Raw genomic sequence first — 57,671 nt, 5'->3', positions numbered from 1 at the left:
CCCTCAAGACACTCGCTGTGGCCAGCCGTCTGTTGCTGTGGCTGCTGCTGGCTGTCTGGGGGCTCTTCGCACTCACCTGGGCCGGTTTGAATGGCGCGATTGTGCCCCGAATCGGCGAATGGCGCCCCGACCTGGAAAGGTGGGCGACCCGGGCGGTCGGGGTACCGGTTCGCATCGGTGAGATTCGGGCGGAATCGGGTAGCAGCGCCATGGGTTTCCTGCCGGCCCTGGTGCCCTCCTTCGAGTTGCGCGACGTGCAACTGATCGATGCGCAGGGCCGCGTGGCGCTGCAGCTGCCCCTGGTGCGCACGGCGGTGTCGGTGCGCTCGCTCTGGCGAGGGGGCTTCGAGCAGGTCGTGATCGAGACACCGGTGCTGGACGTGCGCCGCACCGCGCAAGGACGCATCGAGGTGGCGGGGCTGGACATGTCCGGACCAAAACCAGGCGACAACGCCGCGCTCGACTGGTTTTTCTCGCAGAGCGAGTTCGTCATCCGGCACGGCACGGTGCGCTGGACCGACGATCTGCGCCAACAGCCCGCGCTGGCTTTGAGCGATCTCGATTTCGTGGCGCGCAACACCGCGCGCACCCACCTCTGGCGCGTCGACGCCACGCCGCCGCCGGAATGGGGTGAGCGCATCAGCCTGCGCGGCCAGATGCGCGAGCGGCTGATCAGCCTGGGCCATCGCGCGCCCGAGCAGCCGGTGTGGCACGACTGGAGTGGCGAGCTGTTTGCCGATTTCACCCACGTGGACGTGGCGCGCTTGCGCAGCTACGTGGACCTGTCCGACTGGGGTGTTGACGTGCGCGCCGGTCAGGGCGCATTGCGCGCCTGGGCCCAGGTGGACCAGGGGCAGGTGGCCGGTGTCACGGCCGATCTGGCGCTGCAGAACGTGGAGGCCCAGCTCGGTCCCCAACTGCCGCCGCTGGCGCTGGAGAACGTGCAAGGCCGGCTGGCCGCGCAGTGGAGCTCCGACGGCTTTGGCGTGACCTCCGAGAACCTGCGGTTTCGAACCCGCGAGGGTGAAACCTGGCCGGGCGGGCTCCTGGCGTTGCAGTACACCGCGGCTCAGCCCAAGCGGGCCAGCAGCGTGGCGCTCAGCGCCGAGCAGCTCGATCTGGCGGTGCTGGCGGCAATTGCCGAGCGCCTGCCACTGCCCGAGGCCACGCGCGGCCTGCTGCAACGCCTGAAACCTGCGGGCCAGATGGACGGATTCACGGCGCGCTGGCAAGGTCTTGCAACGGCGATCAACGAGAACCCCGACACTGCCATCGACTGGGCGCAGGGCACCTACGAGGCGCGCGGTCGCGTGCAGGGCTTGACGCTCACGGGTGAACCCAGTGGGCAGATGTCGGCCCGCGGCAACTATCCGCTGCCCGGGCGACCCGGCATCAGCGGGGCCACGGTCGACTTCACACTCACCCAGGACGGTGGGCGCGCGCGCGTCACCGTGGCCGACGGCTCGATCGAGCTGCCCGACGTGTTCGAGGAACCACGCATCCCGCTGCAGAGCCTGGAGGCTGATGCGTCTTGGCGGGTGCAGGGTGAGCGCATCGAAGCCCAGCTGGACAACCTGACGATGGCCAACGCCGATGCCGCAGGCACGGGCCAGGTGAAGTGGCACACCAGCGACCCCGCCACCAGTCCGTCGAAGTCGCGCTTTCCCGGCGTGCTCGACCTCACGGCCAACCTCTCCCGGGCCGACGGCACCCGGGTGTACCGCTACCTTCCCTTGACGATCGACGCCGAGGCCAGGCGCTATGTGCGCGAAGCCGCACGCGCTGGCCATGCCCGGCAGGTGACGTTTCGCATGCAGGGCGACATGGACGGCATGCCCTTCCGGAATGCCGCGTCGCCGAGCGAATTCCGCATCTCGGCCGACTTGAGCGACGTGGATTTCGACTACCTGCCCGCCAGTTTCCAGCCCAGCGGCTCCGCACCCTGGGCGGGTCTGCGGGGCTTCTCGGGCCAGCTGGTGCTGGACCACCTGACCTTGAGAGTGACGGGAGGCACCTCCGGGCTGGCGGGCGCCAGAGGTGTGCGTCTGAGCGAAGGCGTGGTTGAACTCGATGATCTGGCCGGCGACACCACGCTCACCGTCAAGACCAAGGCGCAAGGGCTGGCCAGCGACATGCTGGGCTTCGTGCAAACCTCGCCGCTCAATGCGATGACCGACACCGTCCTGGCCCAGGCCAAGGTGGGTGGCACCGCAGAGGTGGGTCTGGCCCTCAAGCTGCCCTTGTTCAAACTGGAGGCCTCCACAGTGGCGGGCACGGTTCAGTTCGAAGGCAACGACCTGAAGATGAGCCCGGCCGCACCGCTGCTGGCGCGCACGCGCGGCACCCTGGCGTTCACCGAGCAGGGGTTCGTCGTGCTGGGGGGCAATACGCGCCTCCTGGGTGGGGATCTCAAGTTCGAGGGCGGCTTGCGCACCAACCCGCAAGGCACGGCGCGTCTGCAGTTTCATGGCCAGGGCGTGGCCAGTGCGGAGGGCTTGCGCGACGCTGATCTGGGTGCTGTCTCGCGCCTGTTCCAGAACGCCTCGGGCACCGCGCCGTACACGGCGCAGCTCGGGTTTCGCGGCGGCATGCCCGAACTGGAGGTGAGCAGCAATCTGCAGGGCATGGTCTTGAACCTGCCCGCGCCACTGGGCAAGACGGCCGAGGCCAGTCTGCCGCTGCGGCTGGACAGCGCGGTGCTGACGGTGTTGGACGGTGTCGCCCGCACCGACCGCGTCGCGCTGGAGCTGGGCTCGGCGCTGGCGCCGCTGGTGGCGCTGCAGTACGAGCGCGACCTCTCCGGTCAGGCGCCCCGCGTGTTGCGCGGCAGCGTGGCGCTGGGGCTGGAGGGCGGTGAACTGGCCCCGATGCCGGCGGCGGGCGTGGTGGGCAACCTGCGGTTCGACCAACTTGACGTGGACGCGTGGTCGCAGCTGGCCAGCCATGCGGGTGTGCGCGTGCCCACGCCCACCGCGCCAAGCGCGATCGACCAAGACGCCGAGCTGGCCTACCTGCCCACCACGCTGGCGCTTCGCGCCAACCGCCTGACGCTGGAAGGCCGCACGTTCAACCACGTGGTGGTGGGCGGCTCGCGCGAAGGCACGCAGTGGCGGGCCAACGTGACTGCCGACGAACTCAACGGTTATGTCGAAGTGCGCCAGTCCGGAGCCAACACCGCCGGCAGCGTCTATGCCCGGCTGGCACGCCTCAAGCTGGAGCCCACCGCGGCCACCGACGTGGAGCAGCTGCTGCGCCAGCCCACCAGCGTGCCCGCGCTCGATATCGCGGTCGAGGAGCTGGAGTACGCCGGGCGCCGCCTGGGCCGTGTCGAGGTGGAGGCCATCAACCGCGGGGGGCCGACCCGCGCGGGCGAATGGCGGCTGACCAAGCTCAAACTCGGCGTGCCCGAAGCCCGGCTGAGCGCCACCGGCAACTGGGCGCCGCTGTCCTCGGCGAGCCCGCCGCAGGAGCAGCGCCGCACGGCGTTGAGCTTCCGGCTCGATGTGGACGATTCCGGCGCGTTGCTCACCCGCTTCAACCGCCCGGGGCTGGTGCGCGGTGGCAAGGGCCACATCGAGGGCAGCATCGGCTGGATTGGCTCGCCGCTGGCGCTGGACTACCCCACGCTCTCGGGCCAGCTGCAAGCCGACTTCGAACGCGGCCAGTTCCTCAAGGTCGAGCCTGGCGCGGGCCGCCTGCTCGGCGTGCTCAGCCTGCAGGCGCTGCCGCGTCGCCTGGCGCTGGATTTCCGCGACGTGTTCTCCGACGGCTTCGCATTCGACTTCGTGCGCGGTGACGCGCGCATCGAGCAGGGCGTGCTCTTCACCAACAACCTGCAGATGAAGGGCGTGAACGCCGCCGTGCTGATGGAAGGCACGGCCGATCTGGCGCGCGAACAGCAAGACCTCAAGGTGGTGGTGGTGCCCGAGATCAACGCAGGCACCGCATCCTTGATCGCCACCGCCATCAATCCCGCCATCGGCCTGGGCAGTTTCCTCGCGCAGTTCCTCTTGCGCCAGCCGCTGCAGAGCGCCGGCACGCAACAGTTCCACATCACCGGCAGCTGGGCCGATCCGCAGGTGGCCAAGGTCGAGCGCGAGCCGCCCACCGCACCGCCCCGCACACTGCAGTAAGCTGATCCACCCGAGCGCACCGCTCGCGCACCGCGGCCCACCGAAAGACACGCCATGACACTGCTTCACCAACCCCCGGCGCCAGGCCGCATGAAGGTCGCCGCGATCCAGATGGTCTCCGGCATCAGCCTGGACGCCAACCTCAGCGATGCCCTTCGGCTGCTGCGCCAGGCCGCCAACGCCGGCGCCGAGCTCGCCGTGCTGCCGGAGTATTTCTGCTTCATGGGCGCCAAGGACGAAGACAAGCTGGTGCTGGCCGAAACCCCCGGTCTGGGCAAGGTGCAGGACTTCCTGTCGGACTGCGCGCGCGACCTGAAGATGTGGATCGTGGGCGGCACCCTGCCGATGGCCACCGACGATCCCACGCACGCCGCCAACGCATCGCTGGCCTACAACCCGCGCGGTGAATGCGCCAGCCGCTACGACAAGATCCACCTGTTCCGATACGACAACGGACGCGAACACTACGACGAGGCGTCCGTGTTGCGCGCAGGTGAAACTCCCACCGTGTTCGACTGCCGCGACACCAGCGGGCAGCACTGGCGCGTGGGTCAGAGCGTGTGCTACGACCTGCGCTTCGGTGAGCTCTACCGCATGCTGGCCGCCGATGTGCTGCTGGTACCGTCGGCCTTCACCCACACCACCGGCCAGGCGCACTGGGAAGTGCTGCTGCGCGCGCGGGCGATCGAGAACCAGGCCTTCGTGATCGCCAGCGCGCAGGGTGGCCTGCACGAAAACGGCCGACGCACCTGGGGCCACACCATGATCATCGACCCGTGGGGCGGTGTCATGGCCCTGCAGGCCGAAGGCCCGGGCGTGGTGATGGCCGAGCTGGACTTCGAGCAGCTGCGCAGCGTGCGCGAGCAGCTCCCTTCGCTGCAGCACCGGCGCCTCTGAAGCGCATGCGCCGCCCGGCCGTTCCGAAGGCGCTCAGCCCCGCAGTGCGCAGCACGGAAGGTAGTCCAGTGAGCGTCGAGGGCCCGCCGCACGAACACAGCGACCCCGGCTCGCGCCGCTGGAGCCTGTGGGCCGCCCTGGTGCTGCTGGTGCTGGTCCTGTTGGTGGTGCTGGTGTTCCTGGCCCGCGAGTACGAGGAAGGACGCGACCAGCAGGCGCTGGAGCAGGAAGCCGCGGCGGTGGTCAGCGACATCCGCAATGCGCTCGTGCGCAATGTGCAGACCCTGCAATCGCTCAACAGCGTGGCGCCCACGGCCGACAGCTGGAATGCGCCCGCCGCCGAGCTGCTGTCGCAGCACCGCGAGCTGGTGCGGCTGGAGTGGCGCGACACCGCGCAGCGCCTCATCAGCCACCGCGACACGCCATACCTGAGCGATGTTTTCACTTACCTGGATCGCACGCGCGCCGTGGCCGATGTGAAGCTGGCTTGCGACGACGCGCAGCGCCTGTCGGGCCCCGCGTACTCGTCCAGCTACTTCTGGCCCATGCGCGACGGCCTGGGCATGGAGCTCATGGAAATGTGCATGCCGGTGGTGCGATCGGGCGTGCCCAACGGGTTTCTGGTGGCCACCTATTCGTTGCCCGGCATATTGTCCGAGTTCACCAATGGTGACGAGTTGCGTGGCCGCGGCCTGTCGTTCAATGACGCCGATGGCACGCGGCTGGCGCTGCACCGCATGGTGCCGGGCACGCGCCGCACCCTCAGCGCCAACGCGGTGCTCGAGCTCCCGGGACACACGCTGATCCTGCAACTGCAAAGGCCGCGTCTGGTGGGTGGTCTGTTCCCCAACGTGCTCACCGCGGTGGTGAGCGCGTTGTCGCTCGCCTTGCTGGCCGTGCTGGCCCTGCTCGCGCGCGACACACGCCTGCGCCAGCGCGCCGAACTGGAGGTGGGCGACGCGCTGGCGTTTCGCAAGGCCATGGAAGACTCGCTGGTGACCGGCCTGCGCGCGCGCGACATGACCGGGCGCATCACCTACGTCAATCCCGCGTTCTGCGAAATGGTGGGGTTGAGCGCCGAACAATTGATCGGCACTGGTCTGCCCGCCCCCTGGTGGCCGCCCGAGTTGGTGGACGAATACCAGCAACGCCAGCTGGTTCGTCTGGCCGGGCAGACGCTGCCGCGCGAAGGCTACGAGTCGGTGTTCCAGCGCTCCGACGGCACGCGCTTTCCGGTGCTGATCATCGAAGCCCCGCTGATCGATGCCCAGGGCAAACAGACCGGCTTCATGAGCGCCATCCTCGACCTCACCGAGCAGCGCCGCGTGGAGGACCTCAACCGCACGTCGCAGGAGCGCATGCAGGCCACGGCCCGTCTGGCCACGGTGGGCGAAATGGCCTCACTGCTCAGCCACGAGCTCAACCAGCCGCTGGCGGCGATATCGAGCTACGCCAGCGGTGCGATCAACCTGCTGGACCAACCGGCCGGTGCGCTGCCGCAGGCCGACCTGTCGCAGGCCATGCGCCGCATCAGTGAGCAGGCCGAGCGCGCGGGGCGCGTGATCAAGAGCGTGACCGATTTCGTGCGGCGTCGCGAGCATGTGCGCGAAGCGGTGTCCCCGCGCACGCTCATCGATGCCATCCAGCCCCTGCTGGTGTTGCAGGCCAAGAAGCAGGGCATCCAGCTGCAGATCGGCATCGTGCCCGGTTGCCCGCCGGTGCAGTGCGACCGCACCATGGTCGAGCAGGTCTTGCTCAACCTTGCGCGCAACGGCATGCAGGCCATGGCCCTGGACGATCTGTCGCTGGACACCGGTTTGCGCGTGCTCAGGATTGCGGTGCACCAGACGCGGCTGCACTCGGGCCGGCGTCCGGGTGGCGAGCAGCACAAGGAATGGATCACCTTCGAGGTGAGCGACCACGGCCTGGGCCTGAGCGCCGAGGTGCAGGAAAAACTCTTCACGCCTTTCTTCACCACCCGCGCCGAAGGCATGGGGCTGGGCCTGAGCCTGTGCCGCACGGTGATCGAGCAGCACGGCGGGGCGTTGACCTACGAGCCGAACCAGCCGAGGGGAACCGTGTTTCGCTTCACGCTGCCTCGGGCGGAGTGAAACCGTGGCCCCCACGCTCCGCCGCTGCGCGGGTCGCTGCCCCCGAGGGGGCTGGGCCTGCCTTGGGGCGGCCCGGCGGCTGGCCCGTTGCTCGCTCCGAGCCGCCTTTATCATTCGCGCATGACCCAGCACCTCGACGCCAAGATCTACCTCGTCGATGACGACGCGGGCGTGCGCGACGCGTTGGCCTGGCTGCTGCGCACGCGCCGGTTGGTGAGCGACGGGTACGACAGCGCCGAGGCGTTCCTGGGCGACGCCCACGCCTGGAACAACGAGCCCACCACGCCCTGCTGTGTGCTGCTCGATGTGCGCATGCCCGGCATGAGCGGGTTGGCCCTGTTCGAGCGTTTGCAGGCCTTGCCCTGGCAAGAGGCCATGCCGGTGATCTTCCTGTCGGGCCACGCCGATGTGGCCACGGCGGTGGACGCGGTCAAGCGCGGCGCCTTCGATTTTTGCGAGAAGCCTTTTTCCGACAATGCGCTGGTCGATCGGGTAGAGCGTGCGCTGGACCAGTCGGCCCAGGTGCTGGCCCGACGGCGCGTGCAGCGCGAGTTGCAGCAGCGCCTGAGCAGTCTCACCGATCGCGAGCGTGACGTGATGGATCTCGTGGTCGCCGGCCTGCCCAACAAGCTGGTGGCCGATCAACTCAACATCAGCGTGCGCACGGTGGAGGTTCACCGCTCGCGCGTGTTCGACAAGATGGGCGTGAAGTCGGCCGTGGAGCTGGCCAATGCGCTGCGACCCTGACCGCTCCGCGGCGCCTCAGCGGTCCTCGGGCGGGTCGCGCTTCTGGCGCTCCACGTCCTCGGGCAGCTCGCCTCCCTTGCGTCCTGAAAACATGGTCCACCACACGATGAACACCAGCAACACCAGCGCGCCGAGCGCTTCAAGCAACAACAAGGTCATGGATCGATTCGGTCAGGTTTCTCGGGCGGTCATGAAGGTGGGGACGAGCGTGGCCATTGTAGGAAGCCTGTTGTCCTGCGCGGTTGGGCCGGTGCGAGGCCCGGCGCCCGTCACGGCGCCCAGCCCCCCGGTGGCCGACATGCCGGGCGATGCGGGAGCCCTGCCCCCCGCGATCCAGCGCGGCAAGAGCCGCTGGACGCCAGCGCGCTGGAGCGAGCTGCCGGGCTGGGGACAAGACAGCCTGCACGAAGCCTGGAACGCCTGGGTCCGCGGCTGCGAACGCCCCGCCCAGGGTCAGGCCGGCCCGTGCGCGGAACTGCGCCAGCTCTCCATCGCCACCGCAGCCGAGCAGCAGGCCTGGGTGATGCGCCGCTTCGTGCCGTACCGGGTGACCGAGCCCGATGGCGGCCTGCCCGACGGGTTGCTCACCGGCTACTACGAACCGATCATGGCGGCCAGCCGCGTGCCCACCACCACCCACCGCACGCCGCTCTATGCGCCACCCGCGGGGCTGCGCAGCGGGCAAGCCTGGTACAGCCGCCAGGAGATCGACACCCTGCCCGCCGCGCAGGCCGCGTTGCAGGGCAGTGTTGTGGCCTGGATGGCAGACCCCATTGACGCCTTGATTCTCCAAATTCAAGGCACCGGTCGATTGAATATCACTGAGCCGGATGGCCGCGTTCGCCAAGTTCGCATGGCATATGCGCAACACAACGGGCATCCCTACAAGAGCGTTAGCCGCTGGCTGCTCGATCAGGGCGCGATCCGCGAAGCCTCCTGGGCATCCATCAAGGCCTGGGCGGCGCAAAACCCGCAACGCCTGAACGAGATGCTGTGGAGCAACCCACGCACGGTGTTCTTCCGCGAGGAGGCGCTGTCGGAATTTGACGCCCGGTTTGGCCCGCGCGGCGCACAGGGCGTGCCGCTGACGCCTGGCCGCTCCATCGCGGTGGATCCGCAGAGCATTCCCTACGGCACACCCGTGTGGCTTGCCTCGCAAGGCCCCACGCTCAACGTGCAGAAGCTGGTGATGGCGCAGGACACGGGCGGCGCCATCGTGGGCGCGGTGCGCGCCGACCTGTTCACGGGCTGGGGCGGCTGGAGCGACGAGGCCTACATCACCGCTGCGGCGCTCAAGCAGCCGCTTCAGATGTGGGTGCTGGTGCCTCGTTAGGGCCAGGGCGCTTCAAAGCGCCGTGATGTCGGTCTGCACCGGCCAGCGCAGGGATGCGGTGGGAAGGGCGTTGCGCGCGGCTGGTGCGATGCACTCCTGTTTCAGGGCGACGGGCGCCGTTTTGAGAACCATCTGCCGATCATCGAGGGGCGATCCGCTTCCTTTTGGGTCGGTTCAAAGTCTTCCGGAGACAGGTTTTTCAACACCGCGGTCGGCCGCTCGGTCACAAGACGGCTGGCCTCCCTGTCGCCCACCAGGCGGCGTGCCACCTCAAGTCCCTCGCTCAGTCGTGGCAAGCGCCGGCCGGTGGAGTGCGCGTCGGTGGCCAGGAGGTGAGCGTGGCCTTCGCCAATGAAGCGCTCGCCCCAGTACTGAGCGCGTTTGCCAAAGACGCCCGTCAGCGCCCCCGCCGTCACCTGCATCCAGGCACCTTGCGCGATCAGCTGCTGGAACACCGGGTAGTGACTCTCCACCCATGTCAGCCGCTCCGGGTGGGTGATGATGGGCGTGTAGCCCGCAACGATCAGGTTGAACACCGACGCCTCCAGGTGCGGCGGCGGCATGGTGTGCGAAGGCTCCAGCAAAAGGTAGCGCGAGCCGTGCAGCGTCGGCACCCGCCCGTTCTTGAGCCCTTCGATCAGGCCGGGCACCAGGTGCACGTCCGCGCCCACCACCAGCTTCAACGCTATGCCATGGCGGTCCAGTTCCGCCTGCAGGCGAGCGCACGCGTGTGCGATGCCCGGGCCATCGTTCATGTACATGCCGGGGTAGATGTGCGGTGTACAGGCCAGGGTGTGGATGCCGTCGGCCACAGCGATGCGCGCCATCTGCAGCGACTCGTCCATCGTCTTCGCCCCGTCGTCGATGCCCGGCAGGATGTGGCAGTGCAGATCGATCATGGCGGTGGCCCCTCCCGCTCTGGCGTCTCGGTCCCGGGCGGGGTCGAGGCGGGCCTGCCGTCCGGCGACACCCGGCGCACCGACAAGGAACCCTCATGGCCCCTCGGACCCATGAGCAGGAACGCGCCCGCCATGAACAAGGCGCCCGTGCCGGCCAGCGCCAGCCGGGCGCGGGCAGACCAGCCACGCGCGCCCGCTTTCTCGCGTGCCGGTGCCGGCCTGGGCAGCAGGGGCCGCGGACGCATCGACACGCCGGCCAGGGCCGTGGGTGCCAAGGTGCCGTCCGCCCGCTTCTGCGCCGACGAGAGCAGGTCGTGGGCCAGGTTGATCCGCGTGGCCGCGTCGGCGGGCCAGCGCTCACCCGCGACCTCGAAGTCCGGGTGCGTCAGGCGGATCATCAACCGGTAGTGGTGGCGCAACTGCGCCGGCTCAAAACCCGGCCTCAGACCCAGCAGGGTGAAGGGGCCCGAGCCCGGGCGCAGCATCACGGTGCGCACAAAAAAACGCGCCGCGCGGTGCAACTCCGGCCCGATCGTCGGCGTCGCAGGCAGGCCCACCACCGGGCGCCCGGCAGCGAGCAGCATCACGCTGTCGATGTGTTCGAACAGCGGGCGCGGCTCGCGCAGCGCCACCCGGTAACGCCCGGGCACGCGCTCGAAGTCCAGCAGCGCGGGCATCAGGCGGCTCCAGTTGGGCGGCGTCATGGGCGCTTCATGTCAGGCAGAAGACGGGTCCAGTGTGGGCTCGATGCGGGTGCTGGCCGCCAGCGGGAGCGGCGGCGTGTTCGAGGCCGGAGCCGGTCTGGCGGCGCGCGACGGGCTCGCGTCCTCGTAGCCATGGCCATAGTAGGCCGCGTAGGCGTAGTCGCCGGCGTGCTCGTTTCGAGCGTGCGTGAGCACCATGCCCATGGGGGCCAGGCCCGCGTTGCGCAGGCGGCGCAGTGCGTCCTTGATGCTGTCCTTGCGCGTGTCGCCGGCCTTCACGGCCAGCACGATGTTCTGGATCTGGTTGCCCAGCACGATGGCATCCGCGATGCCCAGCAGCGGCGGACTGTCGATCACGATCTGGTTGTAGCCCAGGGCTTGCGCCTTCTCCAGCAGCTCACCCAGTTTGGGGCCCATCAGGAGTTCGACCGGGTCGGGCGGCACGGGGCCTGCGGTGAGCACGGCCAGGTTGGGCACCGCGGTTTCCCGGATCAGCCTTTCGCCGTCGCGGTCTCCACTCAGCAGGTTGGACAAGCCGCGCTCATTGGGCAGGTTGAGCATCTTGTGCATCCAGCCCTTGCGCATGTCGGCATCGATCAGCAACACCTTCTGGCCCAGCTGGGCGAAGTTGATGGCCAGCGCGAGCGCCGTGGTGGTTTTGCCCTCGCTCTTGCCGCAACTCGTCACCATGAAGCGCTGGGGTGCGCCTTCGGCCGTGCTGAACTGCAGCGCCGTGCGCATGGAGCGGTAGGACTCGGCAAAGGTGCTGCGCGGCTCGTGGTGGGCCAACAGGGCCACGGGCTCTTTGCGCTTCCCCGGCTTGGTGAACGGAATCAGACCCAGCAGGGGCAACTGGTACAGCGCTTCAATCTCGGTGGCGTGCTTCACGGAATCGTCCATCTGCTCGCGCAGCAAGGCCGTGAGCATGCCCAGGAACAGGCCCAGCATCATGCCCAGACCGACATTGACCTTCAGATTGGGTGTGGCCGGAAACAGCGGCACCGACGCTTCGTCCACGATGCTCACGTTGTTGGCGGTGATTCCCGCGGTCACGCTCACCTCTTTCAGGCGCTGCAGCAGGCTGTCGTACACCTGCCGGTTGGTGTCCAGTTCGCGGCTCAGCAGATTCATGTCCACGCTGCGGTCCTGCACGCTGAGCACCTCGCTGCGGCTGCCGGCCACCTTGTTCTTGATCAGCTCTTCCGCCTTTCTGGCGGCGATGTACTGGCCCTCGATGCTGGACAGGATGTTGTTCACCTCGGTCTTGATGCGCGCATCCAGATCGGCGATCTGGGCCCGCGCCGCCACCATGGCGGGGTATTCCGGCTTGAAGATGGACCGGTTCCTGGCGTAGTCGGCTTCCAGCCGGGCGCGCTGCTCCTTGTAGGCGCGGATGGCCTCGTTGACCACGGCCTGGGGCGCGCTTTCGGGGTTGAGCTTGACCTGGTTGTACAGCGTCTCGGCCCGGATGCGGTCTTGCTCCGCCTTGGTCAGCGCGGCGGAAAAGTCCACGAAAGTCTGGGTGGCGGCACTGCCCTTGTCACCCAGGTTCAGGATCTCGTTTTTCTTCGCGTAGTTGTTGATGACGCGCTCGCTTTCTTCGAGCTTGGTCTTGGTCTGGCGGATCTGTTCTTCCAGATACTCGCGCGCGTAGATCGACGAATGCAGCTTGCGCTCGATGTTGGTGGCCATGAAGGCCTTGGCCATGGCGTTGGCAATGCCGGCGGCCAGCTCCGGGTCGGGGTTGAGCACCCGGATCTCCACCAGGCGCGAATTGCGAATGGGCTCCACGCTGAGTGCCTGCTGGAACTGCGCCACCGTGGCCGCTCGGCTGAGCGTGCCTTTGTCGGTGGGCGATGGGGCGATCAGCTCGTGCAGCTTGCCCCACCATTCGCCGATGAAGGCCATCGCCTTGTCGAGCGGCTCCATGCCGCTGGCCAACGCAGCACCGTCATCGCCCGCCTTGGCGGGCGGGGCGGAGGACACGGAGGGTTTGTACAGGCCCAGTTCTTCGATCACCCGTTCGGCCAGGCTGCGGCTTTTGAGCAATTCGATCTGCGTGCGCAGCTGCAATTGATCGGCCTGAGGGCCTTCATCCACCTCGACCTCGGCGGTGAAGTTCACCACCTTTTGCGCCATGCGGTCGATCTGCAGCAGGGCCGCGCTCTCGTACTGCGGGGTGATCCGCAGCGTGTACACGCTGGCCGCCAGCGTGCACAGGGCGGCGATGCCCGCGATGGTTCCCTTGTTGCGGAGCAAAGCGCGCCAGAGCGTCTTGATGTCGAGGCGGTCCTCCGCGAGTGTCCCGGGCTCACCCTGGACAAGCATCGGCTCGGACAGGGCGAGTTCGCGGCGCGAGACCAGCGCGTCGCGGGAGCCAGGCACGGCGGGCAATGGGTGTCGGTCGGTGTTGGCCATGGCGATGCGCCCTTATTTGAATGGGTTGAGCGTGCTCAGGATGTCGCTGAAGAGCGAATCCCTCAGGGCGGCCCGCCGGGCGTTGCGCTGGACCACGATCACGTCGTCCGAGCGAATGTCCGGGTCCTTCTCCTGGCCGGCGCGCACCTTGTCGAGGTCGTAGGTGAACTGCTCGCGCGCACCGCTGGTGCCGCCGCGGTAGACCACGATCTGCGTGATGTCGGCGTAGGGCGCGAAGCCGCCCGCCAGGGCCAGGGCGCGCAACAGGGTGAGCTCGCCCGCCATCGGATAGATGCCTGGCCGCAGCACCGCGCCTTCGATGGCGACGCGCTTCGTGGTGAATTCCTTGATGAAGAGCGACACCTGCGGGTCCATCAGGTATTTCTCCTCGTACCGTGTGGCGATCAGCTGCTCCGCCGCCTGCGACGTGAGCCCCGCCACCGGCACCTGGCCAATGAGCGGCAGCGAAACCTCGCCCGACGCGTTCACGCGCACATCGCGCTTCATGTCGGGCACGCCGAACACGTTGAACTCCATCAGGTCGTTGGGCGCAATGCGGTAGTCCGTGCCCACGGCGTTCAGCGGGTTCAGGGGAGAGGCGGCGCTGCGCGCGTCCACCGAAGCGGGCGTCGCGACGGCATTGCTGGCCGTCTGTGCATGGAGCGGCAAGGCCGCCACCACCGCCATGATCACAAGGCCCCAAAGGACCCCTTGTTTGCTTTTCATGATGACCTCCTGTCGCATGACACATCACCCTGCCGGCTCTGGAGGGAGGTGAAAAAGTTACCTTTGATTACCGGCAAAAACGAGGCCCGCGTGGGGCTGGCCGGTAGGCGAAACGGGTGGTCCCAGGCGTGTGGCAGCCTGGTCACCAGGGTCAGTGCCATGACCATGAGGGCCTGCCCGACAGAACCAGTTTCCACGAACAGGGGCCGGGCGTCCGTGTGGAATGGATCGATCATGTAACGTCCTACTTCAAACGCTCGCCACCCAGGCGAGTCGATGCCGTGCGGCTGGAGCTGGCTTCACGCTGGCTCCCCTGCACCAAGGCCAGCAACTGCGTCTCGAACCGGCGCAGGATCACGTCCTGGCTCATCTCCGCTTCGGCATAGCGGCGACCGTTGGCGCCCATCTCGGCGCGGCGGGCCGGGTCGGCCGCCAGCGCAAGCAGCACGTCGGCCATGGCGGCCGGGTTCTCCGGCGGCACCACCAGGCCGCAGGCGGCGTCCTGCACCACCACCCGGCACAACTCGGTGTCGGGCAACGCGGTGGCCAGCACGGCGCGGCCGCTGGCCAGCATGCCGGTGAGCTTGGAGGGCATCACCAGATCCGCCGCATCGGCCCGCTGGGGCAGCAGGTGCACATCGGCCAGGCCCAGCCAGTCGTTGAGCCGCTCCAGCGGCTGCAGGTCCAGAAAGCGCACGTTGGTGAGGCCGGCGCAGCGCGCCTGCAAGTCGGCCCGCCCCGAGCCGTTGCCGCCCAGCACGAACTGGATGTGCGGCTCGTCCTGCAGCAGACGGGCCACGTCAGCGAGGATGTCCAGCCCCTGCTTGTTGCCCATGTTGCCGGAGTACAAGGCCACCACGGCGTCTGGCGCCAGGCCCAGCTCGGTCCGGTAGGCGCTGGGCGCGGCCAGCGGGGTGATGCCGCTGATGTCCACCCAGTTGGGGAAGTGCACCACCCGCTCGGGCGCCACGCCCTTGGCCAAGGCGCGGTCCACCATGCGGCCGGAAATGGTGGACACGCGGTCGAACCGGCGCATCAGCCAGCGCTCGGCCCGCTGCACCCAGCGGCGCAGCGTGGGGCCCTGGATCAGGCCCAGATCAAACGCGGCGTCCACCTCGTAATCCTGAATGTGCAGCCAGCTTCTGGCACCTCGCAGGGAGGCAAACGCCACCGCCGCGGGCGCGCACATCAAGGGCGGCTCCACCACCCACACCACATCGGGCTTCCAGCGCCATTGGGCCCACAGCACCGGCAGGCTGCTGAGCGCAAAGCTGGCCAGGTGCAGCAGGCGCTTGAGCCCACCCGGCTGCTTCGGCACCCACAGCGGCGTTCGCATCACTTCAACGCCATGCCATGACTCGGTGCGGTAGTGGCTGGCGCTGTGGCCCGCGCTCACCTTCCACGCCGGGTAGTAAGGCGGCGCGGTGATGACGCGCACCTCGTGCCCCGCCTGGGCCAGCCACCGCGCCATCTCGCCGGTGTATTTGCCGATGCCGGTGAGCTCGGGCGCGAAGTTGATGCCGTAGAAGAGGAGTTTCACGGTGGGCCTTTTGTCTTGATTGACGCCGCGGGCGTTGCAGCGCCGCCGCTTTTCTGCACCGCGTCACCCACAAAGGCGCGAACGCCCATGAGCTTCATCTGGTAGTCGCTGATGTTCTTGTGGCTTTGCGCCGACACGATCAGGTAGAAGTTCTGTCGTCGCGCGATCTCGGGCACGTAGGGCTGGGTCGCTTCCAGCACCTGCTTTCCGTTCAGCCACCAGCGCACGGTCAGGGTGTCGGGGGAGTACGACACCCCGAAGACGTTGGGCTGGGTTCTGTCCAGCGGGACCTTCGACGTCGGGTTGGGGTTCTGGATCTTTTTGTAGTTGGGCCAGATGCCGGACCATGAGATGGCGGTGTGGTGGCCACCGGGTCCGAAGCCGCCTTCGTCGATGTCCAGCTCGAACCAGCGCTCGAAACTTTTCGGATCGCCTTCGTACACGTCTTCCATCCGGAGGTTGTGTTCGATCGGCATGAGCCAGACCGCCGGAAAATTGTCCTGGTGGTTGGACGACGTCGCGACCTGGGCTTCGATGTAAAACGGACGCGCGCCGCTCAGCAACGGAAACAGTCCGGGGTAGGAGGTCATCTTCACTGTGGTCAGCAAGCCCCCCCGCTTGATGACCACGCCATCGTCCGCCGGCTCGTAGAAGCTGCTGTCCTTGGGCTTGGTGGAATAGAACCCGGCGTAGTACTTGCTCCCGTCGGCCCGTCCCGTGAAGTCCACGTCAGCGATCCGGGGGCAATCGCGGAACAAGGGTTGAAGAGCCCCCACCTGGGTGGCGCCATCCGGCGTTGCTGCATCCTTGCAGATCAAGCTGTCATTGGCGTGCGCCCATGACGGCCATGCCAGGCACAAGGCCGCAAGAACCCGCGGGGTCAACGGGAGAGCGTTGTTGGTGCGCACGAACAATCCTTTGGTCAAAGTCGGGGCGCCAGCTGGCTTTCGTTGACGCCCGAGGTCGCCAATGGCTCGCTCTGTGCCACCAGCTTGTGCCCCGTCAGCCGGGTCAATTCGGCGCAGATGGCTGCCTTGTCACGGAGAGGGGCCACGGCCCGCTCCAGCTCCATGACCTTGGCGCCCACCAGAAAGCGGTACCAGTAGCCCTGCAGGAAGTGGTAAACCAGCCCGCTGCGGCCATCCAGGAATCCCAGCTGGAAGACGTAGCGCCACAGGAAATACAGGGTGGCGCTGACGGTGAAGGGAATGCGGTTGTAGAGGCGCTCCTTGACCCAGCGCTTGGACGAAGCCTGGAACGAGGCGCTGCGAGCGTTGAGCGCGTCGTCGCGAGCAAACAGGCCCAGCCGCTGGTTCAGCACCTCGATGGCTTCGCGCGTCGCGTACTGGTTGTGCTTGGTCGTGAAGTAGCTCAGGTCGTTGAGGTTGTGGTCGGCAAAGCCACCGTCAAAAGTGACCGTGCGCCCGCCCCAGACCACCATGTGTTCGTCCATCCAGCGGTCTTCAATGCGGCCCTGCCCATGGCGCCAGAGGCGCAGCATCACGAGGGGGTAGCGCCCGCCATGGCGCACCCAGCGGTCCATGAAGATGTGTTTGCGCTTGAGGTTGACGCCCACCACGTCGCTCGGCAGTTGCGGCAGCTTCTCGGTGATCTCGCGGGCGAGTTCGGGCTCGATGATTTCGTCGGCGTCCAGCCGCAGCACCCACTCGCCACGAATGTCGAGCGTGTCGAGGGCCCACTGAAACTGCCTGGCCTGGTTGACGAAGGCGTGGGTGTGGATCTCGGCACCGAGCCGTTTCGCGATGTCGGTGGTGCCATCGGTGGAACCGGAGTCCACCACGCAGATCTGGTCCGTGAACGCCTGGATGGACCGGATGGCGCGTTCGATGTGGATGGACTCGTTGTACGTCAGGATGATCGCGGTGATGCTCATCGAAACCTCCTAGGCATGAAAGGTGACGATTTCCGCCGCGGGCCTTCTCGGCGAGAAAGCCACCCGGGTGTCCGGTGCGACGGGCTCGCCGAAGGCGATCATCATGATGAGTCGCTCGCCGGCCGGGATGTCGCCGGCGCGGCGGATCGCCGATTCGGTCTTGTGGTCGATGGCCAGGTTGAGCGGGCAGGCGCCCCAGCCCATCGATCGGCAGGCAAACATCAGGCACATGGCAAACAGCGCGCCGTCGACATAGGCCTGGTTGCGTTGCCCCGGGCCGCCCCAGGCGCAGATCTCCGAGCTCACCACGAACAGATTGCCGACCGATTCCGCAAAGCCGCGCGAGCCGCCCTGCAACGCGAGCAGCGCCTGGATGCGGGCAGGGTCCTGGTAGGCATGCACCCGGGAGGACTGGCGGTTGCACTGGGAGGGTGCGAGCTGCGCAAGCGAGATCGCTTCAAAGATCAGTTCGGGTTTCAGCGGCGCGGACTGGAGTGTCCTGATGCTCGACCGGCTGGCCATCAGGTGCTGCAGGTTGCTGGGTGGCTGGCCATTGAACGAATAGTCCCGCGTGCCACCCTTCCAGGGCCTGGGCAGCTTGGCTTCCCACGCTTTCAAGTAGCGGGAGATATCGTCCAGCAGGGGGTCGGACGCGCCCGCTCTCGCATGGAAGTTCACATAGGCATCCAGGGCGCCCAGCGACATGTGGGCGGGAACCGATGAGTGCTGGATGTCGTAACGCGACAGCGCGTTCATGACGAAACGGATCTTGTCCTTGCCGAACAGCAGCTTCGGATTCGGCAGGGACAGGCCCTTCTCGATCGTGTGGGCCTCGATGATGATCTTGTAGAACGCGCGCCTGGACTTGTCCACCCACGGCGAATACGAGTTGAAGCGCAGGAACAAGACCGCGTCGCGCAGGGCCTCGCTGAAGATGCCGATCACCTTGAACAGTTTGTCAAACATGGCCCGCCCTCAGCACACGGTCCTTGATCTTTCGACACGGATGGCCGGCGCAGATGGACCACGCCGGCATGTCCTTGAGCACGACCGAGCGCGCACCAATGACGGCACCCTCCCGAATCACCACGTCCAGATGGACAAAGCACTCCGCAGCGATCCACACATGGTCTTCGATCACGATGGTGCCGGTGACCAGGGGCCTGGACAGGGAATGGACGTCGTGCGAGCCGGCACACAGAAAGGAGCGCTGGCTGACGGCGACCTTGGAGCCGATGGTGATGCGGCCCATGCTGTAGCAGTCCACGCCATCGCCGAGCGCCGAGAACTCGCCCATGACGAGATTCCAGGGTGCCCAGATGCGGCACGAGGGCGCGATCCGGCATCCGGCGCCCACCCGGGCCCCGAACGATCTCAGCAAAAAGCGCCGCCACCCATGCAGCGCCCAGCGCGGGGTTGGCCTGAAGGCCAGCAGCCAGACCACTTCCCACGCGAATCGCCGCAGCTTGGCCGCGGCGGTGAACCCGTTGCGGTACCTCAGTGAACCGAAATCGCTCATGGGGCTCATGGGGTCACCGCCTTCAGTTGCATGCTCAGAAACGCGTTGCCGGCCTGTCGCAGGTCCGCCAGTCGCTGGTCCACGTCGCCCCAATCGATCTCCCTGGCCATCAGCGCCTGGGTGTTCTGCGCCGAGAACGACGGCGCAAAACGGCTTTCCAGACCGACAGCCCGCAGCAGGTTGATGGCGCGGGCATTGGCGGGCGCTTTGTCTCCCGTCAGCCCGGCCACGATGAAGGGCTTCTTGAACAACAGCGAGAACACGGTGCCGTGGAAAGAATTGGTCACGACAAACCGCGCGTTCCTGATCAAGGAGACCCACTCGCCCGGATCGGGGTGGACCGTGTCGCCGATCTCGACCCAGCGCCGGTGGGGGTTGTGCGGCGAGAGGATGGGGCAGCTCAGCTGCTTTGAAATCAGATCGGCCGTTTGACGGATGTTGTCGGGCGAGCGCAGGCCGTAGCAGAAGATGTACGGATCGTCGTGTTCGGGCGGCGCCCGGTCGGTCAGTTCCCCGTAGTCGCAGTGCAGCAGTGTCGGGTCCGGCACGTTGGCCGGCCTGTGCCCGGTGGCCCGCTCGACCAGCGTGACGCCGGAGGCTTCACGAACGGAAATGGCATCGAAGTTGCGCAGCAGCTGTGGCAGCTGCGCCGCCTCCGACGAGGACACCCGGTCCCGGCCGAAACTGGCGGCGTAGGAGATCTTTCTGGCTGGGTACCGTTTGGCGAAGGCCAGAAAGTAGTTCGGATCAAAACCGAAATGCTGGGAAGGACTCCAGATCTGATCGCTGCCCGCCACGATCAGGTCGTATGCCTGCGCCGCGGCGAGCGATGCACCGTTGTCGGTGGGTGCGGCGTCGCGCCCGACATCCAGGAACTGCTCCCTGAAGCGGACGAACTTTTCTTTCTGGCTCCGGTTGCCGAAGTGCTCGTGGATGAACGACGACACCGCCAGATACACCACCTTCAGATTGGCCTTGAGCCTGGCGGGCGACGTGGGCAGGCAAAGCCGGCCACCGTGTTCGATGTGCGCGGGCCGGTAGTCGATGAAGCTGGCGTGATGGCCTTGCTCCATCAGCCAGCGGCGCAAGGCATAGGCTTGCAGCGCGGCACCATAGTTGTCGCTGAAGTGAAAGGTGAGAATGCCGACGTTCATCGCTTCACCACCGTGGTTGCCGTGCCTTGCGCGACGGGCCGCCGGGCCGCCCGAGGCGGCGCCAGCAGACGCGTGAGCTGTTGCTGTAAGCGGGCGGCTACCGCCGGCCCACCCAGGTGGGTGGACTCGGCCCTCGCGAGTTCGGCACGGTCCCAGTGGAAGTCCTCGCAGAAGCTGCGCAGGCGCTCCAGCAACGCGGGGACGCTGCCGGCCTCGAACACGTAGCCATTGCGGCCGTTCTCGATCACGTCGCTGGCCCCGCAGCGGTTGCTGCAGATCACCGGGGTGCCCACCATCAAGGCTTCGTTGACCACCGCACCCCAGCCGTCGAAGCGGCTGGGCAGCACCAGCACGTCGGCGTCGGCCATGGCCGCGACGGTTTCGGCGTTGGGCATGCTGGCAGAGAAACTCACCCGATCGGCGATGCCGAGCCGGGCCGCGAGCGCTTGAAGCCTCTTGTCTTCCGGGCCCTGGCCGATCAGTCGAAGGTGGGCCGAGGGCACATCGAGCTGACTGAAGGCCTGCAGCAGAAGATCGACGCGCTTGCGCGGGATCAGCTGGCCCACATACAGCATTTGCAGGTGACCACGCGACACCGGCGTGTACGGCAACGGCGAGCGATCCACCACGTGCAGGAAGGGCACGATGCGCTCACGTGGGTAACCGCAGGCCGAGAAGAAACGCGCGCCACCGTAGCGGCCCGAATGGCCGATGCAGAACACACCGCGCAGGTGGCGGCGGTAGCGCAGCGCATCCCAGGTGTAGATGAGCCAGCGAGGAAGCAATTGCACGCCCGGCTCATAGCGGTTTTCGGTCATCAGAAAACGGTGCACCGGGGCGCCGAGGCTGGCCTTGAAGGCGGCCAGTGGCAGCGCGAAACCGCGCAGACCGAAGAACACCTGCACCGAGTCGGGCAGCGTGGCCAGTTCGCTGATCTGTTCGGGCGTGGGCGCCTGGTGGACCTGGACCTTGCCGGTGTCGGGGAGAGGGTAGCCGCGGTCACGGTAGTGCGCGGGCAGGTCCTGCGTCACGCACCAGTGCACGGTGTTGCCGGGGATGTTCGCCAGCTCGCGGATGTACGCGGCCTGGTGGAACATGAGGTAGGAATGCCAGAAGACGATGGTCATGTCAGGTCGAGCCGTTTCGGTTCATCAGGCCGTTGCCGGGTGGAACAGGCGCGATGCGCCCGCCGTCATCCGGTGGGACAGCCATTGGGTCAAGAGCGAGAACACCAGCAGGGGCACCAGGGCCAGGGTCAGGAGCACGGCGTGGCCGAACGGGTAGTTCTGCGCTTCCAGCCAATGGATCCACGCGGTTTGCGTGAGATAGATCTCCAGCGTCAATCCACCCAGGAGCGCAATGCCGGGGAACAGGGGTGTGGCCCGCAGGGGCCTGAGCACCGTTTCGGATGCAAAGAGGTGAAAGCTGAAATAGACAATGGGGTACAGCAGCACATGGAACACGAACTGCAGGTGACCCATGTCGTAGCGGAACATCGTGAGCTTGGTGACCAGGAACAGCAGCAACGAGATCAGCAGCGAGGCGATGGCAAAGAGGTTGAACCTGGGCGTCAGTTTCAGACGGGCGACCAGGCAGCCCAGCAGGGTGATGCCGAAGTAGTTGATCCACTTGAAGTGGTCGTCGCCTTCCACGACAAAGGTCGACAAGTCCAGCTGGCTGTAGAAGACGGCGTATGGAATGAGCAGCAACGCCATGGCGGTGGCAATGCCGGCGGGCTTGAGGCGTGCCAGGTAGAAGACCGGCACGTAGAACACCATCACCGCGGAGACGAACCAGAACGGCGTGGGCCAGACAAAGATCCTGGCGAGGTCGGCGATGTCTGTGATGCGGATCATGCCGACCGCGAGCATCGCGCAGGCGACGATGAGGACGGCGGGGTACAGGCGCAGAACACGCTTCCTGAGGTAGGCCAGCAGCGACGGCGTCGATGCGCCCTGGCCTGTGGCATTCAAGCTCATGGTCAAGCCAAAGCCCGAGAGAAAGAAGAAGAGCGAGTTGCCGATCGCGCCGCCCGTGGCGATGCGTGGGTCCGGAACGAAGGCGTCCAGATGCGACAAGGTGATCAATGCGGTTGCCATGAACAGCATCAGGGTGGTGTCTGTGGGTCTGCGTGTCATATCAAGCTCCGATCCGGGTGGTGCGATGTGTATTCAGATGGGAGATGGTCTCGCGCCCGATGGGCAAAGAGCCGGGCGCCCGGCTGCGCAGGTTCACTTGCAGGATCAACACGAGGATCCACAGCGAATAGGGATTGCCGACGCCGATCAGGTACCGGTTGAAGAAGGACTGGGCCAGCATGAAGACCAGCATCAGCCCCACCATGAACAGTTGGTACCGGTATTGGCCCGGTTTGAGCCCCTGTTGAAGCGCGCGGCAGGCGGTGACGACGAACACCAGCGTGATGAGTGAGCCGAAGAACACCCCGTGCTCCAGCGCCAGGTTGATGTACGAACTCTCGACCGGAAAGCCGATGACTTCCGGCAGGGCCGAGCGGATGCCCCGGCCAGTGAACAGCAGCACCGGGTCCGAGAACACCAGTGCAAAGCCCGCCCGCCATATCTCGGTGCGCCCTGTGGCGCCGGAATCCACGCCGCGCGTGGGCGAGTCGATGTCCAGGATGAGCGACAGGTAGTCCTTGATGTCCGCCCACTTGTAGAGAATGACGATCAGGCCGACGAACGCGGCCAACACCAGGCTCATGCGCGAACGGCGGGAGCCGCGCAAGGCGATCAAGGTGACGCCCGTCACGCCGGCGACGGCCAGCGCCAACATGCTGGCGCGTGCCGACGCGGCGAGCAACACGAAGAGGCACATCGCCACGATGGCCAGCGCGAAAACTTTCTGGGAACTTTTGTGAGCGGCCAGATAGCGCTGAAAGAACAGCAGGGCACCACCGCCGTACACCAGACCACTCAGGTTGGGGTTCATGCCCAGCGGCTGGTAGCGAACCAGTCCGAGGCCGTACTCCACGCTGCCCGAGAGGGATGCGAACAGGGCCTGGTGTTCCAGCAGGAGCAGCGTGCCGACGAGCGCCACGTAGGCCCACCGAAACACGGCGATCAGCTCGGCCGCACCACGGTGGCGGATCAGGAACGCGATGGACACCAGCACCAGCAGCAACATGGCGCCGTACATCGTCGACAGCACGTTGCCCGTCATCCAGGCCACCAGCATGGCAAACAGGAAGGCGATGGCGAAGACCCATTCGACCAGGCTGGGCCGGATGCGCCGGGTGTCGCCGGACAGCGCAGACAAGAAGCCCGCCAGGAGCAGGAGGCTGATGGCCCCCATCTGGGCCGCCTGAAGCGCCGGGCCTTCGTAGTACCACCCTGTCAGGTAGATGGAGCCGCCCAACAGCCAGAGAGACAGCTTCGAGGTCAATTCGCGCATGGGACACCTGTCTGGGCGAAGGACGCATGAAGGGCTTGCATGGCAGGCCGCCATTCGGTCGAACCCGTGGCGTGCCGGACGTGTTGAAGCGTGGTGGCCAGGCGTTGCGGCTGGTTGGTCGAGAACAGCAGGCGGTTGTGAAACTGGTCCAGCGCGTAGGCCAAGGCGAGTGCGCCGGTGGCCGCGGCCGGGTCGGTGCCGGCGGGCAGCAGGCTGGCCAGTTGGTCCTTGAGCTGGCTGTCCCGCGCCATCTGCTGTGCGATGGCCGGTGCAATGAAGCGGAACGCGCCGTGCAGGATGTCGGTGGGTGCGGGCGGCGCCTCGTCCATGCCGGGCACCGGGCAGCGGTATTGCAGCACCGTGCCGAAGCGCACGAGCCGGCCCCGTGCGTCCCCGGTCGAGCTGCCATAGGCGCCCAGGCGGCCCTGGGCGACGTAGCGCTCGAACAGCGGCTTCAAGGGGGCCAGCGTGTCGTGCGCGTGCGCCTCGTGCAGCAGCAGGCCATCCACCCGCTCGCGCTGCAGCAGGCGCAAGCTGGTTTCGAAGGACTGGGCGATGAAGTCCGGGTTGAAGTTGGCGGCTGCGGCGCGGTGGGCCATGCCTTTGAGCACGGCCTGGCGCAGACCGGGGATACGGTGGGCCAGGGGCTTGACGATGGCCCGCGCCGTCTGCATGAGGCCGGGGGATGCGGGGCGGGCCAGCCCCGCTTTGGTGAACACGGTGACGGGCTCTGGCCGACCCTTGAGGGCTTCGCCCAGAACGGATTCGGACGAGCCCAGGCCGTAGGGTGGCGCGGTGTCGAAGTGGCGAATACCCAGATCCAGCGCGGCATGCACGAGCCGCAGGGCTTGGGCCTTCTCGACGCCACCTTTGAGCCGGCCGCAGCCAAAGCCCAGCCGTTGCGAGATGAGGTCGGTGTGGCTGTCCGTCGTCATGCGGTCACCGGTTCGAGGTGCAGCCGCTCGGCCAGACGGGCCGTCAGCGCCATGGCGGTGAAGGTGGGGTTGGCGTAGCTGGAGGTGCGGAACACGGCGGCACCCGCCACGTAGAGGTTGCTGGTGCCGAACACGCGCAGCTCGCTGTCGACCACGCCGTCGCGATGGTGGTGGCCCATGCGTGCGCCGCCACACTGGTGGTAGGTGTCGGTGGCCTGCTCCAGCACGCGCGCATCTTCGGCGTCGAGCAGCGCGTCGATCTCCACGCGCGCCAGCCCCGCCGCCTGCAGGCTTTCACCGGCTCGACGCACAAAGGCGGCCATGGCGCGCACCTCGGGTTGGCCGCCAATGCGCCAGTCCAGCGCGGCCAGTGGCATGCCGAAGCGGTCTCTGCGCTGGGGGTCGAGCGTGATGCGGCTGTCGTTGCGCGGCAGTTGTTCGGCGTGCATGACGAGCCAGACGCCCCGGTCGGCCGGGTTGTAGATGCGGTGATGCCGCAGGTACTGGACGATCATCGGAACCCAGGCGCTGCCCATGCCCCGGAGGTGGCGCAGCATGTCGCCCATACCCTGGTGCGAGAGCCCGCCGCGCCGCAGCGACTTGACCATGACTTTCAGGTGCTGCAGGTGCTCGCTGATGCTGGACTCGAACGCGAAGTAGCCGGTGACATTGAGCGCCGCGTCGGCGCCGGCGTCGCCCGCGCCGGTGTTCAGCCGCAGCTTGGGCTGGTATTTGTGGCCACCCAGCACGATGTTCTGGAAGGTGCGCAGGAAGCGGGGTTTGTCCAGCAGGTGCACCCGGCCGCCGCGCATTTCGAGGTGGTCCTGAAAACCGGCGCCCACCCATGGGTTGCCCGCCCAGGGCACCTGGGGCTGTTCTGCCGCGCAGGCGAGCAGCAGGCGGGAGATTTCGATGGTGCCGTTGGCCAGCACGAAACGCTTGCCGCGAAGGGCAGTCGATGTGCCGTCGGGTCGCGCCACGCGAACCGAGGCGATGCGCTCGCCATCGGGCGCCAGGTCCAGGCCCGTGGCATGGGCGTGCAGCAGCACGGTCAGTCTCGATGCGTTCTGCAGGCGTTCCTTGAAGTACCGGGCCAGGGCAGGCTCCTTGAGCCAGCGCGTGAGGAACAGGGTGAAGCCGGAAATGTCGGGATATCCGTCGCCGAAGAGTTTGTGCGCCTGCGGCGTGTTTTCGTCGAGCACATCGGCCAGACGCAGTTCCTTGGCCACGGCTTCGTACCAGGGCAGCAGGTCCTCGTAGGTGATGGGCCAGGGGGCGTCAGAGACGCCCGCGCGGGCTTCGAAGTCGGATGGCACGAAGCCGGTGAGTTGGCCACCCCAGAGGTTGGATGTGCCCCCCAGGGCGCGCCCCCGGGCCACGGAAATGCCGGTGTGGGCCCGCCCGATGACGGAGGCGTCGTTGAGTTCCTGCGCAGGCGCTTCAAAACTGCCGCCGCCGGTCTCCAGCACCAGCACGCGCTGGCCCTGGCGTTCCAGCAGCACGGCCAGCAACAGAGCCACCGTGCCACCGCCGACGATGACGACGTCGTGCGGCGTGTCGGGTGGCGGGCTGTGGTTCAGGTCGATGATCATGGGGCGACCTTCGTGGTGTGCAGGCGGTGCACGGCGCGCGTGGCGGTGAGCCAGACCAGCGCTTCGCCCAACAACATGGCGCCCACCACGCCGGTCATGCCGGCGCTGCCCCAGACCAGCCACGCCACCCCGAGCGAGACCACGGCGGCCACCAGGCTCTGCCAGGCCAGACCGGCGTGGCGGTTGATGGCCATGAGCACCACGCGCGGGACCTGGGCGGCCGAACACACGGCCGCGTAGAGCAGGAACAGCGCCATGCTGGTGGCGGTGAAGGGGATGTGGCCGTGGGTCCAGACGTCCAGCAGCCAGGGCGAGACCAGGTACACCAGCAGTGCCCCTGCTGCGGCGATGAGCAGGCCCAGGCGGTTGGCTCGGCGGTAGAGCTTCCAGAAGGCGCCGTCGTCCTTCTGGCCCTTGAGAGCGGTGAGTTCGGGCCAGAGCGGATTGCTCAGGGCGTTGGTGATCTGCACCACGATGCGCGCAACGGTGCGGTAGGTGTTGAACACGGCGGTGGCGGCTGGTCCCAGGGTGGCCGCCACCAGCAAGGTGAAGCCTTGCAGGCTCAGCGCGTTGGTCAGCGAGAGCGAGAAGAACAGCGCGCCGGGCGCTGCGGCCTGCCGGATGTCGGCCAGGCTGGCGCGCCGCACGCCCCAGCGCAGAAAGTCGGTGCGTCGCCGGCTCAACCAGATGCAGAGCAGCGTGTAGCCCAGACGCGCCAGCAGTGCCGTGGCGGCGACCCCGATGAAACTTTGTGTGAGCACCAGGCCGCTCAGGCCGCCGGCCCACTCGACCAGACGGCCGGTGGTGACCAGGTAGGTGCCCGCTGCGTAGCCACCGGTGGACTTGTAGATCACTTCGGCCAGGCTGCAGAACAGGCCGAGCACCACGCTGATGGACAGCAGCATGAGCACCGTTTTCCACTGTGGGGCTTGCAGCGCGGTGGAGGGCAGCAGCAGCAGGGTGGCGCCGACGACGAGCAGGACCAGCAGCGAGACGGACAACAGAAAGGCCACGGCGCTCTGGAACACCTCGCCAGCACGCGCCTTCTGGCCCTGCGTGATCAGGCCGATCATCTGGTTGCTCGAGGCGGTGGAGATGCCGGCGTCGGCCAGCGACAGGTAGAAGGGCAGTGCCGTCAGTGCCAGCCAGTAGCCGTAGGTGGCCATGTCCCAGTAGTGCAGGAAAAGCGGCAGCGACACCAGTTGTGTGCCGATGCTGACCGCCTGCGCGTAGCCGTAGGCGCCGGCGCCCGAGGCGATGCGCCCGGCGATCGACGAGAGTCCGAGGGTGGGGGTGCGCAATGGGTGTGGAACAGACATCTGGGTGGGTGACCGGCGCTCAGTGTTCGCCGGTCACTGCAACGGCGTAGCCGTGGGTCTTGAGCAAGGCGTGGCGCTGTGCGTCGGCCAGATCGGAGACCACCATCTCCGCTACCATGTCCTGCAGCGCGATCTGCGGCACCCAGCCCAGCGTGGCTTTGGCTTTGGAGGGGTCGCCCAGCAGGGTTTCCACTTCGGTGGGGCGGAAGTAGCGCGGGTCCACCTTCACGATCACCTGGCCCGGCCTGAGCGCCGGGGCTTTGTCGCCCTCGATCGACTGCACGATGGCCTGTTCGTTCACACCCTCGCCCTCGAAGCGCAGGGTGACGCCCAGTTCCCTGGCGGCCATGTCGATGAACTGGCGCACGCTGTATTGCACGCCGGTGGCGATGACGAAGTCTTCGGGCTGCTCCTGTTGCAGCATCATCCATTGCATGCGCACGTAGTCTTTGGCATGGCCCCAGTCGCGCAGCGAATCCATGTTGCCCATGTAGAGACAGTTCTCCAGTCCCTGGCCGATGTTGGCCAGGCCGCGCGTGACCTTGCGGGTGACGAAGGTTTCACCGCGGCGGGGCGATTCGTGGTTGAACAGGATGCCGTTGCAGGCGTACATGCCGTAGGCCTCGCGGTAGTTCACCACGATCCAGTACGCGTAGAGCTTGGCCACGGCGTAGGGGCTGCGCGGGTAGAACGGCGTGGTTTCTTTCTGCGGGATTTCCTGCACCAGGCCGTAAAGCTCGGAGGTGCTGGCCTGGTAGAAGCGGGTCTTTTTCTCCAGCCCGAGGATGCGGATGGCTTCGAGCAGTCGCAACGTGCCCATGCCGTCCACGTCGGCGGTGTATTCAGGGCTTTCGAAGCTCACCGCCACATGGCTTTGCGCACCCAGGTTGTAGATCTCGTCGGGCTGGGTTTCCTGCACGATGCGGATCAGGTTGCTGGTGTCGCTCAGGTCGCCGTAGTGCAGGTGGAAGCGTGCGTCGTCGATGTGCGGGTCCTGGTAAATGTGGTCCACGCGCTGGGTGTTGAACTGGCTGCTGCGCCGCTTGATGCCGTGCACGATGTAGCCCTTTTCGAGCAACAGTTCGGCGAGGTAGGAGCCGTCCTGCCCGGTGACGCCGGTGATGAGGGCGACTTTGGGCTTGACGTTGGGGGCGGGCGGGTTTTGGGTCATGGTGCTGGGTTCCGTCATTGGGCGGTTTGCTGCAGGAAGTCCTGGTACGTCAGGGCCAGTCCGGAAGGCAGATCGACTTTGGCTTGCCAGCCCAGGCTGTGCAGGCGGCTGCTGTCCATGAGCTTGCGGGGCGTGCCGTCGGGTTTGGTGGCGTCAAAGCTGATGTCGCCAGCGAAGCCGGTGATGCGGGCGACGTTGTGGGCAAGTTCGGCGATGGTCATGTCCGACCCGTAGCCCACGTTGATGTGGCTGAGCATGGGCTGGGTGTGTTGCGCGTAGCTGGCCTTGGGCAGGTTCATCACATGCACGCAGGCGGCGGCCATGTCGTCGACAAACAGGAACTCACGCATGGGCGTGCCGCTGCCCCAGATGGCGACCTCGGGCGCGCCAGACAACTTGGCTGTGTGAAACCGGCGGATCAGCGCTGGGATGACGTGGCTGTTTTCAGGGTGGTAGTTGTCGCCCGGGCCATAGAGGTTGGTGGGCATGACGCTGCGGTAGTCCACGCCGTGGCTGGCGCCGAACTGGCGGTTGTAGCTTTCGCAGAGCTTGATGCCCGCGATCTTGGCCACGGCGTAGGGCTCGTTGGTGGCTTCGAGCAGCCCGGTGAGCAGGGCTTGTTCGCTCATGGGCTGCGGAGCGAGCCTGGGGTAGATGCAGCTGGAGCCGAGGAACAGCAGCTTCTGCACGCCGTTGCAGAAGGCGGCTTCGATCACGTTGGCCGCGATCATGAGGTTCTGGTAGATGAAGTCGGCGGGGAATGTGTTGTTGGCGTGGATGCCGCCCACCTTGGCCGCGGCGAGGTACACCTGTTGCGGCCTGGTCCGGGCGAAGAAGGCGCGAACGGCGGCCTGGTCGGTCAGGTTGAGTTCGGCGTGGGTGCGGGTGACGATGTGGCTGGCGGGGTGGCCGGCGGCGAGCAGCTGGCGCACGATGGCCGAGCCGACCATGCCGCGGTGGCCTGCGACGTAGATGGTTTCAGTGCTGTTCATGCGTGGGAAGTGGTGAGGGAATGGGTCGGAGTGGCATCAGCAAGCACCTTCTTGTCTGAGCACAACGCGAACGGTGCGCAGCATGATCACGAGGTCGTACCAGAGTGACCAGTTGCGCACGTACCAGAGGTCCATGTTGATGCGGTGCTGGAAAGTGCTGGTGCTGCGGCCGCTGATCTGCCACAGGCCGGTGATGCCGGGGCGGGCTTTGCCGTAGGCGGCGATGCTTTTGCCGTACTCGCCCAGCTCGCGGGCCAGCAGCGGGCGCGGGCCGACCAGGCTCATGTCGCCGCGCAACACGTTGATGAGCTGGGGCAGTTCGTCGATGCTGGTGCGCCGGATGAGGTTGCCGATCTTCGTGATGCGGGGGTCGTTGGCGAGCTTGAAGTTGCTGGCCAGGTATTGCACGTAGAGCTTTTCGTTTTCGATTTTCCAGCGCTCCAGAGCGCCATCGGCGTCCATCACCATGCTGCGGAATTTGATGAAGTCGAACAGCTGGCCGTCCACACCCACGCGTTTTTGCACGAAGAACACGGGGCCGGCGTCGTCGCGCTTGATGCGCCACGCGACCCAGGCAAACAAGGGTGCCAGCAGCACCAGCAGGGCGGCGGCGCCCACGATGTCGAGCGCGCGTTTGAGCACTTGTGGACCGCGGCGGTTGAGGTTGTTGCGGGCGCGCAGCAGCAACACCTCATGGCTGAAGAAGTGCGAGACCTCCATGCCGTAGATGGGCAGGCCGCCGATCGCGGGCACCATGACCAGGTCGTCGCGGGTGAGCATGAGCTCCTGCGCGAGTTCGCGCAGCCAGTTGTTGTCCCGAATGCCGAGCACACCAACAAGTTGGTGGGGCCCGGGCCGGGCGAGAAATTCGCGCACGCCGGGGGTGAGCGCGGTCGGCGCGGCCACATGCTCACCGAGCTTGACCAGACGCGCGCCGGGGTCGGGGCAGACGACGGCCACGGGCTTGTAGCCCAGCAGCGGTTCGCTGGCCAGGGCGGCAGCGGCTTTTTCAACGTCGTCGGGATGGCCGATGAGCACGTAGGGCTGGGTGAGCAGGCCAGCACGCAGCAAGTAGGTGCGTATGGCCAGGCGGGCCAGCGGCAGGCAGACGAGCACGAGGCCCCAGGTGGCGCCGGTCCACAAGCGAGACAGCGGCCACTTGGCGAGGTACATGACCATCGCGTCGAGCAGCGCTGCGAGCACGATGACCTGGATCATCTGGCGGGCTTCGTCCCACCAGGGTTTTCGGCGGTGGGCGGTGTAGTGGCCCTGAACGGTCCACATCCAGCTCACCATGGTCAGGGCAATGGCGGCGAACAGCGTGAGGCGCAGGTGACCATGGGCCGCCCACCAGACGTTCATGGCCTGCGAGAGGCTCATTTCGTCGCGAAGCCACGCGGGCAGTCGCCCGGCGACGAAGCAGAGCCAGAGCACGCACAGATCGGTGAGCACCAGCCAGGCTTTTACCGTCTGCTGGTGTCGGGCGAGGTTGACCCACGGGGAGAGGCTGCGTGCGAGGTCATGTTCGTTGTACAGCGGGACGACGATCCCCGGGGCGACTTCGGCAGGCGGGGGTCTCTCAACTGGACGGGCGCGTGCGCGGTCCATGTCAAAGCCCACCACGGATGGGGTTGGTCACTGGGCAGGCCCCATGCGGGTGCCTGGGATGCACTTGCATGAAGCGCTGGGACGTCTGGTGATTGAGGCACGACATGAATGGACACCCTGAGTTCGTTGCGTGTGTGCGCTGACGAACAGTCGCGCACTTGTTTTTTCATTCTTATGGCAGGTGCGAGAGCGACATGTAACGAGCTTTGAGTTAAGCCACGAGGATTGCGTTGGATCGAACCTTGCTTCGACACGCTCGCTCAGGGTGAGTTGGTGGCATGCGCCTTAATTGATGGATCTAGTGATCTCAGACACACACCGCTTTTCAAGGAGGTTGAAACAATGCGAGTTGCCCAAGCGATCGAGCCGGATGCGAAGACCACGTCCGAGTTGCTCACGCTGTCCAAAGGCAGGCGGGTGGAGGCTCGCGTGCAGCAACGCGCCCGCGTCATCCTGCTGGCGGCACAAGGCTGGCAGAACAAGGACATCGCCGAGGAGGTCAAGCTCGACCGGCGTCAGGTGGCGTTGTGGCGACGGCGCTTCATTGAAGGCGGTGTCCAGGCGTTGCTGCAGGACGCCTCGCGTTCGGGGCGCGCACCGAGCGTGACCTCCGCGGTGGAGTCGCACATCCTGAGCACGACGCTTTACGAGCAGCCGGTTGCTGCCGCGCGCTGGAGCACACGCACCTTGGCCTCGTATCTGGGCCTGAGCGCCACGACCATCCGCCGGGTGTGGCGGCGCAACGGCATCAAGCCGCACTTGCTCGGCACTTCCACGGTGTCACGGGACACGCCCCCGCGCTTCGAGGACGCGCTGGTGGATATCGTGGGGCTGTACATGAACCCGCGCGAGCGTGCGCTGGTGCTCAGCTGTGCCGACAAGAGCCAGATTCAGAATCTCAACGGCACCCATTCCCAACGCACCGGCATCTTGAATTACGGCCACTGGCGCAATGGCACGGCAACGCTGTTTGCCGCGCTCAGAAAGCTGGAAAGTACCGTGATCTCGATGTGCCATGACCGGCATCGCCACGAGGATTGGCTCAAGTTCTTGCGCCTGATCGATCGCAAGACGCCCAAGCATCTGCAGGTGCACCTGATCGTTGAAAACCAGGCAACGCACAAGCGTCCCAAGGTCCAGGCCTGGCTGGCCCAACACCCGCGCTTTGTCGTGCACTCAACCCCTGCCAACGGCACGTGGTTGAACATGGTCAAGCGCTTTTTTTGCGATATCGCCGAGCACGGGATCCGGCGCGACAGCTTCACCCGCGTGGCCGAACTTCAGCAAGCCATCGCGCAGTACATCGAACATCCCAACAGAAGCCCCATACCGTTCAACTGGGCTGCCAGCGATCCGGACACCGCTCAAGTCACCCGCACCAAGGCCGCGCTGGCGCACTGGGCGATAAGTGCAGAACATACTGGCGCACCCCACCCGTAGGCCATGTAACGGGTGCATGGGCACTAACGTGGTTCTTACATCCCGAAACCCGATTTCGTGGATGAGCCGCCACGGCGCAAGGGCTCAGATGGACGAGATATCGGTCTGCACCGGCCAGTTGAGGGCGTTGGCGCTGCTGTCGTTGGTGCCAAAGCGGTGCTGCAGCAGCACGGTGTAGCGTCCCGGGCGGGTGCCACAGAGGCTGTAGCCGTCTGCCGTCGGGCTGAGCTGGATGCCGTTTTGTGGGGCGGTTTGCAGCTCCCATGTGCCGAGTTGGGGCGCAGCGCGCCGCAGCGAAACGCAGAACCCTCCCCTCATGTTGGACAGCACCACGAGGCGTTGCTGGGCGCTCACCTTGCCATCGGCGAAGGTATCGAGTTGCCGGGGGTGGCTGTTCTCCAGCACCCGCATGATGGGCGGAATGATGATGCGGAAGTCCAGCGATGCGCCTGCATTCCTCTGGATCACCACCGCGCTCTCGCCCATGCTGGGCGCTGGGACCAACAGCAGCGCGCTGGAGGTCAGGCAGGCAAGAAGGGGGCGCAATGAGCGGGACATGTCCCACTATCGGCCTGCCGCCCCCGAACTTGAATCCCCATTTCATGTAGGCCGCCGGGGCCGCGAGCCCGAAAACGCGCTCTCTGTCACTCGCTGCGCTGAACCGGAATGCTCAGCGAGACGCTCTCGCGCAGACGCACGTCCACCTTCACCTGGCCTTGATCGACCACATTCCAGGGCAGGGGCAGCGTGTCGGGGCGAACGGTGACCGTGCGCGGCCCGCTGGCCACGAACGGGAACTCGAAACGGCCCTGGCTGTCGGTGCGCACGGCATAGCGGTTGTCCAGGTACACGGTCACGTTGGGCACGCCGGTTTCACTGGCCTCCTGGGTGCCGCTGCGGTTGGCATCGAAGTACACCGTGCCCTCGATGCGACCACCACCATCGGCGATCTTGCCGCCCAGTGGCACGTTGCGGCTGCCTGCTTCGAGTTCGTAGCGCAGCACGGCGTAGAACGAGCGGTCCGATTCGGGGACCACCAGCGGCAGCGGCGCCAACGGGTCAAGCGAGGGATTGAAGCGGCTGCGCCCGGTGGAGCGGTTGAAGTTGCCCTCCAGGCTCCAGCGTGTGTCGATGCGCCAGTTGGCGCCCAGGTTCAGGCTGTGGCGCTCCTGGCCGGCGTTGTTGCGCTCGGTGTTGAAGTTGCCGCGCAGGCTGGCCTTGCTGCTCAACGGGGCCGACACGCTGAGCGCGGCGCTCCAGGCCGTTTCTTCCGGTTGGCTGGCCGTGGCGGCATAGGTGCCGGTGCCCAGGCTGGTGGACAGGGCCCAGCCTTGCGGCGCGAGCCAGTCCTGATCCCAGGTCAGCCAGCGCGAGTCGGCCTGGTTGTCGCCTGCGGTGAACTCCAGGCGCAGGCCGCTGGTGCCCCACCCGTTCTGGAAGCGCCAGTCGCCGTAGGTGCTCCAGGCGTTGCCGTCGAAGCGCCGCACGGTGCTGCCGGCGCCCAGTGTGTGGTCTCGGTTGAGACGCCAGCGCGCCGAGCCGGTGGCGTAGTAGCCGCTGCCGCTGCGCCCGCTGGTCGAGTCGAGCCAGTCGACCGAACCTTCGGCCGACCACTGGCGTGTGCGCCAGCTCGAGCGCACGTAGGCACCCATGATGTCGCTGGCCAGTGGCAGCTGCGCCCAGGTGAGGTCGGGGTCGAGCCGGTAGGCGCCCGCGCCGTGTCGGCGCGGGCCATCGTCCCACTCACCGTCGATCCAGAAGCCGCTGCGCGTGCCGGCCACGTTGCTGGCCTGTGTGCTCACCACCTGGCCCTGGATGCGGTGCTCCCCGCTCTCGTGCCGCAGCGCCAGCAAGGTGGAGTTGGCGTCGATGATGTCGCCCGCTTGCAGCGGCACATCCAGGTTGGAGACGCCGCGCGCGTCCTCGTGTTGCAGCGCCACCGTCCAGCCCTGGTTCGAAAGCGGCTGGGCGTCATCCGCGTTGATGCGCCACTGCCCACCGAACGAGGTGCGTCGGCCCGGCAGACGCCGCAAGCCGCTGGCGGGCAGGAAGTCAAGCCGGCCGGGCTCGCCGGTGGCGGCCTGCAGTTGCACGCCGTGGCCGGGGTTTTCCCATTCGGTGCTGACGCCCTGCAGGATGGCCGAGGGAACGAACACGCGCGAGGGCAGCCGCGTGATGCCGGGCGCGGGTGGGTTGATCACGCCGAGTTCGTTGCTGACCAGCCAGCCACCGGCCAGCGGCATCGCGCGCTGGCGCAGCGTGAGCGTGCCACTGCTGTCGCTCGGTGCATAGGTGCCGTCGATCGAGAGCGTGCCGTGGTTGGGTGTTTCCAGCAGACCATATATGCCATAGCCGATGCGGGTCTTGCGCGCCTGGTCGAACGGCTGGGTTCCGAGGCGGGTCTCCAGCCGCAGGAAGCGCGGCCAACCTTCGCGATCGTAAGGGTAGGCCTCGGCATCGTCCGTCGGCTCGGGCGGAAGGTTCTCGATCACCCGGTCCACATAGGCGGGCGCGGGTGCGGCGGCCGGGGTGGCGGGCGTGGTCTGCGACCATGCGGTCAGCAGTGGGGCGCAGACGCCCAGGATGGCCAGCAGACAGCGGGTGGGGCGCGGCACCAGCCCCGTCATGGAGCGAAGCTCGCGTCCAACGGCAGGCGGTTCTTGCCCCATTCGAGGTTGCCCTTGATCACCAGCGGGAAGCGGATGTCAGGGGCGGGCTTGCCATCGTCGACCACCGGGCCGATCGCGATGCCGCGCGTCTCGCCGGGCAGGATGGGCAGGTCGGCGGGCGACATCTCGAAGCGCGCGCCACTGGCATCGGTGCCGTTGACGAAACCTTCCAGGCGTCCATGTGCGTTGCCGCGGTTGCGCACGTCGACCATGGCGGTGGGTTTGCCGTTGACGGTGGCCACGCGCGTCCCGGCGATCTCCAGCTGGGGCGCCGCATCGCCGATGGCGGCGTACACGATCACGCCGATGCGGCCTCCCACGGGAAAGTTGAAGGCGCCTTGCACACGCGCAGGATCCAGCCCCTCCACCATCAGCGCGAAGCGGCATTCGCGCGGCGGTGTGCCCGGCGGCGGCGTGATTTCGAAACGGTAGCGGTAGCGCGCGCCGGGTTCGATCGTCAGCTCGCGCCGTTCGATCGCCACCCAGGGCCGGCAGCTGTCGGCAGTCAGTTCTTCGCTGAAGGTGACCGAGTTGTCGGGCATCAGCACCCAGTCGTTGGTGCTGATGCGGTAGTTGCCCTTCTGCTGGCCCACGTGCTGGATTTCCAGAACCTGACGCAGATTGGCGCCAGGCGCCACGCTCACTTCAAAGCGCGGCGGGGTGATGTAGGCGGCGAAGCCCTGGGCCTGCACCAGTGGCGGGGCGCCGAGAGCGGCCACGGCGCACAGCGCTCGCAAACAGGCGGTTTTCAGGGAGCGGCGAAAGAAGGGCGGAAATGCGGTCATGTCGGAAAGCTCAGTCGACGTCCAGCTCGAAGTGGAAATTCAGACGGCGGCTGCTGCTCAACCAGTCGGGGCCGGAGCGCAGGCGCACCTGCAACTGGTCGTCCAGTGTGGCGCCGGGCAACTGCCCTGCGTACACCAGGGTGCGCTCGCCCGACACCAGCCGGCCAGGTTGCAGGCGGCCTTGCGTGGTCCAGACGGCCTCGATGTTGGACGCCTGGTCTCGCGGCAGCACCATGTAGACGCGGCCGTTGCGCCCGGCCCAGTCGCGGGTATTGATGCGCACGTTCACCCGCAGCCAGGCTTCCATCCCACCGGCATCGCTCTGACCTGGCGGCACGGGACGCCACTGCATCTGCACGTTGGGCGGCACCGTGTGGCTCAGCGAATCGTCCAGGCGGTGCGGGTTGGCCCAGGCGGACGCGGCCATCAGACCGCAGACCGCCGCAGTGGCCAGGCGTCTGCGCATGCTCATGGGCTGCTGAGGGTGTAGGTCACCCGCCCGTTGTAGGTGCCAGCGGCCACGACCGAGCTGTTGGCGTAGCTGTAGGTGTGGCAGTTCTCGATGTAGCGGTTGGCCGGCACGGTGGCGAGTGTCTGGGTGCCACCGTTGAAGGTACCGGCCGGGATCACGTTGGGCACGCTGCTGCCCGGCGCGGACACGGTCCAGCTGATCTGCGAGAACGGGATGGTGTCGCCGGCGGCGTTGACCAGGTTGGCCGGTGAGGTGACGCTGAGGGTGGCGCTGGCCGGCCCGTTGCCACCGTTGCTGCGGCGGTAGGACGCGCCGATCATCACCTGGCTGGTGGGTGTCGGGCAGGTGTTGTAGCCGTCACCCTGCAGGCTGATGTTCTGGGTGCTGTTGCTGGTCATCGCCTGGGCGGCGCCATTGCCCACGAGGTTGAACGGCACCGCGACCTGCACCAGGTTGATGGTGCCGTTGTTGCCCTCGAACGTGCCATTGCCCACGTGCAGGTACACGCGGCGGGAGGCGGCGTTGATCGTGAGCGACCAGGCGTGGGCGCTGGCCATTTCCGCGCAGCAAAGCAGCACCAAGCACGCGCTGGCAAGGCTTTTCAAGGTGCTGGGACGAGCGGCGCGCTTCATGGGGTCATTGTCACCAACGGAATCCGGTTGAGCTCCCTGGCTTTCCCTGTCTGCGGTGCAGGGTTTGGGCCTGAAATGGCCACGGAGGGCTGCTGTGCGCAAACCCTCCGTGTGGGAAATGGTGGCGATGAGGCCGCCATTTCAGCGGTGCTGCTGCGCAGGGGCTCAGGGCATGGAGGCGGTGTAGGTCACGCGGCCGTTGGTCGCGTAGGTGCCGGGGGCCACCACGGCGGTGTTCCGGTAGGCGTAGGTCCAGACGGCGGCGCGGTCGGTGACCTTGCCTGTGTTGAGCGTGACGTTGCTGCCTGCGCCGGTGCCGGTCAGGGGAATCACCGGGCTGGGCAGAGCCGGCAGGTCGCTGGAGACGGCGATTTCCGACCATGGGATGGTGTCCGCCGTGGCGTTGGTCAGGGCGCCGGTGGTGGCGGCCGTCAGGGCGACCTGGCCGTTGTTGCCGCGCACACGCACGTTCACGTTCTGGCCGGCAGTTGGCGTGCCCGAACCCACGGAGCCGGGCGTGGGAGTGAGGTCGAAGGTCAGGGTGTCGATGGTGGAATCGGTGGTGGTGCCGGCTTCTCCGGTGCCCACGGCCAGGAACAGCACGCGCGGGATGATCACGCGGACGTCCAGGCGGGCGGTCGCCGAACCGGCGCCCACCACGAGCTGCGATTCGGCCGAAGCCAGCAAGGGGGTGGCCAGAGCCAGGGCCAGGGTGGTTTTGAGCAGCAGGGCTTTTTTCACGACGTTTCCTTCAGATTGAAGTGAGAAGTGTGGGCTGAGCACTTTCAGGTACCTGCTCCACGGGGGTTGATGGCCCAATGTTACGAAACGACACGTTTGATGGCAAGACAAAAATCGGAAAAAACTCACATATCTCAACAACTTACGGCGACTTTGTTACCCAGCGGTCTAAATGTTTGGATGAATGGCTACAAAAATGTTCAAGTTCCGGACTTCTTTGCCGAGCTCGTACTTTTAGCCAACAGGTGCGACAACGGAAGTGCACTGCCCGACTTCACTTCCCCGAGCGAAAAGCTGGTGTGCAGGTCCTTCACGTTGGGCAGGTTGATCAACACCTCGCGGGCGAACTGGCTGAAGTGGTTGAGGTCGCGGCTGACCACCTGCAGCTCGAACGTGCCCGAGCCGCTGATGTAGTGGCAGGAGACCACCTCCGGCAGATTGCGGATCGCGTTCTCCAGGCTGCGCGTGACGTCACCGCTGTTGCGGTCCGCGTCCAGTCGCACGAAGGCCAGCACGCCCAGGCCGATCTTCTCGCGGTCGATTTCGGCGCGGTAACCCCGGATGAACCCGGCCTCTTCCAGGGCGCGCACGCGCCGCCAACAGGGCGCTGCCGACAAGCCCACGCGCTGGGCGAGCTCGGCATTGGTGAGGCGGCCATCGCTTTGCAGTTCTTGCAGGATGGTGATGTCGAATTTGTCGAGTGTTTCCATGGACATGTGATTGAAGAAAGAAAGTTGCTCAATCATCGATAAAACGGGCATGAAACGCAAACACCTGTCACGCGACGGGGCATACACTGTGCGCCACACTGGAGCGGTGCGCCTACCCGCCGTGCCGCTTGCCCACGAACCGCCCAAGAGGCGACCCGCTCACACGGAGACAAAAACGATGAACGCCCCCCTGCCCGAACACATCCGCCGCGCCCTGGAAACCGTGACGCTGGACGACAAATACGCGCTCGATCAGGGGCGCGCCTTCATGAGTGGCGTGCAGGCGCTGGTGAAGTTGCCCATGCTGCAGCGCCAGCGCGATGCCCTGGTGGGCAAGAACACCGCGGGCTTCATCAGCGGTTACCGCGGCTCGCCGCTCGGTGGCTACGACCAGGCCCTGCAGAAGGCCGCGCCCTACCTCAAGGCGCAGAACATCGTGTTCCAGCCCGGGGTGAACGAGGAACTGGCCGCCACCGCGCTGTGGGGCACGCAGCAACTGGGCTTTGCACCGCCCGGCACCAACAAGTTCGATGGTGTGTTCGGCATCTGGTACGGCAAGGGCCCGGGCGTAGACCGATGCTCCGACGTGTTCAAGCACGCCAACATGGCCGGCACCACGCCCTGGGGCGGCGTGATCGCAGTGGCCGGCGACGACCATGTGGCCAAGAGCTCGACCGCCGCGCACCAGAGCGACCACATCTTCAAGGCCTGCGGTCTGCCGGTGTTCTTTCCGACCTCTGTGCAGGACATTCTTGACCTGGGCCTGCACGCCATCGCCATGAGCCGCTTCAGCGGCGTGTGGGCCGGCATGAAGACGATCCAGGAGATCGTGGAATCGAGCGCCACCGCCACCATCGACCCGGACCGCGTGAACATTGTGGTGCCCGAGTTCGTCATGCCGCCCGGTGGCGTGCACATTCGCTGGCCCGACCACGCGCTGGACCAGGAGGCCCGCCTGTTCGACTTCAAGTGGTACGCCGCGCTGGCTTACATCCGTGCCAACAAGCTCAACCACAACGTGATCGCCGGCCCGAATGACCGCTTCGGCCTGATCGCCAGCGGCAAGGCTTACAACGACACGCGCCAGGCCTTGCTGGACCTGGGTCTGGACGACGAGACCTGCCGCCGCATCGGCTTGCGCCTGCACAAGGTGGCGGTGGTCTGGCCACTGGAGGCGCAGACCACGCGCGAATTCGCGACCGGCCTGCGCGAGATCCTGGTGGTGGAAGAGAAGCGCCAGGTCATCGAATACCAGTTGAAGGAAGAGCTCTACAACTGGCGCCCCGACGTGCGACCCAACGTGCTGGGCAAATTTGAAGAAGTCGAGGGCGATTTCAGCGGCGGCGAGTGGTCCATGCCCAACCCCAGCGAGCGCACCCTGCTGCGCGCCAATGCCGACCTGTCGCCCGCCATCATCGCGCGCGCCATTGCCAAGCGCCTGAAGAAGATGGGCCAGGTGCCCGAGGACGTGATGGCGCGCATCGACGCGCAGCTCGCGATCCTGACCGCGCAGGAGCAGTCGATGCAGACCTTGCTCACGCAGGGCGTGGCCGGTGCCGAGCGCCAGCCCTGGTTCTGTTCGGGCTGCCCGCACAACACCAGCACCCGCGTGCCCGAAGGCTCGCGCGCCATGGCCGGCATCGGCTGCCACTTCATGACGATCTGGATGGACCGCGCCACCGTGGGCTTCACCCAGATGGGGGGTGAGGGCGTGCCGTGGGTGGGTCAGCAGCCGTTCAGCCACGACCAGCACATGTTCGCCAACCTGGGCGATGGCACCTATTTCCACAGCGGCCTGCTGGCGGTGCGCCAGAGCATCGCGGCCGGCGTGAACATCACCTACAAGATCCTCTACAACGACGCCGTGGCCATGACCGGCGGCCAGCAGGTGGGTGAGCGCCCCGAGGGCCACAGCGTGGTGCAGATCGCGCAGAGCATGCGCGCCGAGGGTGCCGTCAAGATCACCATCGTGACCGACGAGCCCGAGAAGTACGACGGCGTGAAGGGCTTGCCCGAGGGCATTGCGATCCAGCACCGCGACCTGCTCGATGCCGTGCAGAAGGAATTCCGCGAGATCAAGGGCACCACGGTCATCATCTACGACCAGACCTGTGCGACCGAGAAGCGCCGCCGCCGCAAGCGCGGCACCCTGGTGGACCCGGCCAAACGCGTGGTCATCAACGAGCTGGTGTGCGAGGGCTGCGGCGATTGCGGCGTGCAGTCCAACTGCCTGTCGGTCGAGCCGCTGGAAACCGAGTTCGGCCGCAAGCGCACCATCAACCAGAGCAGCTGCAACAAAGACTACTCGTGCGTGAAGGGCTTCTGCCCGAGCTTCATCACGGTCGAGGGTGGCCAGTTGCGCAAGAAGGACAAGAAGGGCGCCGCGCCCGAATGGACCGGCGCCGCCGTGCCAGCACCGGTGTTGCCGGTGTTGGGCGCGGAAGCCTGGGGCGTGATCGTGGCCGGCGTTGGCGGCACCGGCGTCATCACCATTGGCCAGCTGCTCGGTGTGGCCGCGCACCTGGAAGGCAAGGGCATCGTCACACAGGACGCGGCAGGTCTGGCGCAAAAGGGCGGCGCCACCTGGAGCCACGTGTTGATCGGTGCGCAACAGGACGACATCCGCACCACGCGCGTCTCGGCCGCCTCGGCCGACCTGATCATCGGTTGCGACCCGATCGTGAGCGCCAACAAGGAAACCTGGCAGCGCCTGCGCGCCGGCCGCACCCATGTGGCCTTGAACGTGAGCGCCACGCCCACGGCAGCCTTCGTGAAAAACCCCGACTGGCAGAACCCGGCGCAGGCCTGTGTGGACGCGCTGGTGGACAACCTGGGTGTGGAAGCCGTCGGGGCGTTCGACGCCGAAACCGCAGCCACGCGCCTGATGGGCGACAGCCTGTACACCAACCCCATGATGTTGGGCTACGCGTGGCAAAAGGGCTGGCTGCCGCTCGGTCTGGACGCACTGATGCGCGCCATGGAGCTCAACGCGGTGCAGGTGGAGAAGAACAAGGCGGCGTTCGAATGGGGCCGTCGCGCCGCGCACAACCCGCAGGCTGTGGCCTCGCTGTGGCAGAAGGCCGGCTCCGGCGAACAGGTGATCCAGTTCAAGAAGCGCGATTCGCTCGACGACCTGATTGCGCGCCGGGTCGAATTCCTCACCGGCTACCAGAACGCGGCGTATGCCGCCGACTACCAGCGCTTTGTCACCCGCGTACGCGCGGCCGAGGCGCCGTTGGGCAAAACCACGTTGAGCGAGGCCGTGGTGCGCAATCTCTTCAAGCTCATGGCCTACAAGGACGAGTACGAGGTGGCCCGCCTGCACAGCGACCCGGCCTTCCACGCGCGCCTGGCCAGCCAGTTCGAGGGTGATTTCAAGCTCCATGTGCACCTGGCGCCACCGCTGATCGCGAAGAAGAACGAGCGTGGCGAACTGGTCAAGCGGCCGTTTGGCCCTTACATGTTCACCGCGTTCAAATGGCTGGCCCGCTTCAAGGTCCTGCGTGGCACCGCGCTGGACATCTTCGGCCGCACCGAGGAACGTCGCACCGAGCGCGCGCTGATCGGCGAATACCGCGCCGACATCGAGACGGTGCTGTCCGGGCTCAACAGCACCAACCTGGAGCTGGCGGCGGAGATCGCGCGCATTCCGGAGCACATCAAGGGCTTCGGACATGTGAAGGAACGCAACCTGGCAGCGGCCCGTTCGCGCCGCGATGGTCTGCTGGCTCAATGGCGTCAGCCAGCGGGCGAGGCCAGTCTGGCCAAGGCCGCCTGAGCGCTCGCCCAGCAGATCGCTCTTCAACACCCCCCGGCATACAATCGCCGGTTGTGTTCCAGCGCCCGGGCGCCGCTTGCAGCGGACCGGGCGCTCGGCCTTTTCTTGATCCCGAACCTGTTGGAGACCGCCCGTGTTCATTTCCTCCGCTTACGCCCAAGCCGCCGCCGGTGGCGACACCCAGTCCACCATCCTGGGCATGCTGCCGCTGGTGTTGATGTTCGTGGTGCTGTATTTCGTGATGATCCGTCCCCAGATGAAGCGCCAGAAGGAGCACAAGGCCATGGTCGCAGCCCTGGCCAAAGGCGACGAAGTCGTGACCGCTGGTGGCTTTCTCGGCAAGGTCTCCAAGATCGGTGAGATCTATGTCGGTGTGGAACTTGCCGACGGCATGGAAGTCCAGATGCAACGCACCGCAGTGGTTCAGGTGTTGCCCAAGGGCACGCTGAAAAACGTCTGAGTTCCTGCGACGGGGCGAGCGGCCGCCCGCCCCGTTTCTGATTCGGCCCACCACTCCCGACCTCGCTGACACACCTGCGGCCTCCAGGGCCGGCATACCATGAACCGTTACCCGCTGTGGAAGTACGCGATCATCCTGATCGCTCTGCTGATCAGTGCGATCTATGCGCTGCCCAATCTGTTCGGCGAATCTCCCGCCGTCCAGGTGTCGGCAGCGCGTTCCACGGTGCGTATCGACAGCGGCACCGTCACCCGTGTGGAGCAGGCTCTGGCGACGCAAGGTGTGGAAGCTGCACTGATCCAGCTCGACGCCAACTCGGTCAAGGCCCGCTTCAACAGCACCGACGACCAGCTCAAGGCGCGCGACGCGCTGGAGAAGGCGTTCAACCCCGACCCGGCCGACGCCGGGCACGTGGTCGCGCTCAACCTGTTGCCGCGCACGCCGGCCTGGCTGGCGTCGCTGGGCGCTTCGCCCATGTACCTGGGTCTGGACTTGCGCGGTGGCGTGCACTTCATGTTGCAGGTCGACATGGCCGCGGCCCTGGAGCGTCGCGCCGATGTGCTGGTGGCCGACCTGCGCACCCTGCTGCGTGAAAAGGGCGTGCGCCACGGCGGCATCAGCCGCAACGGCCAGACCCTGGAGTTGCGCGCAGGGGATGCGCAGACCCTGGGCGCCGCCAGCGACCTGATCCGGACCCAGTTTCCCGACCTGGTGCTCACCGACACCCCCGACTTCCGCCTGATCGCCACCCTGCGACCCGAAGCCGCGCGCCTCGTGCAGGAGCAGGCGCTCAAGCAGAACATCACCACCCTGCACAACCGCATCAACGAACTCGGCGTGGCCGAGCCGGTGATCCAGCAGCAGGGTGCCGACCGCATCGTGGTGCAACTGCCCGGCGTGCAGGACACCGCCAAGGCCAAGGACATCCTGGGCCGCACCGCCACGCTGGAAGTGCGCATGGTGGACGAATCCACCGATGGCCAGGCGGCCGAGCGCGGCACCGGTGCGGTGCCCTTCGGCTCCGAGCGTTATCCCGAGCGCGGAGGCCGAAGCGTTGTCGTCAAGCGTGACGTGCTGCTGACCGGTGAAAACCTCACCGACGCCCAGGCCGGCTTCGACAGCCAGACCCAGGAAGCCGCCGTGCACCTGACGCTGGACGCCAAAGGCGCGCGCATTTTCCGCGACGTCACACGCGAGAACGTGGGCAAGCGCATGGCCATCATCCTGTTTGAAAAAGGCCGTGGCGAAGTGGTCACCGCGCCGGTGATCCGCGGTGAAATCGGTGGCGGCCGCGTGCAGATCTCGGGCGCCATGACCACGGTCGAGGCCAACGACACCGCCCTGCTGCTGCGCGCGGGCTCGCTGGCCGCGCCCATGGAAATCGTTGAAGAGCGCACCATCGGCCCGAGCCTGGGCGCGGAGAACATCGCCAAGGGCTTCAACAGCGTGATGTGGGGCTTCGCGGTCATTGTGTTCTTCATGTGCATCTACTACGCACTCTTCGGCATGTTCTCCAGCATTGCGCTCGGCTTCAACCTGTTGTTGCTGGTGTCCCTGCTGTCCATGCTGCAAGCCACGCTGACCCTGCCTGGCATCGCCGCCATGGCGCTGGCGCTGGGCATGGCGATCGACTCCAACGTGCTGATCAACGAGCGTGTGCGCGAAGAACTGCGCCGGGGCGCTTCGCCGCAAGTGGCCATCAACACCGGCTACGACCACGCCTGGGGCACCATCCTCGATTCCAACGTGACCTCGCTGATCGCTGGCCTGGCGCTGTTGATCTTCGGTTCGGGCCCGGTGCGCGGCTTCGCCGTGGTGCACTGCCTGGGCATCGTGACCAGCATGTTTTCCTCGGTGTTCTTCTCGCGTGGCCTGGTCAACCTCTGGTACGGCCGGCAGAAGAAACTCAAGACCGTGTCGATCGGCACCGTCTGGCGTCCCGAAGACCAGACCCCCGCCGTCAAGGCCGATTGAACGAGGAATCGCAGCATGGAACTCTTCCGCATCCGCAAAGACATCCCGTTCATGAGGCACGCGATCGTGCTGAACGCGATCTCGGCCATCACCTTTTTGCTCGCCGTCTTTTTCCTGACCACCCGCGGTCTGCACCTGTCGGTCGAGTTCACCGGCGGCACGGTGATGGAAGTCGCCTACGAGCAACCCGCCGACCTGGAGTCGGTCCGCAAGGTCATTGAATCGCTGGGTTACGCCGACGTGCCGGTGCAGAACTTCGGCACTTCGCGCGACGTGCTGTTGCGCTTGCCCGTGCAGGCCGGCCAGTCATCCGGTCAGCAAAGTGAGACGGTGCTGGCGGCGTTGAAGGCTCAGAACCCGACCGTGGCCCTGCGCCGCACCGAGTTCGTGGGTCCGCAGGTGGGGCAGGAGCTGGTCGCCAACGGCCTCAAGGCCCTGGGCCTGGTGATTGTGGGCATCATGATTTACCTCGCATTCCGCTTTGAGTGGAAGTATGCGGTCTCGGCCATCATCGCCAACCTGCACGACGTGGTCATCATCCTGGGCTTCTTTGCGTTTTTCCAGTGGGAGTTCTCGCTGGCTGTGCTGGCCGCCGTGCTGGCCGTGCTCGGCTACTCGGTCAACGAATCGGTGGTGATCTTCGACCGCATTCGCGAGACCTTCCGCAAGCAGCGCAAGATGGCGCCGCAACAGGTGATTGATCATGCGATCACGTCCACCATCAGCCGCACCATCATCACCCACGGCTCCACCCAGATCATGGTGCTGTCCATGCTGCTGTTTGGTGGCCCGACCTTGTATTACTTCGCGCTGGCCTTGACCATCGGTATCTGCTTCGGCATCTACTCGTCGGTGTTCGTCGGCGCGGCCATGGCGATGTGGCTGGGCATCAAACGCGAGGACTTGATCAAGTCCACCGGCAAGAACGAAGGCGATCCGGACGACCCGAACGCAGGCGCTGTGGTTTAAGCGCGAACGTCGGTACAGGCATACCCTTGCAGAGCCGTTTCGCATCGGGTGGCTAAATCCTTTCATGTCATACTGAAAGTATTGTGTCGTCACCCGATCAGCACGTCTCATCCCTGGCCAAACAGGCACGTGAACTCTTCGTGGTTCATGTGGGCCGTGCCCTTCCCGAAATGGTCAAGGCCTGCGACACCCGCCTGACCTCCATCCTCGACCAGGCCGGCCCGGCCCGCGAAACCCAGGCCAGGCGCGATGCCTGGACCGCCTTCCAGAAAAACCAGACCACCTGGCTCAACCAGAGCCGCAAGGCTTTGCAGCGAACCTTGCTCCCGCGTGTGTCCAGCTCGGGCCAGCCCGTCAGCATGTCGGGCGCGCTCGAACTGGTGGCCGAGGGCGCCATCGACGACCAGATCATGGCGTCGCGTCTGGCCATGAAGGTGTTGGAAAAATCGTCCACCGAACTCAACGAACTGCGCTTGCGCATCCAGCATCTCGAGCAGCGCCAGGAGATGCCTCGCGGAGACGTGCTGTTGCCCGATGTGACCGCCCGCATCCTGGTGGATCAATGGCTGGACACACAGATGACCCGCGATGCCTGGCTCCTGGTTCAGGACGCACTGGCACCAGTGATGGCCACCAAGTTGCACGACGCCTACAAGGCCGCCAACGAGTTTCTCGTGGCCAGTGGCGTGATGAAAGAGATCGACCTGCAGGCACTCGTCAGGCGCACCCCCGGCTCCCGCACGGACGGCCCGCCCGCTGTGCCGCCGCAGTCCCGTCCTGTGGGCGCCCGTGTCCCTGCCTCTGCCGCAGACCAGGGATCGAGGGGTGGGGCCGGTTTCCGCCCTGCTCGCACCGGTCTGGACTCGAGTCAGGGCCGCGGTTCGAGCGCAGACCCGGGTGAAGCTGGGACCACCGGTGGCGCCGGGGCCCGCTCGCGTGCCACAGGCTCTTCAGGCATGGGCGTGCAGGACGAGACCCGCATGATGACCAACGCCTCGCCGCTGGCACGCGCCCGCATGCGTGCCCAGGGCGTCGTGGGTCGGCTTCGGCGCATGCTGATCGACAAGGTGGGTGGTGACTTCGAAGCCACCCAGATCCTGCCCCCCTCCCCTGGCCTGCAGCAGGCCATGCAGAGGGTTACGCCAGGCGACAGCGCAGGCGCGGGCTTTTACGTCTCGGGCAACAGCCGCCCAGGCGCTGTCTACATGGACGCCACCCATGTGGAGAGGGCGGCCACCAGCCTGCGTCAACGCACAGCCGAACTCAAGCAGGCCGCCAGCACCCCGACCGAGAAGGCCACCATCGAGGTGGTGGCTCTGATGTTTCAAAGCATCCTGGCCGAAGAACGCATTCCGCCCAGCGTGCGCGTGTGGTTCGCCCGTTTGCAGATCCCGGTGTTGCGCGTGGCGTTGGCCGAACCCGAGTTTTTCAGCGCTCTGCAGCACCCGGCCCGCCGCCTGATTGACCGCATGGGGTCGTGCGTGATGGGTTTCGAGTCCAACGTGAGTTCGGCCGCACTGGAGGCCGAAATCAAGCGTGTGGTGCAGGTGATCGAGCAGTATCCGGAGACGGGCCGCCGCGTATTCCAACTGGTGTTTGACGAGTTCCAGAAGTTCTTGTCGACTTACCTGAGCGAGCAGGGCAGCGCCAGCCGTTTCGTCAGCGTGGCGCAGCAGGTCGAGCAGAAGGAAACCCTGTCGGTGCAGTACACGATCGAGTTGCGCAAGCTGCTCGACGACGTCCCGGTGCGCGACGAGGTGCGTGACTTTCTGTTCAAGGTGTGGGTGGACGTGCTCGCCGTGTCCAGCGTGAAGTACGGCTTGCGACATGAAGAAACCAGCGCGCTCAAGCAGGTGGCATCCGACCTGCTGTGGGCGGCCAGCGCCAAGCCCAACCGCGACGACCGCGCCCGCGTGATCCAGCAACTGCCGGCGCTGCTGCAGCGCCTGCGCCAAGGCATGGGACTGCTGGGGTTCACCACCGGCATGCAGGATCAGCACATCAAGGCGGTGAGCGACACGCTGGCCGACGCCTTCATGTCCCGCACCGAAGCCATCTCGCAGGAGCAGCTGGACAACCTGTCCGAGCGACTGGCCAACCTGGAAGACTACCTGCCGGCCAATGGTCTGGGCGATCTGGACCTGAACAACGAGAGCATCGAGATGATCACTGGCGTGGATGCCAGCAACATCGAAGTGATCAACCAGGGCGGCAGCCAACCCAACGAGGCCATGCGCTCGTGGGCGATCGAGCTGCAGATCGGTTCGTGGTTTGGCCTGGACCACAACGGCAAGCTCAACAGTGTGCAGCTCGCCTGGCGCAGCCAGCGGGGCCAGCTGTATTTGTTCGTCACCAACGGTGGTCGTTGTTTCCTGATTCAGGCAACGCGTGTCGCCTCGTATCTGCAGGCGGGTTTGCTGGTGCCCAGCGAGGAAGAGGCGCTCACGGTGCGCGCCACGCGCGACGCGCTCTCCAAGCTCGACGCCAATCCAGAACGCCTGCTCAACTGAGGCAGTTCAACCCTTGCGGGCTTGCTCGTAAAGACCCTGCACCCGCGGCACGTTCGCTTCAAGCTCGCGGATGCGGTTGGGGCCGCTGGGGTGCGTGGAGAGAAAGCCCAGGTTGGCGCCGCCACCGCCCGATGTCATTTTCTGCCACAAGCTCACACTGGCCCGCGGCTGGTAGGCGGCGCGGGCCGCGAGCTCCAGACCCACCAGATCGGCTTCGGTCTCATCGTCCCGGCTGAACCTGAGCGTGAGCAGCTGTGTGCCGAGGCTGGCCGCCACATCACCGAGCTGGCCCAGCCCGAACAATTGCGCAGCAATGGACAGACCGATGCTAGTTGCGCTGCTCTTGGCCACACGGGCACGTGCGTGTTCGCGCAATGCATGGGCCATCTCGTGGCCCATGATCATGGCGGTCTCGTCGTCGGTGAGCTGCAACTTCTCCAGGATGCCGGTGTAGAAAGCGATCTTGCCGCCCGGCATGCAGAACGCGTTCACCTGATCGCTGCGGATCAGGTTGACCTCCCACTTCCAGTCGGCGGCGCGTTTGTTCCATTGCGAGGAGTGCGGAATGATGCGGCGCGCGATGTTGCGCAGCCGCTGAACTTGTGGGTGGCTGGACGGCAGCAGGAGCTTCTTGGCGTTGGCTTCGCTCATCGTCTGCGCATATTGCTGGTTCGCAGCGCTCTCGAGTTCTTCGGCCGGCACCAGGTTGCGCAGGGCCGATGCCTGGCCCACATCCACCTGTGCGGCGGCTGGCAGCACAGTGCCCACAGCGGCTGCAGTGCCCGCGAGCAGGAAGCCGCGGCGGGCCGACCAGACGTGATCGGGCCGCGGCAAGGGGGATGGGTCAGACTTGAAGTCGCAGATGAAACACATGCGTGAATAATAGTCAAAGCCAAGCGGGTGTGCCCACCCCAGCGAACCCTACCCTCTCAACGGCCTGCCGATGTCCCCACCCACGTCCGTGACAACCCCGTCGGCCGCCGAGCCGACGCCGCAGCCCAGCCCGAGCTGGGGCGAAACCCTGCGTGTGTATCTGGAGCCGGCCAGCCTGCGCATGTTCGCGTTGGGGTTTTCCGCCGGGCTGCCGTTGCTGCTGGTGTTGGGCACCCTGAGCTTTCGCCTGCGCGAAGCGGGGCTGGACCGCACGACCATCGGCTACCTGAGCTGGGTGGGCCTGGCCTACGCATTCAAGTGGTGCTGGGCACCGCTGGTGGACCGCTTGCCGCTGCCGTTTCTCACGCGCTGGCTAGGGCGGCGGCGCAGCTGGTTGCTGCTGTCGCAATTCCTCATCATGGCCTCACTGGTGGGCATGGCGTTGTCCGATCCACGCACGGGGCTGACCACGGTGGTGTGGTGTGCGCTCGCTGTGGCGTTCGCTTCAGCCACGCAGGACATTGCGCTGGATGCATTTCGCATCGAGTCGGCCGACGTGCGCCACCAGGGCGCCCTGGCCGCGACTTACCAGACCGGTTACCGCCTGGCCATGATCTGGGCCGGTGCCGGTGTGCTTTGGATTGCCGCGCGTGCCGAGGTGGCCCCGGTGGCTGCTGTGACGGGTGCTGCGCCCGGCGTGTTGTACCAGCAGGCGGCTTGGACCACGGCCTATCTGGTGATGGCGGCGAGCATGTTGGTGGGCGTGTTCACCGTGCTGTTCTCGCGTGAACCGGTCCGGGTGGTGCTGCCACCGTCGAAGAACGCGGCCGAGTGGCTGCGCAGCGCGCTGGTCGAGCCATTCGCCGACTTCCTCAAGCGCTACGGCAAGCAAGCGGTGCTGATCCTCGCGCTCATCGGGGTCTACCGCATCAGCGACGTGGTCATGGGCATCATGGCCAACCCGTTTTATGTGGACATGGGCTACACCAAGGACGAGGTGGCGGCGGTCACCAAGGTGTTCGGCGTGATCATGACCCTGGTGGGTGCTTTCATCGGAGGCGCGCTCTCGCTCAAACTTGGCGTGATGCGCGTGCTGATGCTGGGGGCTGTGCTCTCGGCGGCCAGCAACCTGCTCTTCGCCTGGCTGGCCGGGCATGGCCACGACGTGACCGCGCTGGTGTTCGTGATCTCCGCTGACAACCTGAGCGCGGGCGTCGCCTCGGCTGCGTTCATCGCCTATCTTTCGGGCTTGACCAACGTGAGTTACTCCGCCACGCAGTACGCGCTGTTCAGTTCCATGATGCTGCTCGCGCCCAAGTGGCTTGCCGGCTATTCGGGTGCATTCGTTGACGCTTACGACTACGCCACCTTTTTCACCGCCACAGCCTGCCTCGGCGTGCCCGTGCTGTTGCTGGTCTGGCTGGCCACCCGTGTGGTACCGGTGGGCACCCCTTCAGAGTGAACGCAGTGTTCACGTTTCTTTACGCCTTCCACAACCCGTGTTCACACCTGGCCCCCACCCTATGGGATTGCCGTCCCAAGCCACCACAAAAACACCCATGACATCCCAGCTGTTGATGATTGAAGACGATGCCCGTCTGGCCACGATGGTCGTCGAGTACCTCGGCCAATCGGGCTTCGAAGTGACCCATGCCGCCGACGGCGAAGCCGGTCTGGAGCAACTGCAGCTCATCCAGCCCGAGCTGGTCATCCTCGACCTGATGATGCCCGGCATCGACGGACTGGAGGTCTGCCGGCGCATCCGTGCCCTCCAGGGCGACGTGGCTCGAGTGCCCGTGCTCATGCTCACCGCCAAGGGTGACCCGATGGACCGCATCATCGGGCTGGAGCTCGGCGCCGACGACTACCTGCCCAAGCCCTTCGAGCCGCGCGAGTTGCTGGCCCGCGTGCGCGCCGTGTTGCGCCGCCGCGGTGAAACGGGCAGCGCCAGCGTGTCGCGCAGCACGCCCGTGATGCGCTTCGGCTCGCTGGACATCGATCGCGATGCACGCACAGTGGTGGTGTCGGGTCAGGCGTGCGAGCTCACGTCGTACCAGTTCGACCTGCTTGTGGCAATGGCCGAGCGAGCCGGGCGCGTGCTCACGCGCGACCAGATCATGGAAGCGGTGCGTGGACGAGAGCTGGAAGCCTTCGACCGCTCGATCGACGTTCACATCGGCCGCATCCGCAATGCGATCGAAGTCGACAGCAAGGACCCCAAACGCATCCTCACCGTGCGCGGTGTGGGCTATGTCTTTGCGAAACAGCAGGAATGAAAGCATTCTTCGGTTCCAAGCTCTACCTGCGCATCTGGCTCGCGGTGGTGGCCGCCGTGACGGTGCTCACCTTGGTGGTGGGCTGGTTGTGGCAACAGGCGCTGGACGACGACCGCGCCGAGCGCGACGCGCGGGTGACCCGCACGATCGTGGTTCGTGATGCGACCCGCGAGGTCATTGGTGAGGCTCCCGCACGAGCCGTGCGTATTCCGGGCGGTGGCTGGGAATTTGAAGTGCTCATGAAAGACGGGCAGAAGCTGTTCGTGCTGCTGCCACGTCCCAACCGTCCCGAGGGCTCGAACAACCCCGGCCGCCGCGCGCCCGCCTGGCTGCAGACACCCACCGGGTTTGCCTGGCTGCTGGGTTTCGTGGCACTGGCCGTGGCGGCCGGCGCCTACCCGATCGTTCGGCGTCTCACCAAACGACTGGAAATTTTGCAAAAGGGCGTGGAGCGTTGGGGCAACGGGGATCTGTCTACCCGCCTGCCGGTGCAAGGGCAGGACGAGGTGGCTTTTCTGGCCGAGCGCTTCAACGCGGCCGCCGAGCGCGTGCAGACGCTGGTGAAGTCGCACAAGTCCCTGCTGGCCAATGCGTCGCACGAATTGCGGTCTCCACTGGCGCGCATCCGCATGGGCCTGGAGCTGCTGGGGCACGACAGCGTGAGCGCGCAGCAGCGCCGTGAAATGGCGCGCAGCATTGACGAGCTGGATCAGCTGATCGACGAAATACTGCTGGCCAGCCGACTCGATCTGCGCGACGCCAGCGACGTGTCGGCGCTGGGGTCGACCGAAGAAGTGGATCTGGTGGGGCTGGCTGCCGAGGAATGCGCCCGCACGGGCGCCGACCTGGACATTGCCCCTGGGGCTTCACCCGCGCTCGTGCAGGGCCACGCCAAACTGCTCAGGCGTGTGCTGCGCAACTTGTTGGAAAACGCGCGCCGCTACGGGCACAGCACGGCACCCTTGGCTTTGGACGGGACTGAACCCGATGTGCGTTTGAGGCTCTCGATCGATCAGGCGGGTGGCCAGCGCGCTGCGGTGCTCTGGGTTGAAGACCGAGGCCCGGGCGTGCCGCCGGAGCTGCGCACCCGTATCTTCGAGGCCTTCTACCGCTTGCCTGGCGCGAGCGAGCGCGAAGGCGGCGTGGGCCTGGGCCTGTCGCTGGTCAAGACCATCGTTGAACGGCATGGCGGACGCGTGCACTGTGAAGACCGACCCGGGGGCGGTGCCCGGTTTGTCGTGCGGTTGCCGCTCTGAGGTGCGGGCATCGGTGGGGTTTTTGTTGTGAATTCGCAGAGTTGGGCGGGTCAAATGTCCGAACCAATTCAATTGGTGAAGATTGCCCAAACACATTGCAACTTTTGTATTCAGAAAATCACCAACTCCCCCATGTTGGGGATGGTCGAGCCGCCCGCTGCAACGCACAATAGGACCCGTTGCTGTCACAACATCTCAAAAATCAGACCCGGCAAATCCCACACGTCGCTCAGCGCGTTTGAAACTGGTCTCCCAACGACGTCCCTTCAAGGACTTTCAAAAGCCACCGCAAGGTGGCTTTTTTTTGCCCGCGCTCAGCGCTGGAGTCGCGTGATCGAGCGTTCGGCGTCACGGACAGCCGAGATGTGGACCCAATCCACGACCTCACCGGTGGGCTGGTAGCCCTGCACGCAGCGCTGCAACAGAGCACGCGCTGTTGGAATGTCCTGGGCGGCGAGCGCGGAGTCCAGTGCGTGCAAGGTTTGCTGAAACTCGCGCCACGGTTGGAACTCTTCTCGGGCGCGCAGGATGCGGGGGTGTTGTGTGGGTTGGGGGTTGTCGCCGATCAGCAGTTCCTCATACAACTTTTCGCCCGGGCGCAAACCGGTGGTCTGGATCTCGATGTCGCCAGTGGGGTTGAGGGCCGTCTTCACCTGCAGGCCGGAGAGCTCCACCATGCGCTGGGCCAGATCCATGATGCGCACCGGCTGGCCCATGTCCAGCACGAACACATCGCCGCCCTGCGCCATGGCACCGGCCTGTATCACCAACTGGGCTGCTTCGGGGATGGTCATGAAGTAGCGGGTGATGTCGGGGTGGGTGAGCGTGATCGGCCCGCCGTCCTTGATTTGCTGGCGGAACAAAGGCACCACCGAGCCGCTGGAGCCCAGCACATTGCCGAACCGCACCATGGAAAACGTGGTGACGCCCGGCTCGGCCGCCAGGGCTTGCAGCACCAGTTCGGCCATGCGTTTGCTCGCGCCCATGATGTTGGTCGGGCGCACGGCCTTGTCGGTGCTGATCAGCACGAAGTGGCTCACGCCTGCAGCTTGGGCGCTGCGTGCACAGACCAAGGTGCCCCACACGTTGTTGCGCAGCCCCTGGGCCGGGTTGTGCTCCACCAGCGGTACGTGTTTGTAGGCGGCGGCGTGGTACACCGCGTGCGGCCGCCACGTCTGCATGATCTGCGCCATGCGCTCTTCGTCCTGCACCGAGGCGAGCAACGGCACCAGCGTGACCGCCATGGGTGCATCCACGTCACCTTCTTCCACATCCAGCGGATCGGTCTGGCTACCCACCAGGGCGGTGAGCTCATGGTGGATCTGGTAGAGCGCGAATTCGGAATTTTCCACCAGCAGCAGGGTGTGCGGCCGGCAGGCCGCGATCTGCCGACACAGTTCGCTGCCGATGCTGCCCCCGGCGCCGGTGATGAGCACCACCTTGTCGTGCACCAGCCGCAGCAACAGCGACGCATCGGGCGTCACCGGCTCGCGACCCAGCAGGTCCTCGATCTCCAGCTCGCGCACGTCGTTCAGGCTCACGCGGCCGGCGGCCAGATCCGACATGCCGGGCATGGTTCGCACGTGCACGGGCAGATGGCGCAACGATTCCAGCACCTGCAGGCGATGTTGGTGGGTGATCGAAGGCAGTGCCAGCAACAGATCGGTCACGCCCAGTTCGGGGATCAGCTCGGGCAATGCCGCCGGTGGATACACCGTGCGCCCATCCAGGCTGTTGCCGTGCAACTGCTTGTCGTCGTCCAGAAAACCCAGCAACCGGTGTTCGGTGCCGCGGGCAAGTGCCGCCGCGAGTTGGCGGCCGGCCGCGCCGGCGCCGTAGATCAACACGCCCGGCAGTTCTTTGCGGTGCAACACGGACCGGTACAAACCGCCAAGCCAATAGCGCGCCAAGACCCGGCTGGATCCCACGAAGACCATCAGCAACATCGGCTGGATGACACCGATCGTTCGCGGTATGCCCGGCACGCTGATGACCGTGAACAACATGGCGTAGAAAAGGCTGTACAAGGCCATGGCCTGAACCAGGCTGACCATGGCGTTCCAGCCTGCATACCGGAATATGGCTCGGTACAGGCCGAACCTCATGAAGAGCGGCAGGGCCAAGAGCACCGCGCTCAGCATCGCCCACCCGTGTACTGGTTCCAACCGCACCCAGTGCTCCAGCCGCAGACACAGCGCCAGCCAAACACTCAGCACGCACAGCGACACGTCTACCGACAGCGCAACCAGCCGTTTGGCGAGGCGCGGCATGTCCAGCAGTGCTGCCGCAGCGAAATTCTCCGAATCCCTGTTGTTCATTGTTCTCAGTGGGTCACGCCGTCGCGACGCAACACCTTTACAAACGTCATCCACAAAATGCGCAAGTCAAAGACCAGAGTCTGACGGCGCAGGTACTCGGCGTCCAGCGCCACCTTCTGCGAAATCGGCAACTCATCGCGGCCGTTCACTTGCGCCCAGCCCGTCAAGCCCGGCACCAGTTCGTGCACGCCGTGCTCGGTGCGCAGCGCGACCAGGTCGTGCTGGTTGAACAGCGCAGGCCGCGGCCCGACGAAGCTCATGTCGCCCTTGATGATGCTCCAAAGTTGGGGCAGCTCGTCCAGGCTGCTCTTGCGCAGGAAGGAGCCGATCGGCGTGAGGTACTTCGCCGGGTCGGCCAACAGATGGGTGGCCACGGCGGGTGTGTCGATCCGCATGCTGCGGAACTTGGGCATCTTGAAGATCCTGTTGTGGCGGCCAACACGGTCGCTCCAGTACAGCGCAGGGCCCGGCGAAGTGAGCCGCACGGTCAGTGCGATGCTCGCAACCGGCAGCAGCAGCACCAGCGCCGCGGGGATCGCCAGCGCCAAGTCGAACAGGCGTTTGATCACGACTTGAGTCCTGCCACCGCACGCCGCAGGCCTTCGTCCACCGAAATGGGGGGACTCCAGTTCAGTGCGTTGCGTGTGTGATCAATGTTGACCTGCAGGCTGCCGAGCAAACGCTGCGCCATGTCGCCCTTGCCCAGAATGTTGGCTCCGAGCTGGAGCAGCGAAGGTGATACCGGGATCAGCCGCGCCGGCCTGCCCATGGCCAGACCAAGACGCCGCAGCAGATCGGCCGTGGACAGATCTTCACCGTCACTCACCAGAAAGGTCTGATTGGCTGCGGCGGGATGGTCAAGGCAGGTCATGAGCAGATCAACAAGGTTGTCGATGGCGACGAAGCTGCGGTGGTTGTTGGTGACGCTTGCCAGCGGCAGGGGAATGCCGCGTTGCACCGCACGCATGAGCGATGCGAAGTTGGCCTTGACGCCAGGACCGTACACGAGCGGCGGGCGGACGATGACGACTTCCACGCCCGTTTCTGCAGCGATCTGGCGCAAGCCCAGCTCGGCTTCCATCTTGGAGATGCCGTAGGGATCTTGTGGGGAGGGCGCGTCTGCGGCGGTAAAGGGCTGACCTGCTACAGTGCATTCGCCGTTGACCTTGATGGAGCTCACGAAGATGAAGCGGCGCACGCCGGCAGTAGCGGCTTGCCGCGCGAGGTGGATGGTGCCCTCCACATTGGTGCGACGGAACTCGCGTAAAGGGTCGCTGGCGCTCTCGCTCATGACATGGACACGCGCGGCAAGGTGAACCACCGTCGAGCAGCCGTTGAGTGCGGTGCTCCAGTCGGTCGCCTCATGGATGTCGCCCACGGCCGCGGTGGAAGCGTCGTGGGGCACATCTTTGGCCGTCCGTACGCAGGCACGAAACAGGCGTCCTTGCGCTGCCATGTGCGCACAAAGCTCGCGGCCGACGTAGCCGTTGGCGCCCGTGACGAGGATTGGCCCGGCAAAGGTCGCCGTTGTGACGTTCACGGTTTGCGCCACACGGTTCGATTCACGTAGCTGGTGTAGCTCATGACGACCCGCAGCACCTGTTGGGCCACGTTCACGGCCTCGTAATCCGGCACGGGTCGCTTGGACACAGGCCCGCGCTGATGCTGGTCCATCACCACCTTGACGGCGTCCAGCACGTGTTCGGGATCGAGGCCGCTCATGATCAAGGTGCCCACGTCCATGCCCTCGGGGCGTTCGTGCGCATTGCGGATGGTGATGGCGGGCAGGTTCAGCAGCGAGGATTCTTCGGTGATGGTGCCGCTGTCGGAGACCACGCACGCGGCCTCCATCTGCAGCTTGTTGTAGTCCAGAAATCCGAAAGGCTTGACGAACCGCACCAGCGCATGGGGCGCGCTGTGGTCGATGTCTTCCAGCCGTTTGGCGGTGCGGGGGTGGGTGGAGACGATCACCGGGAAGCCGTAGGCATCGGCCAGGGCATTGAGGCTGTCGAGCAGGTTGCGCAGGTTCGCGGGCACATCGACGTTTTCCTCGCGGTGCATGCTCACCAGGAAATAGCGTCCGCTGTTCAAGTCCAAGCGATTCAGCACGTCGGAAGCTTCGATCTTCGGTCGGTAGTGGTCCAGCACCTCACGCATGTGCGAACCAGTCTTGATGATGGTCTCGGGCGGCACACCTTCGGCGATCAGGTAGCGCCGGGCATGTTCGGAGAGCACCATGTTGATGTCGCTGAGGTGGTCCAGCACCTTGCGGTTGAGCTCTTCGGGTACGCGCTGGTCGAAGCACCGGTTGCCGGCCTCCATATGGAAGACAGGGATCTTGCGGCGCTTGGCCGAGAGCACCGACAGGCATGAGTTGGTGTCACCGTAGAGCAGCACCGCGTCGGGGTTTTCCTGCTCCATGACCTGGTCGGACTTGATGATCACCTGGCCGATGGTCTGCGCCGCGTTCTCGCCCACGGCTGCCAGAAAATGATCGGGCTTGCGAATTCCCAGGTCGTCAAAGAAGACCTGGTTGAGTTCGTAGTCGTAGTTCTGTCCGGTGTGCACCAACACATGCTGCGTGTGACGGTCGAACTCGGCGATGACGCGGCTCATCTTGATCAACTCGGGTCGCGTGCCCACGATGGTCATCACCTTAAGCATGGAGCGCGTCCTGAATGAAGTCGAGCTTGAGCAGCAATTGT

Annotated in this window: 47 protein-coding genes (1 of these 47 only partly in view); 14 read left to right on the top strand and 33 right to left on the bottom strand. The window is 66.0% G+C overall.

The window, feature by feature from the left end:
- Positions 1 to 209 precede the first annotated feature (209 nt).
- The 4 genes from ASE11_RS04940 to ASE11_RS04925 all read left to right on the top strand — a co-directional run bounded on the left by ASE11_RS04940 (position 210) and on the right by ASE11_RS04925 (position 7,888).
- Complete coding sequence (locus tag ASE11_RS04940) at positions 210 to 4,133, top strand: YhdP family protein (RefSeq protein ID WP_235501193.1); 3,924 nt, start codon at positions 210 to 212, stop codon at positions 4,131 to 4,133.
- A gap of 90 nt (positions 4,134 to 4,223) precedes the next feature.
- Positions 4,224 to 5,030: a carbon-nitrogen hydrolase family protein gene (locus ASE11_RS04935; protein WP_056267188.1), complete on the top strand. Its 807-nt coding sequence runs from the start codon at positions 4,224 to 4,226 to the stop codon at positions 5,028 to 5,030.
- 68 nt (positions 5,031 to 5,098) lie between these two features.
- Positions 5,099 to 7,141 (top strand): two-component system sensor histidine kinase NtrB, encoded by a 2,043-nt coding sequence (locus ASE11_RS04930; protein WP_056267185.1) that lies wholly within the window; start codon positions 5,099 to 5,101, stop codon positions 7,139 to 7,141.
- Positions 7,142 to 7,261: 120 nt separating this feature from the next.
- The gene (locus ASE11_RS04925; RefSeq protein ID WP_056267182.1) at positions 7,262 to 7,888 is read left to right on the top strand and encodes a response regulator transcription factor; all 627 of its coding nucleotides are present in this window, start codon (positions 7,262 to 7,264) and stop codon (positions 7,886 to 7,888) included.
- A 15-nt stretch (positions 7,889 to 7,903) separates the two neighbouring features.
- Here ASE11_RS04925 and ASE11_RS26210 read toward each other — a convergent pair whose 3' ends face one another.
- Entirely contained in the window at positions 7,904 to 8,047 is a 144-nt protein-coding gene (locus tag ASE11_RS26210; RefSeq protein ID WP_164474137.1) for a hypothetical protein, read from the bottom strand.
- Between ASE11_RS26210 and ASE11_RS04920 the strand changes: the two genes are divergently transcribed.
- Entirely contained in the window at positions 7,980 to 9,221 is a 1,242-nt protein-coding gene (locus ASE11_RS04920) for a murein transglycosylase A (protein ID WP_082585528.1), read from the top strand. The genes ASE11_RS26210 and ASE11_RS04920 overlap by 68 nt on opposite strands.
- Positions 9,222 to 9,322: 101 nt before the next feature.
- Here the strand turns inward: ASE11_RS04920 and ASE11_RS04915 are convergent, their stop codons facing one another.
- The 19 genes from ASE11_RS04915 to wbaP form a co-directional block, all read right to left on the bottom strand.
- On the bottom strand, positions 9,323 to 10,120 hold the full coding sequence (locus ASE11_RS04915) for a tyrosine-protein phosphatase (protein WP_056267176.1): 798 nt from the start codon (positions 10,118 to 10,120) through the stop codon (positions 9,323 to 9,325).
- On the bottom strand, positions 10,117 to 10,824 hold the full coding sequence (locus ASE11_RS04910) for a J domain-containing protein (protein ID WP_056267172.1): 708 nt from the start codon (positions 10,822 to 10,824) through the stop codon (positions 10,117 to 10,119). Before ASE11_RS04910 ends, ASE11_RS04915 begins: the two co-directional genes overlap by 4 nt.
- Positions 10,825 to 10,836: 12 nt before the next feature.
- Entirely contained in the window at positions 10,837 to 13,242 is a 2,406-nt protein-coding gene (locus tag ASE11_RS04905) for a GumC family protein (RefSeq protein WP_056267169.1), read from the bottom strand.
- Between the two features lie 12 nt (positions 13,243 to 13,254).
- A complete protein-coding gene (locus tag ASE11_RS04900; RefSeq protein ID WP_162258025.1) occupies positions 13,255 to 13,968 on the bottom strand; it encodes a polysaccharide biosynthesis/export family protein in 714 nt (237 codons plus the stop codon).
- A 244-nt stretch (positions 13,969 to 14,212) separates the two neighbouring features.
- Positions 14,213 to 15,508: a glycosyltransferase WbuB gene (locus ASE11_RS04890; RefSeq protein ID WP_056267158.1), complete on the bottom strand. Its 1,296-nt coding sequence runs from the start codon at positions 15,506 to 15,508 to the stop codon at positions 14,213 to 14,215.
- Entirely contained in the window at positions 15,505 to 16,236 is a 732-nt protein-coding gene (locus tag ASE11_RS04885; RefSeq protein WP_156406242.1) for a hypothetical protein, read from the bottom strand. Before ASE11_RS04885 ends, ASE11_RS04890 begins: the two co-directional genes overlap by 4 nt.
- Positions 16,237 to 16,430: 194 nt before the next feature.
- Positions 16,431 to 17,402, bottom strand: coding sequence for a glycosyltransferase family 2 protein (locus tag ASE11_RS04880; protein ID WP_056267152.1), 972 nt, complete (start codon positions 17,400 to 17,402; stop codon positions 16,431 to 16,433).
- Between the two features lie 9 nt (positions 17,403 to 17,411).
- Positions 17,412 to 18,368 carry a nitroreductase family protein gene (locus tag ASE11_RS04875; protein WP_056267149.1) on the bottom strand — a complete coding sequence of 319 codons (957 nt, stop codon included), beginning with the start codon at positions 18,366 to 18,368 and terminating at the stop codon, positions 17,412 to 17,414.
- Positions 18,361 to 18,930, bottom strand: coding sequence for an acetyltransferase (locus ASE11_RS04870; protein WP_056267146.1), 570 nt, complete (start codon positions 18,928 to 18,930; stop codon positions 18,361 to 18,363). The genes ASE11_RS04875 and ASE11_RS04870 overlap by 8 nt, the downstream gene beginning before the upstream one ends.
- Positions 18,927 to 20,075: a polysaccharide pyruvyl transferase family protein gene (locus ASE11_RS04865; protein ID WP_056267142.1), complete on the bottom strand. Its 1,149-nt coding sequence runs from the start codon at positions 20,073 to 20,075 to the stop codon at positions 18,927 to 18,929. Before ASE11_RS04865 ends, ASE11_RS04870 begins: the two co-directional genes overlap by 4 nt.
- Positions 20,072 to 21,202: a glycosyltransferase gene (locus tag ASE11_RS04860; RefSeq protein ID WP_056267138.1), complete on the bottom strand. Its 1,131-nt coding sequence runs from the start codon at positions 21,200 to 21,202 to the stop codon at positions 20,072 to 20,074. Before ASE11_RS04860 ends, ASE11_RS04865 begins: the two co-directional genes overlap by 4 nt.
- A gap of 24 nt (positions 21,203 to 21,226) precedes the next feature.
- Positions 21,227 to 22,213 (bottom strand): acyltransferase family protein, encoded by a 987-nt coding sequence (locus ASE11_RS04855; RefSeq protein ID WP_056267135.1) that lies wholly within the window; start codon positions 22,211 to 22,213, stop codon positions 21,227 to 21,229.
- Position 22,214: 1 nt separating this feature from the next.
- Complete coding sequence (locus ASE11_RS04850) at positions 22,215 to 23,486, bottom strand: O-antigen ligase family protein (RefSeq protein WP_056267133.1); 1,272 nt, start codon at positions 23,484 to 23,486, stop codon at positions 22,215 to 22,217.
- Complete coding sequence (locus ASE11_RS04845; RefSeq protein WP_056267129.1) at positions 23,474 to 24,421, bottom strand: aldo/keto reductase; 948 nt, start codon at positions 24,419 to 24,421, stop codon at positions 23,474 to 23,476. The genes ASE11_RS04850 and ASE11_RS04845 overlap by 13 nt, the downstream gene beginning before the upstream one ends.
- Entirely contained in the window at positions 24,418 to 26,013 is a 1,596-nt protein-coding gene (locus ASE11_RS04840) for a GMC oxidoreductase (RefSeq protein ID WP_056267124.1), read from the bottom strand. Before ASE11_RS04840 ends, ASE11_RS04845 begins: the two co-directional genes overlap by 4 nt.
- On the bottom strand, positions 26,010 to 27,332 hold the full coding sequence (locus tag ASE11_RS04835) for a lipopolysaccharide biosynthesis protein (RefSeq protein ID WP_162258024.1): 1,323 nt from the start codon (positions 27,330 to 27,332) through the stop codon (positions 26,010 to 26,012). Before ASE11_RS04835 ends, ASE11_RS04840 begins: the two co-directional genes overlap by 4 nt.
- A 19-nt stretch (positions 27,333 to 27,351) precedes the next feature.
- The gene (gene gmd / locus ASE11_RS04830) at positions 27,352 to 28,503 is read right to left on the bottom strand and encodes a GDP-mannose 4,6-dehydratase (RefSeq protein ID WP_056267380.1); all 1,152 of its coding nucleotides are present in this window, start codon (positions 28,501 to 28,503) and stop codon (positions 27,352 to 27,354) included.
- 14 nt (positions 28,504 to 28,517) lie between these two features.
- Entirely contained in the window at positions 28,518 to 29,495 is a 978-nt protein-coding gene (fcl, locus tag ASE11_RS04825; RefSeq protein ID WP_056267117.1) for a GDP-L-fucose synthase, read from the bottom strand.
- Positions 29,496 to 29,531: 36 nt separating this feature from the next.
- The gene (gene wbaP / locus ASE11_RS04820; protein ID WP_156406241.1) at positions 29,532 to 31,103 is read right to left on the bottom strand and encodes an undecaprenyl-phosphate galactose phosphotransferase WbaP; all 1,572 of its coding nucleotides are present in this window, start codon (positions 31,101 to 31,103) and stop codon (positions 29,532 to 29,534) included.
- Between the two features lie 342 nt (positions 31,104 to 31,445).
- Between wbaP and ASE11_RS04815 the strand changes: the two genes are divergently transcribed.
- On the top strand, positions 31,446 to 32,543 hold the full coding sequence (locus tag ASE11_RS04815; RefSeq protein ID WP_056267108.1) for an IS630 family transposase: 1,098 nt from the start codon (positions 31,446 to 31,448) through the stop codon (positions 32,541 to 32,543).
- An 84-nt stretch (positions 32,544 to 32,627) separates the two neighbouring features.
- On the opposite strand, the gene ASE11_RS04810 is transcribed toward ASE11_RS04815, so the two are convergent.
- The 7 genes from ASE11_RS04810 to ASE11_RS04780 form a co-directional block, all read right to left on the bottom strand.
- Positions 32,628 to 33,101 (bottom strand): hypothetical protein, encoded by a 474-nt coding sequence (locus tag ASE11_RS04810; protein ID WP_056267105.1) that lies wholly within the window; start codon positions 33,099 to 33,101, stop codon positions 32,628 to 32,630.
- 86 nt (positions 33,102 to 33,187) lie between these two features.
- Positions 33,188 to 35,170, bottom strand: a complete 1,983-nt coding sequence (locus tag ASE11_RS04805; protein WP_056267101.1) for an SdrD B-like domain-containing protein — start codon at positions 35,168 to 35,170, stop codon at positions 33,188 to 33,190.
- Positions 35,167 to 35,997, bottom strand: coding sequence for a hypothetical protein (locus ASE11_RS04800; RefSeq protein ID WP_056267098.1), 831 nt, complete (start codon positions 35,995 to 35,997; stop codon positions 35,167 to 35,169). The genes ASE11_RS04805 and ASE11_RS04800 overlap by 4 nt, the downstream gene beginning before the upstream one ends.
- 10 nt (positions 35,998 to 36,007) lie before the next feature.
- A complete protein-coding gene (locus tag ASE11_RS04795; protein WP_156406238.1) occupies positions 36,008 to 36,469 on the bottom strand; it encodes a hypothetical protein in 462 nt (153 codons plus the stop codon).
- Positions 36,466 to 37,101 (bottom strand): hypothetical protein, encoded by a 636-nt coding sequence (locus ASE11_RS04790; RefSeq protein ID WP_056267091.1) that lies wholly within the window; start codon positions 37,099 to 37,101, stop codon positions 36,466 to 36,468. The genes ASE11_RS04795 and ASE11_RS04790 overlap by 4 nt, the downstream gene beginning before the upstream one ends.
- A 165-nt stretch (positions 37,102 to 37,266) precedes the next feature.
- Positions 37,267 to 37,842 carry a hypothetical protein gene (locus tag ASE11_RS04785; protein ID WP_056267087.1) on the bottom strand — a complete coding sequence of 192 codons (576 nt, stop codon included), beginning with the start codon at positions 37,840 to 37,842 and terminating at the stop codon, positions 37,267 to 37,269.
- Between the two features lie 200 nt (positions 37,843 to 38,042).
- Positions 38,043 to 38,552, bottom strand: coding sequence for an Lrp/AsnC family transcriptional regulator (locus ASE11_RS04780; protein WP_056267377.1), 510 nt, complete (start codon positions 38,550 to 38,552; stop codon positions 38,043 to 38,045).
- Between the two features lie 178 nt (positions 38,553 to 38,730).
- On the opposite strand from ASE11_RS04780, the gene ASE11_RS04775 reads away from it, so the two are divergent.
- The 5 genes from ASE11_RS04775 (at position 38,731) to ASE11_RS04755 (ending at position 48,243) form a co-directional block, all read left to right on the top strand.
- A complete protein-coding gene (locus ASE11_RS04775) occupies positions 38,731 to 42,330 on the top strand; it encodes an indolepyruvate ferredoxin oxidoreductase family protein (RefSeq protein WP_056267083.1) in 3,600 nt (1,199 codons plus the stop codon).
- 133 nt (positions 42,331 to 42,463) lie between these two features.
- Positions 42,464 to 42,790, top strand: coding sequence for a preprotein translocase subunit YajC (yajC, locus tag ASE11_RS04770; protein WP_056267079.1), 327 nt, complete (start codon positions 42,464 to 42,466; stop codon positions 42,788 to 42,790).
- Between the two features lie 99 nt (positions 42,791 to 42,889).
- A complete protein-coding gene (gene secD / locus ASE11_RS04765) occupies positions 42,890 to 44,764 on the top strand; it encodes a protein translocase subunit SecD (protein ID WP_056267076.1) in 1,875 nt (624 codons plus the stop codon).
- Between the two features lie 15 nt (positions 44,765 to 44,779).
- Entirely contained in the window at positions 44,780 to 45,733 is a 954-nt protein-coding gene (gene secF, locus ASE11_RS04760) for a protein translocase subunit SecF (protein WP_056267072.1), read from the top strand.
- Positions 45,734 to 45,816: 83 nt separating this feature from the next.
- Positions 45,817 to 48,243, top strand: coding sequence for a DUF1631 family protein (locus tag ASE11_RS04755; RefSeq protein ID WP_056267066.1), 2,427 nt, complete (start codon positions 45,817 to 45,819; stop codon positions 48,241 to 48,243).
- A 6-nt stretch (positions 48,244 to 48,249) separates the two neighbouring features.
- On the opposite strand, the gene ASE11_RS04750 is transcribed toward ASE11_RS04755, so the two are convergent.
- Positions 48,250 to 49,116: a M48 family metallopeptidase gene (locus tag ASE11_RS04750; protein ID WP_056267061.1), complete on the bottom strand. Its 867-nt coding sequence runs from the start codon at positions 49,114 to 49,116 to the stop codon at positions 48,250 to 48,252.
- 70 nt (positions 49,117 to 49,186) lie between these two features.
- On the opposite strand from ASE11_RS04750, the gene ASE11_RS04745 reads away from it, so the two are divergent.
- The 3 genes from ASE11_RS04745 (at position 49,187) to ASE11_RS04735 (ending at position 52,648) form a co-directional block, all read left to right on the top strand.
- Complete coding sequence (locus ASE11_RS04745; RefSeq protein ID WP_056267058.1) at positions 49,187 to 50,578, top strand: AmpG family muropeptide MFS transporter; 1,392 nt, start codon at positions 49,187 to 49,189, stop codon at positions 50,576 to 50,578.
- A 97-nt stretch (positions 50,579 to 50,675) separates the two neighbouring features.
- Positions 50,676 to 51,392, top strand: a complete 717-nt coding sequence (locus ASE11_RS04740; RefSeq protein WP_056267055.1) for a response regulator — start codon at positions 50,676 to 50,678, stop codon at positions 51,390 to 51,392.
- On the top strand, positions 51,389 to 52,648 hold the full coding sequence (locus ASE11_RS04735) for a sensor histidine kinase (protein ID WP_056267052.1): 1,260 nt from the start codon (positions 51,389 to 51,391) through the stop codon (positions 52,646 to 52,648). Before ASE11_RS04740 ends, ASE11_RS04735 begins: the two co-directional genes overlap by 4 nt.
- A gap of 314 nt (positions 52,649 to 52,962) precedes the next feature.
- On the opposite strand, the gene ASE11_RS04730 is transcribed toward ASE11_RS04735, so the two are convergent.
- The 5 genes in view from ASE11_RS04730 to ASE11_RS04710 are tightly spaced (at most 5 nt apart) and all read right to left on the bottom strand, a layout consistent with a single transcriptional unit that may run on beyond the window.
- Positions 52,963 to 54,966: a polysaccharide biosynthesis protein gene (locus ASE11_RS04730; RefSeq protein ID WP_056267049.1), complete on the bottom strand. Its 2,004-nt coding sequence runs from the start codon at positions 54,964 to 54,966 to the stop codon at positions 52,963 to 52,965.
- 5 nt (positions 54,967 to 54,971) lie between these two features.
- Positions 54,972 to 55,532: a sugar transferase gene (locus tag ASE11_RS04725; RefSeq protein WP_056267373.1), complete on the bottom strand. Its 561-nt coding sequence runs from the start codon at positions 55,530 to 55,532 to the stop codon at positions 54,972 to 54,974.
- On the bottom strand, positions 55,532 to 56,506 hold the full coding sequence (locus ASE11_RS04720) for a UDP-glucose 4-epimerase family protein (protein ID WP_082585539.1): 975 nt from the start codon (positions 56,504 to 56,506) through the stop codon (positions 55,532 to 55,534). The genes ASE11_RS04725 and ASE11_RS04720 overlap by 1 nt, the downstream gene beginning before the upstream one ends.
- Complete coding sequence (gene wecB, locus ASE11_RS04715) at positions 56,503 to 57,630, bottom strand: non-hydrolyzing UDP-N-acetylglucosamine 2-epimerase (protein ID WP_056267046.1); 1,128 nt, start codon at positions 57,628 to 57,630, stop codon at positions 56,503 to 56,505. Before wecB ends, ASE11_RS04720 begins: the two co-directional genes overlap by 4 nt.
- Positions 57,623 to 57,671 carry the 3' end of a polysaccharide biosynthesis protein gene (locus ASE11_RS04710; protein WP_056267042.1) on the bottom strand. The gene runs 962 nt beyond the window's last position, so the window shows 49 of its 1,011 coding nt (coding positions 963-1,011); the start codon falls outside the window, past its right edge; the stop codon is at positions 57,623 to 57,625. Before ASE11_RS04710 ends, wecB begins: the two co-directional genes overlap by 8 nt.

It is taken from the genome of Hydrogenophaga sp. Root209, from assembly GCF_001428625.1.
Lineage (GTDB): Bacteria > Pseudomonadota > Gammaproteobacteria > Burkholderiales > Burkholderiaceae_C > Hydrogenophaga.
The sequence above is the reverse complement of the archived record's forward strand: the minus strand, read 5'-3'. Positions and strand labels throughout refer to the sequence as shown.

Bases quoted from the DNA above. Each gene is read 5' to 3' on its own strand.
- ASE11_RS04900 (WP_162258025.1), bottom strand. From the start codon at position 13,968: ATGAAAAGCAAACAAGGGGTCCTTTGGGGCCTTGTGATCATGGCGGTG.
- gmd (WP_056267380.1), bottom strand. From the start codon at position 28,503: ATGACCCAAAACCCGCCCGCCCCCAACGTCAAGCCCAAAGTCGCCCTC.
- ASE11_RS26210 (WP_164474137.1), bottom strand. From the start codon at position 8,047: ATGACCTTGTTGTTGCTTGAAGCGCTCGGCGCGCTGGTGTTGCTGGTG.
- ASE11_RS04865 (WP_056267142.1), bottom strand. From the start codon at position 20,075: ATGAACGTCGGCATTCTCACCTTTCACTTCAGCGACAACTATGGTGCC.
- secD (WP_056267076.1), top strand. From the start codon at position 42,890: ATGAACCGTTACCCGCTGTGGAAGTACGCGATCATCCTGATCGCTCTG.
- wbaP (WP_156406241.1), bottom strand. From the start codon at position 31,103: ATGGACCGCGCACGCGCCCGTCCAGTTGAGAGACCCCCGCCTGCCGAA.
- ASE11_RS04775 (WP_056267083.1), top strand. From the start codon at position 38,731: ATGAACGCCCCCCTGCCCGAACACATCCGCCGCGCCCTGGAAACCGTG.
- ASE11_RS04730 (WP_056267049.1), bottom strand. From the start codon at position 54,966: ATGAACAACAGGGATTCGGAGAATTTCGCTGCGGCAGCACTGCTGGAC.
- ASE11_RS04925 (WP_056267182.1), top strand. From the start codon at position 7,262: ATGACCCAGCACCTCGACGCCAAGATCTACCTCGTCGATGACGACGCG.
- ASE11_RS04815 (WP_056267108.1), top strand. From the start codon at position 31,446: ATGCGAGTTGCCCAAGCGATCGAGCCGGATGCGAAGACCACGTCCGAG.
- ASE11_RS04795 (WP_156406238.1), bottom strand. From the start codon at position 36,469: ATGAGCATGCGCAGACGCCTGGCCACTGCGGCGGTCTGCGGTCTGATG.
- ASE11_RS04920 (WP_082585528.1), top strand. From the start codon at position 7,980: ATGGTCCACCACACGATGAACACCAGCAACACCAGCGCGCCGAGCGCT.
- ASE11_RS04780 (WP_056267377.1), bottom strand. From the start codon at position 38,552: ATGGAAACACTCGACAAATTCGACATCACCATCCTGCAAGAACTGCAA.
- fcl (WP_056267117.1), bottom strand. From the start codon at position 29,495: ATGAACAGCACTGAAACCATCTACGTCGCAGGCCACCGCGGCATGGTC.
- ASE11_RS04735 (WP_056267052.1), top strand. From the start codon at position 51,389: ATGAAAGCATTCTTCGGTTCCAAGCTCTACCTGCGCATCTGGCTCGCG.
- ASE11_RS04850 (WP_056267133.1), bottom strand. From the start codon at position 23,486: ATGCGCGAATTGACCTCGAAGCTGTCTCTCTGGCTGTTGGGCGGCTCC.
- ASE11_RS04870 (WP_056267146.1), bottom strand. From the start codon at position 18,930: ATGAGCCCCATGAGCGATTTCGGTTCACTGAGGTACCGCAACGGGTTC.
- ASE11_RS04810 (WP_056267105.1), bottom strand. From the start codon at position 33,101: ATGTCCCGCTCATTGCGCCCCCTTCTTGCCTGCCTGACCTCCAGCGCG.
- ASE11_RS04940 (WP_235501193.1), top strand. From the start codon at position 210: ATGGGTTTCCTGCCGGCCCTGGTGCCCTCCTTCGAGTTGCGCGACGTG.
- ASE11_RS04845 (WP_056267129.1), bottom strand. From the start codon at position 24,421: ATGACGACGGACAGCCACACCGACCTCATCTCGCAACGGCTGGGCTTT.
- ASE11_RS04790 (WP_056267091.1), bottom strand. From the start codon at position 37,101: ATGAAGCGCGCCGCTCGTCCCAGCACCTTGAAAAGCCTTGCCAGCGCG.
- ASE11_RS04935 (WP_056267188.1), top strand. From the start codon at position 4,224: ATGAAGGTCGCCGCGATCCAGATGGTCTCCGGCATCAGCCTGGACGCC.
- ASE11_RS04855 (WP_056267135.1), bottom strand. From the start codon at position 22,213: ATGACACGCAGACCCACAGACACCACCCTGATGCTGTTCATGGCAACC.
- ASE11_RS04745 (WP_056267058.1), top strand. From the start codon at position 49,187: ATGTCCCCACCCACGTCCGTGACAACCCCGTCGGCCGCCGAGCCGACG.
- wecB (WP_056267046.1), bottom strand. From the start codon at position 57,630: ATGCTTAAGGTGATGACCATCGTGGGCACGCGACCCGAGTTGATCAAG.
- ASE11_RS04910 (WP_056267172.1), bottom strand. From the start codon at position 10,824: ATGACGCCGCCCAACTGGAGCCGCCTGATGCCCGCGCTGCTGGACTTC.
- ASE11_RS04835 (WP_162258024.1), bottom strand. From the start codon at position 27,332: ATGTCTGTTCCACACCCATTGCGCACCCCCACCCTCGGACTCTCGTCG.
- ASE11_RS04880 (WP_056267152.1), bottom strand. From the start codon at position 17,402: ATGAGCATCACCGCGATCATCCTGACGTACAACGAGTCCATCCACATC.
- ASE11_RS04750 (WP_056267061.1), bottom strand. From the start codon at position 49,116: ATGTGTTTCATCTGCGACTTCAAGTCTGACCCATCCCCCTTGCCGCGG.
- ASE11_RS04915 (WP_056267176.1), bottom strand. From the start codon at position 10,120: ATGATCGATCTGCACTGCCACATCCTGCCGGGCATCGACGACGGGGCG.
- secF (WP_056267072.1), top strand. From the start codon at position 44,780: ATGGAACTCTTCCGCATCCGCAAAGACATCCCGTTCATGAGGCACGCG.
- ASE11_RS04740 (WP_056267055.1), top strand. From the start codon at position 50,676: ATGACATCCCAGCTGTTGATGATTGAAGACGATGCCCGTCTGGCCACG.
- ASE11_RS04905 (WP_056267169.1), bottom strand. From the start codon at position 13,242: ATGGCCAACACCGACCGACACCCATTGCCCGCCGTGCCTGGCTCCCGC.
- ASE11_RS04875 (WP_056267149.1), bottom strand. From the start codon at position 18,368: ATGTTTGACAAACTGTTCAAGGTGATCGGCATCTTCAGCGAGGCCCTG.
- ASE11_RS04805 (WP_056267101.1), bottom strand. From the start codon at position 35,170: ATGACGGGGCTGGTGCCGCGCCCCACCCGCTGTCTGCTGGCCATCCTG.
- ASE11_RS04800 (WP_056267098.1), bottom strand. From the start codon at position 35,997: ATGACCGCATTTCCGCCCTTCTTTCGCCGCTCCCTGAAAACCGCCTGT.
- ASE11_RS04840 (WP_056267124.1), bottom strand. From the start codon at position 26,013: ATGATCATCGACCTGAACCACAGCCCGCCACCCGACACGCCGCACGAC.
- ASE11_RS04860 (WP_056267138.1), bottom strand. From the start codon at position 21,202: ATGACCATCGTCTTCTGGCATTCCTACCTCATGTTCCACCAGGCCGCG.